This window comes from Paenibacillus tritici, assembly GCF_018207515.1.
Classification (GTDB): domain Bacteria; phylum Bacillota; class Bacilli; order Paenibacillales; family Paenibacillaceae; genus Paenibacillus_AQ; species Paenibacillus_AQ tritici.
Genome location: NZ_CP073365.1, coordinates 5,530,598 through 5,588,268 on the forward strand (window position 1 = coordinate 5,530,598; position 57,671 = coordinate 5,588,268).

Annotated in this window: 43 protein-coding genes and 1 pseudogene (2 of these 44 running past the window's edge); 14 read left to right on the plus strand and 30 right to left on the minus strand. The window is 46.8% G+C overall.

What is annotated here, in order from left to right; translation table 11 throughout:
* The 9 genes from KDC22_RS23735 to KDC22_RS33560 all read left to right on the plus strand — a co-directional run.
* Positions 1-730, plus strand: the 3' portion of a protein-coding gene (locus KDC22_RS23735) for a secretion protein F (RefSeq protein WP_246552920.1). 146 nt of this gene lie to the left of the window's left edge; the window shows 730 of its 876 coding nt (coding positions 147-876); its start codon lies beyond the left edge, outside the window; its stop codon occupies positions 728-730.
* A gap of 34 nt (positions 731-764) precedes the next feature.
* Complete coding sequence (locus KDC22_RS23740; RefSeq protein ID WP_246552921.1) at positions 765-1,157, plus strand: DUF4320 family protein; 393 nt, start codon at positions 765-767, stop codon at positions 1,155-1,157.
* Positions 1,154-1,693, plus strand: coding sequence for a hypothetical protein (locus KDC22_RS23745; protein WP_211720565.1), 540 nt, complete (start codon positions 1,154-1,156; stop codon positions 1,691-1,693). The genes KDC22_RS23740 and KDC22_RS23745 overlap by 4 nt, the downstream gene beginning before the upstream one ends.
* Positions 1,694-1,810: 117 nt before the next feature.
* A complete protein-coding gene (locus KDC22_RS23750) occupies positions 1,811-2,386 on the plus strand; it encodes a DUF6550 family protein (protein ID WP_211720566.1) in 576 nt (191 codons plus the stop codon).
* 66 nt (positions 2,387-2,452) lie between these two features.
* Entirely contained in the window at positions 2,453-4,195 is a 1,743-nt protein-coding gene (locus KDC22_RS23755) for a DUF8193 domain-containing protein (RefSeq protein ID WP_211720567.1), read from the plus strand.
* A gap of 18 nt (positions 4,196-4,213) precedes the next feature.
* On the plus strand, positions 4,214-4,894 hold the full coding sequence (locus KDC22_RS23760; RefSeq protein WP_211720568.1) for a TraC-like domain-containing protein: 681 nt from the start codon (positions 4,214-4,216) through the stop codon (positions 4,892-4,894).
* A gap of 3 nt (positions 4,895-4,897) precedes the next feature.
* Complete coding sequence (locus KDC22_RS23765) at positions 4,898-5,731, plus strand: C39 family peptidase (RefSeq protein ID WP_246552922.1); 834 nt, start codon at positions 4,898-4,900, stop codon at positions 5,729-5,731.
* 4 nt (positions 5,732-5,735) lie between these two features.
* On the plus strand, positions 5,736-7,550 hold the full coding sequence (locus KDC22_RS23770; protein WP_246552924.1) for a VirB4 family type IV secretion system protein: 1,815 nt from the start codon (positions 5,736-5,738) through the stop codon (positions 7,548-7,550).
* A 95-nt stretch (positions 7,551-7,645) separates the two neighbouring features.
* The gene (locus KDC22_RS33560; protein WP_246552926.1) at positions 7,646-8,668 is read left to right on the plus strand and encodes a hypothetical protein; all 1,023 of its coding nucleotides are present in this window, start codon (positions 7,646-7,648) and stop codon (positions 8,666-8,668) included.
* A gap of 440 nt (positions 8,669-9,108) precedes the next feature.
* Here KDC22_RS33560 and KDC22_RS23780 read toward each other — a convergent pair whose 3' ends face one another.
* The 3 genes from KDC22_RS23780 to KDC22_RS23790 are packed head-to-tail and all read right to left on the minus strand — an operon-like array spanning position 9,109 to position 12,936.
* Positions 9,109-10,827, minus strand: coding sequence for an ADP-ribosylglycohydrolase family protein (locus KDC22_RS23780; protein ID WP_211720569.1), 1,719 nt, complete (start codon positions 10,825-10,827; stop codon positions 9,109-9,111).
* Positions 10,820-11,518, minus strand: a complete 699-nt coding sequence (locus KDC22_RS23785; protein ID WP_211720570.1) for a DarT ssDNA thymidine ADP-ribosyltransferase family protein — start codon at positions 11,516-11,518, stop codon at positions 10,820-10,822. Before KDC22_RS23785 ends, KDC22_RS23780 begins: the two co-directional genes overlap by 8 nt.
* A complete protein-coding gene (locus KDC22_RS23790; RefSeq protein ID WP_211720571.1) occupies positions 11,515-12,936 on the minus strand; it encodes a 3'-5' exonuclease in 1,422 nt (473 codons plus the stop codon). The genes KDC22_RS23785 and KDC22_RS23790 overlap by 4 nt, the downstream gene beginning before the upstream one ends.
* A 306-nt stretch (positions 12,937-13,242) precedes the next feature.
* On the opposite strand from KDC22_RS23790, the gene KDC22_RS23795 reads away from it, so the two are divergent.
* The gene (locus KDC22_RS23795; protein ID WP_211720572.1) at positions 13,243-13,590 is read left to right on the plus strand and encodes a helix-turn-helix domain-containing protein; all 348 of its coding nucleotides are present in this window, start codon (positions 13,243-13,245) and stop codon (positions 13,588-13,590) included.
* Positions 13,580-14,116 carry an ImmA/IrrE family metallo-endopeptidase gene (locus tag KDC22_RS23800; RefSeq protein WP_211720573.1) on the plus strand — a complete coding sequence of 179 codons (537 nt, stop codon included), beginning with the start codon at positions 13,580-13,582 and terminating at the stop codon, positions 14,114-14,116. The genes KDC22_RS23795 and KDC22_RS23800 overlap by 11 nt, the downstream gene beginning before the upstream one ends.
* A 275-nt stretch (positions 14,117-14,391) precedes the next feature.
* Here KDC22_RS23800 and KDC22_RS23805 read toward each other — a convergent pair whose 3' ends face one another.
* The 10 genes from KDC22_RS23805 to KDC22_RS23850 all read right to left on the minus strand — a co-directional run bounded on the left by KDC22_RS23805 (position 14,392) and on the right by KDC22_RS23850 (position 21,186).
* Complete coding sequence (locus KDC22_RS23805; protein WP_211720574.1) at positions 14,392-15,240, minus strand: hypothetical protein; 849 nt, start codon at positions 15,238-15,240, stop codon at positions 14,392-14,394.
* Positions 15,241-15,315: 75 nt separating this feature from the next.
* A protein-coding gene (locus tag KDC22_RS23810; RefSeq protein WP_211720575.1) for an IS630 family transposase occupies positions 15,316-16,456 on the minus strand; the annotation gives its coding sequence in 2 pieces (ribosomal slippage) (positions 15,316-16,018 and positions 16,017-16,456; 1,143 coding nt in all).
* Between the two features lie 71 nt (positions 16,457-16,527).
* The gene (locus KDC22_RS23815; protein WP_211720576.1) at positions 16,528-16,692 is read right to left on the minus strand and encodes a hypothetical protein; all 165 of its coding nucleotides are present in this window, start codon (positions 16,690-16,692) and stop codon (positions 16,528-16,530) included.
* A 76-nt stretch (positions 16,693-16,768) separates the two neighbouring features.
* Entirely contained in the window at positions 16,769-16,915 is a 147-nt protein-coding gene (locus KDC22_RS23820; RefSeq protein ID WP_167330790.1) for a hypothetical protein, read from the minus strand.
* 275 nt (positions 16,916-17,190) lie between these two features.
* The gene (locus KDC22_RS23825) at positions 17,191-17,751 is read right to left on the minus strand and encodes a hypothetical protein (protein WP_211720577.1); all 561 of its coding nucleotides are present in this window, start codon (positions 17,749-17,751) and stop codon (positions 17,191-17,193) included.
* An 83-nt stretch (positions 17,752-17,834) separates the two neighbouring features.
* Entirely contained in the window at positions 17,835-18,713 is an 879-nt protein-coding gene (locus tag KDC22_RS23830) for an ATP-binding protein (protein ID WP_211720578.1), read from the minus strand.
* A gap of 277 nt (positions 18,714-18,990) precedes the next feature.
* Positions 18,991-19,929 (minus strand): IS3 family transposase, encoded by a 939-nt coding sequence (locus KDC22_RS23835; RefSeq protein ID WP_211724166.1) that lies wholly within the window; start codon positions 19,927-19,929, stop codon positions 18,991-18,993.
* On the minus strand, positions 19,911-20,249 hold the full coding sequence (locus KDC22_RS23840; protein ID WP_211720579.1) for a transposase: 339 nt from the start codon (positions 20,247-20,249) through the stop codon (positions 19,911-19,913). Before KDC22_RS23840 ends, KDC22_RS23835 begins: the two co-directional genes overlap by 19 nt.
* Positions 20,246-20,905 carry a hypothetical protein gene (locus KDC22_RS23845; RefSeq protein ID WP_211720580.1) on the minus strand — a complete coding sequence of 220 codons (660 nt, stop codon included), beginning with the start codon at positions 20,903-20,905 and terminating at the stop codon, positions 20,246-20,248. Before KDC22_RS23845 ends, KDC22_RS23840 begins: the two co-directional genes overlap by 4 nt.
* A gap of 80 nt (positions 20,906-20,985) precedes the next feature.
* Positions 20,986-21,186, minus strand: coding sequence for a hypothetical protein (locus tag KDC22_RS23850; protein WP_211720581.1), 201 nt, complete (start codon positions 21,184-21,186; stop codon positions 20,986-20,988).
* A 517-nt stretch (positions 21,187-21,703) separates the two neighbouring features.
* On the opposite strand from KDC22_RS23850, the gene KDC22_RS23855 reads away from it, so the two are divergent.
* Positions 21,704-24,790 (plus strand): NACHT domain-containing protein, encoded by a 3,087-nt coding sequence (locus tag KDC22_RS23855; RefSeq protein WP_211720582.1) that lies wholly within the window; start codon positions 21,704-21,706, stop codon positions 24,788-24,790.
* Between the two features lie 216 nt (positions 24,791-25,006).
* Here the strand turns inward: KDC22_RS23855 and KDC22_RS34070 are convergent, their stop codons facing one another.
* Positions 25,007-25,093 carry a putative holin-like toxin gene (locus tag KDC22_RS34070; RefSeq protein WP_425517072.1) on the minus strand — a complete coding sequence of 29 codons (87 nt, stop codon included), beginning with the start codon at positions 25,091-25,093 and terminating at the stop codon, positions 25,007-25,009.
* A gap of 1,182 nt (positions 25,094-26,275) precedes the next feature.
* Here KDC22_RS34070 and KDC22_RS23860 point away from each other — a divergent pair.
* Positions 26,276-27,336 (plus strand): annotated as a pseudogene (locus KDC22_RS23860) (IS630 family transposase).
* 194 nt (positions 27,337-27,530) lie between these two features.
* Here the strand turns inward: KDC22_RS23860 and KDC22_RS23865 are convergent.
* Positions 27,531-28,397 (minus strand): AraC family transcriptional regulator, encoded by an 867-nt coding sequence (locus KDC22_RS23865; protein ID WP_211720583.1) that lies wholly within the window; start codon positions 28,395-28,397, stop codon positions 27,531-27,533.
* Positions 28,398-28,527: 130 nt separating this feature from the next.
* On the opposite strand from KDC22_RS23865, the gene KDC22_RS23870 reads away from it, so the two are divergent.
* Complete coding sequence (locus KDC22_RS23870) at positions 28,528-30,603, plus strand: glycoside hydrolase family 31 protein (protein ID WP_211720584.1); 2,076 nt, start codon at positions 28,528-28,530, stop codon at positions 30,601-30,603.
* An 86-nt stretch (positions 30,604-30,689) separates the two neighbouring features.
* Here the strand turns inward: KDC22_RS23870 and KDC22_RS33565 are convergent, their stop codons facing one another.
* The 15 genes from KDC22_RS33565 to KDC22_RS23940 all read right to left on the minus strand — a co-directional run.
* Entirely contained in the window at positions 30,690-32,474 is a 1,785-nt protein-coding gene (locus KDC22_RS33565; RefSeq protein ID WP_246552928.1) for a heparinase II/III domain-containing protein, read from the minus strand.
* Between the two features lie 173 nt (positions 32,475-32,647).
* The gene (locus tag KDC22_RS33570; RefSeq protein ID WP_246552930.1) at positions 32,648-33,895 is read right to left on the minus strand and encodes a hypothetical protein; all 1,248 of its coding nucleotides are present in this window, start codon (positions 33,893-33,895) and stop codon (positions 32,648-32,650) included.
* A 48-nt stretch (positions 33,896-33,943) separates the two neighbouring features.
* The gene (locus KDC22_RS23880; RefSeq protein WP_211720585.1) at positions 33,944-34,978 is read right to left on the minus strand and encodes an alpha/beta hydrolase family protein; all 1,035 of its coding nucleotides are present in this window, start codon (positions 34,976-34,978) and stop codon (positions 33,944-33,946) included.
* On the minus strand, positions 34,966-36,564 hold the full coding sequence (locus tag KDC22_RS23885) for a glycoside hydrolase family 43 protein (RefSeq protein WP_211724167.1): 1,599 nt from the start codon (positions 36,562-36,564) through the stop codon (positions 34,966-34,968). The genes KDC22_RS23880 and KDC22_RS23885 overlap by 13 nt, the downstream gene beginning before the upstream one ends.
* Before the next feature lie 18 nt (positions 36,565-36,582).
* Positions 36,583-37,725, minus strand: a complete 1,143-nt coding sequence (locus tag KDC22_RS23890) for a glycoside hydrolase family 88 protein (RefSeq protein ID WP_211720586.1) — start codon at positions 37,723-37,725, stop codon at positions 36,583-36,585.
* A gap of 37 nt (positions 37,726-37,762) precedes the next feature.
* A complete protein-coding gene (locus KDC22_RS23895; protein WP_211720587.1) occupies positions 37,763-38,593 on the minus strand; it encodes an alpha/beta fold hydrolase in 831 nt (276 codons plus the stop codon).
* Positions 38,590-42,114 carry a COG1470 family protein gene (locus tag KDC22_RS23900; protein WP_211720588.1) on the minus strand — a complete coding sequence of 1,175 codons (3,525 nt, stop codon included), beginning with the start codon at positions 42,112-42,114 and terminating at the stop codon, positions 38,590-38,592. Before KDC22_RS23900 ends, KDC22_RS23895 begins: the two co-directional genes overlap by 4 nt.
* Before the next feature lies 1 nt (position 42,115).
* On the minus strand, positions 42,116-43,585 hold the full coding sequence (locus KDC22_RS23905) for a glycosyl hydrolase family 28 protein (protein ID WP_211720589.1): 1,470 nt from the start codon (positions 43,583-43,585) through the stop codon (positions 42,116-42,118).
* A 220-nt stretch (positions 43,586-43,805) separates the two neighbouring features.
* Positions 43,806-49,937, minus strand: a complete 6,132-nt coding sequence (locus KDC22_RS23910) for an S-layer homology domain-containing protein (RefSeq protein ID WP_211720590.1) — start codon at positions 49,935-49,937, stop codon at positions 43,806-43,808.
* A 37-nt stretch (positions 49,938-49,974) separates the two neighbouring features.
* Positions 49,975-50,226, minus strand: a complete 252-nt coding sequence (locus KDC22_RS23915; RefSeq protein WP_211720591.1) for a hypothetical protein — start codon at positions 50,224-50,226, stop codon at positions 49,975-49,977.
* 13 nt (positions 50,227-50,239) lie between these two features.
* Positions 50,240-51,460: an ABC transporter substrate-binding protein gene (locus KDC22_RS23920; RefSeq protein ID WP_211720592.1), complete on the minus strand. Its 1,221-nt coding sequence runs from the start codon at positions 51,458-51,460 to the stop codon at positions 50,240-50,242.
* 128 nt (positions 51,461-51,588) lie between these two features.
* Complete coding sequence (locus KDC22_RS23925; RefSeq protein ID WP_211720593.1) at positions 51,589-53,187, minus strand: response regulator; 1,599 nt, start codon at positions 53,185-53,187, stop codon at positions 51,589-51,591.
* Positions 53,159-54,937, minus strand: a complete 1,779-nt coding sequence (locus KDC22_RS23930; RefSeq protein WP_211720594.1) for a sensor histidine kinase — start codon at positions 54,935-54,937, stop codon at positions 53,159-53,161. Before KDC22_RS23930 ends, KDC22_RS23925 begins: the two co-directional genes overlap by 29 nt.
* 166 nt (positions 54,938-55,103) lie before the next feature.
* Positions 55,104-56,732 (minus strand): extracellular solute-binding protein, encoded by a 1,629-nt coding sequence (locus tag KDC22_RS23935; protein ID WP_211720595.1) that lies wholly within the window; start codon positions 56,730-56,732, stop codon positions 55,104-55,106.
* A 92-nt stretch (positions 56,733-56,824) separates the two neighbouring features.
* A protein-coding gene (locus tag KDC22_RS23940; RefSeq protein WP_246552932.1) for a carbohydrate ABC transporter permease crosses the window boundary here: on the minus strand, positions 56,825-57,671 show its 3' portion. 38 nt of this gene lie beyond the right edge of the window; 847 of the gene's 885 nt are visible here — the last part of the coding sequence; the start codon falls outside the window, past its right edge — the gene reads right to left on this strand; the stop codon is at positions 56,825-56,827.

Sequence of the window (57,671 nt, forward strand, 5' to 3'; positions counted from 1 at the left end):
CTTCGATGCTCTCATCTTTCACATGTCTTCCTGGCTAGCTCCTAAACTTCCACTGAGCGATTACTATGAACGTAAAACGGCTGCGACCCTTCAGTCTGCAGACATTCCACTAACCCCGCATGCCTATGTAGCCCATGCCATAGTAAGAGCAGGTCTTATTTTTGTTGGTGGATTAGTCAGCCTGCCAATTTTACCGCTGATATCACCACTCTTTATCTTTTTGGCAATCGCTGTATTCTTCAAAAACATAAGTGCGGCAAGTGAATCCGTTCGCAAAAAAAGAGAAGAAATTGAAGCTGGACTCCCCCGGTTTGTGGCCACTATCGCGCAAGAACTTAAAGCAACCAGAGACGTGCTGCGGATGCTTGAGGTATACGCCAAAAATGCCGGGATCAGCTTGCAGAGCGAATTATTTATTACTATTGCGGATATAAAGAGTGGCAATCAGGAGACAGCACTGCTGAGGCTCGAGACACGTATTGGCAGCACGATGTTATCAGATATTGTACGGGGGTTGCTAGCCGTATTGCGCGGGGATCAGGGAGTTGTCTATTTTGAAATGCTCGCACATGACTTCAAATTGATAGAAATTCAACGACTCAAGCTTGTTGCATTGAAACGTCCAGGCAAAGTACGCAAGTATTCATTCTATATGCTCGGATGCTTTATGTTGATGTACATTGTCATTTTGGGCATGGAGATCATGAGGGCGATGGGCAAGTTATTCTGATGCATACCATCCAGAAGGAAGGGAGGAATGCTAGGTGTCCATCCTCCGAAGTAAGCGCGGAGAAGGTTACGTCGATGTGGTGGTGCTAGTATTGGCTGCCATGTTATGCGTAGCTCTGGCGATCAAGGTGTTTCCGGTCTTTGTCTTAAAGAATCAACTGGACGCTTTCGCCGCAGAACTGGTACGAGAAGCTGAGAAATCCGGTAGAGTTGGCAGTGAGACTACAGAGCGGGCTAATGAATTACAAACACAAACTGGTCTATATCCTACAATTATGTGGAACAGAACCGGACAAATTCAAATTAACGAAGAAGTAACAGTAACTTTGAAAACCACTGTTAATATCGGATTATTTGGAGATTTCGGCTCCTTTCCCATTGAACTCTCCGCTAGAGCTCAAGGAAAGTCTGAGGTGTATTGGAAATGAAGTGGGTGACTAACAAATCCGGAAATGGCTTTCCGTTAGTTGTTGCCATTGTATTGGCAATACTGATGTTTTCTAGTGTGATTTTTGAATATATGAGACTAACGATTATCGCCAGTGGTGTACGTGATGCCGTGCAAAGCTCCATTATTGCCGTGATTGCTGAAAACTACAGTAATGTATACAGTAGCCTGCGGCAAAGTTACTCCGGCGGTTATTTACGGTCCGGAAACGAATGGCAGGAGCAGCTCTCCACAGGACATATCTATCCACGGCTACAAGAGAATTTGGGACTGGCCCAACAAGGGACAAGATATGCCAAACTGATTGGAGATCAGGTGGAATATAGTTTATCCGGTTTAGTAGTAACTCTTATCAATGCACCGTTCGCTCCTTCCTCTCCGAACACCATAGAGCAATTCACGGCTGAGGCAGTAATTCAGCTGGAGGTGCCACTTTCCTTTGGCTGGGGACATCTGCCTCCAATGAAAGCAGAGTTACATGTTAAAGCAGTATATATGCCTCGGTTCAGCTCATAAACTCATTAAAAAATATTATCTTAGCTGATTTCATTGGATTTTACAGAATTATACAGTAAAATAGAAGAACGAGATCCTCTTGTAAGAACAGAAATATGCTATAAGGAGTCGAGAACCATGAAGCGAAAGATATGGGCTTTTGCCGGAGGAATTGTGATTGTTGGCTTTATAGTCACTTGGGCGGCATGGCCACATCAAGACAGCAGTCAAATACCTAATCCAGCAAATACGATAACGGCAGCAATTCCTTCTAAAATCAATGTTCCTGAAATAGAGCCAAGCCCTACTACCTCCCCCCAGAATCCAAGTCCAAGTCCCTCCCCCATCTCTGTTGCCGAAATCATCCCTCAGCCTACTATATCTGAAACTCCTGTACTTCAGCTGGAAAAGGAAAAGAAGAATGTTGAAGTACCTATTGCTCAACCTGCAAAAACACAAAAACCTACCCAACCACCTAAGCCCAAAGTTAAGGCTTCTACAAAACCACAGTCTCCTGCTTCTACTCCAGCTTATGAAGAAAAGACAACTCAGCCTAATAAACAAAAAGATGAACCAAAGGCTGGAGAAAAAAATAATGATGGGAAGGTTTATGTTCCTGGCTTTGGATGGGTTGAAGATCAAGGGGGAGGAACCCAAGTTGTTGAAACTGGAAATGACGGTGATTTGAATAAGCAAGTTGGAGACATGGATTAAAATCACAAAACATGAGAAAAGACGCGGCGTGTTGCTGCGTCTTTTTCTTTTTTGGAGGCATTGGTTATGAGTAGATTTTTAAAATGTATGTTTATCCTATTACTTACGATGACCATTTTCATGCCGTATAGTATAAACGCTGATGGTACTGGTGATGGGAATATCGACATTGGTGGTGGTGGTTTAGGTAGCGGTAGTGGGGAAAACTTTTGGAATACAAACGATGAAGGAGTCAGGGTGACTGTAATAAGAGCAGCTGATCAGATGCCGGTATCTACCCCTATTGATTTTACAAATCGAACTCCTCCAAGCTCACTTATTCATTTCGGAAAAGTCAGTAAACTACAGTACAGCAAAGGGACAACTTTAAAACCATCCACTGCCCCTTACACATATGTACAGCCTGGAGAACGTCTACCTTTCATTATTAAGTCGAGTAAAGCTGAACCGAGTTTAGAGCTCATCAAAAGATATTTTTGTTCAGAGTACATGGCAATTCGGATTGCGAACGCAACAAATATTGACTACGAGACTTTAATAAACGGTAACTACAAACTCCTTATTGAACCCATCGCTTATATCACCTTTCAAGGTGTAAAGATGGCGATGACTGCCCATGAGACCGCTTTGTACGATCAAATTTTAAATGGTAACTTACGTTCAAAAATGGTTAGCCTCACTCATCAAAACCTACCGTTATCCATATTTTTAGAGACCTCCGACCTTGGCTTCCCCGCTTGGAATGGATCTACCAGCAGTCGTGTCAGTAATGATCAAATTATCACCTCCCTTGGTTTGGGCATCGTCCGCTTTAATAACGCCCCTACTACCCCTTCCCCCAGTCAGGCAAGCTACCAATACCGAACAGATACCGATGTGATTACCTCTGTACATCTTTCCACCTCTACTGAAATCACACCTGATAATCCGGCAAGAGTTACATTTGCGATTATGGGCAGCACTTACACAGTGAAGAATATCGTCATTCCGGAAGGCGACAGTCAGTTGGTTTGGATAAAATGGCACACACCTAGCAGTCCACAATCAGTTTCCATTCAGGTGAGTTCAACTAACGGCACACTTAGTGTCTCCTCTATAACAGCTTCTATTGTCGATCTGAATCAGAATCCCCCGCCCAATCCTACTGCCACAGATCGTAACGATTCATTTCACCTCCCTTCAGTTCCTAATTATCCATCTAAAACTACTGCCTCCTGGGGAATCTGGTCGGCTAGTTGGCATGAATACTGGGTCTGGATTTCTAACTGGCAATGGCACAGTACCGGAAAGGATACTGGCTATTGGATAGATTATGGATTTTGGAAAGATAGAGGCTGGTGGGATTATATCTGGACTAGTTATTTCGCTTCCCTCTCTGCCACTCAATCAGTCATCCCCGATACTAAATCACCATCTCTTTCCTCCAATAGGATGAAATCAGGATATGGCATTGAGATAACTAGCAACAGCACGACCTCTTCTAATGCTCCTAGTAGTCACATCACCGGTGCCCAGCACGCCGTAACCTATTTCCCAGAGTTTTCTTATCAAACCTACTGGCGGCTTCATGACCTTAAATCAGGTGGAGTGAACGCCAGTTTTTGGTTGAAGACCAATGAATACTCAACTTACCTAAGTCGAGTTCACTTTACGCCGGTTTGGTTCCCTGACGGTCCCTATATTCCAATCACACGCATTCTGGATGCCTGGACGCCTGCAGGCATGCTAACCCTTCAATTACAGGGAACGATTACGATCTCCGGGAACCTATTCTCTGATTGGCATATTGCACCGAAAAAAACAAAATAGAAAGTTGGTGCTGCATTTATGCTGCTGCCCATCATTGTGCTGCTCCTCTGCCTTCTTGGCGGAGGAGCTGTTTTATTTCACCTCATGAAAAGTAAATCAAAATCAAAAATCACCACTGATCTTGCCATGCAAACAGCACAAGAATTCGTCCAAGTACAAGACATTCATGGGAACTTCCTTCATACACAAGACGGTTGGCTGATGAGCTATGTACGGATCTTCCCAATTAGCCTGGATTTATTGAGCATCTCCGAAAAGCGGATACTCATTAACAAGCTAACAGCCGAATTATCCTCTTTCAACTATCCATTTAAGTTTCTAGCGGTAAGTCGACCTGTAGATATATCCCCACTAATTTCAGAACTCAGTGCCTTACTCTCTACCGCAGACCCTAAGCAGAAGGAACTGCTCCGGCAAGAAATGTTGGAGATGAACACGCTCACGCTCTCAGGTGAAGTAGTTGAGCGACAATTTTATTTAATTCTCTGGCAGCGACAAACTGACGGGACTGAACGGGACCTCTTGGACAAAGCTAAAAGGCTTGCCCAGCATTTTGAAGATGGCCAAGTGCAGACCCAACTTTTAAAACAGCAAGACATCGTTCAGTTATGCAACCTAGTTAACAATCCCTCCTACACCCACCTCGAAACGACAGAACCTGAAAATGTGATTCCTTTTCTTGCGAAGTTGGAGGTGTAAAATTTGGATCCCTTCACTGCGAAGTTACTTTCCAAAATAGCCCTGAAAATTGCTTCCGACGAACAAGCTCGCAAACGAATACTGATGCTGATTTTAATTCCTGCAGCCACCTTGTTGGTTCTCATCGCTATGGTTCTACAACTGCTTACCTCCCCCTTAGAGTCACTTAAAATATGGCTCTCGGCTGATGAAACTCCCATTGTAAATGAAATGCGTACCGATTATGGCTTTACCCAAATTCTACAAAATACCGACGAAGGATATTTGGAAAGTCAGGGGCAGCAATATGAGGGAGTTACGTTTAAGGATGGAAGTCGTGAAGTTGTCTACTACAACCAAATGGATTCCCGTTGGGCAGATAAGCCTTACGGTCCTAGAGATACCATTGGAGTGTCTGGATGCGGTCCAACTTCATTAGCAATTGTTGTATCGACGTTTACAGATAAAAGTATCGATCCTGTGACTATGGCTAAGTGGGCCTATGAAAATGGTTATTTGGCAGAAGGAACCGGTAGCTACCATAGCTTAATTCCTGATGGAGCTCAGCATTTTGGTTTGAATGTTCAAGGTGCTGCTCAAAAAGACCAGCAAACTATCATTAATGCCTTATCTAGTGGAAAACTGGTTGTTGCCATTATGGGTAAAGGTCACTTCACTTCCTCCGGCCATTTCATGGTACTTCGAGGTGTCACCACTGAAGGCAAGATTCTTGTCGCCGATCCAGCCAGTCGAAAGCGAAGTGAGCAGGAATGGGATTTCTCCATTATTTTGAACGAAGCCCGAAAAAATGCAGCAGCAGGTGGCCCCTTCTGGATCATAAGCGGAAAGGAGAACTGATATTTTGAAACCCACATCTCCATCTTTATCTGTGAATCCTTCACTTCTAAACGCAATCACTCCTATGGGCTTGGAGTTTTCTCGTAACGGCCTTGTGATTGGTGAACAAACAGCTAAAATGTATGGCGTCATTCAGTATCCTCCCAAAGCCGATGTCGGTTGGCTCTCCACTCTAACCAATATGCCATCTACCATGGTATCCATCGGTTTTCAACCTATAGACAATAGCGCCTTAATCTCAGCAATATCCAAATCCATTACACAAAATCGCAGCATGGCCGACAGTGCTAAAGATCCTCTCACCCGTCAACGAGCAGACAAGGCGGCTACCGATGGTGAGAACATTATGATGCAGATCGACCAAAACGGTGAAACGGTTGGCCTTATGAATGTAATGGTCATGCCATTTGCAGAAGATGATAAGCAGTTCACTCGCGCATGTAGACGTGTTGAAAATACCTTCAGTATGATGCGCTGCAAAATTCGAAACCTGGCCCATCTTCAAAAAGAGGGCTTTCGTCACCTATCTCCTATGTACCCGGCACAAGATCAAATTGGAGATATACTTAACAAAATCATGCCGATGAGTACCTTCGTTGGAGGCTTCCCCTTTGCAAGCTCTGGCTTTAATGACGGAACGGGTTATTATTTCGCTAAGGACGCTAGCGGCGGATTGGTCATCGTCGATACATGGAAGCGTGGCGGCGATCGAACCAATTCAAACATCGTCATTATGGGCGTGGCCGGCGTAGGTAAATCTACAGCGGTAAAGCATGTGGCACTTAGTGAATACATGAAGGGTACCAAAATTATTTTTATTGATCCAGAATCGGAATATAAGGAGCTTTGCCAGAGGCTAAATGGCGACTGGATTAACGCCGGCGGTGGATCTAATGGTAGAATCAATCCACTGCAAATTCGCCCCGCTCCACGCGATGAAGAGGATGAGCAATTTCCGCTTTATAAAGATGAAGGTCACGGTATGTCCGACATGGCGCTTCATCTGAAGAATCTGGAAATCTTCTTTAACCTGTACATCCCTGACCTGACCATGATGCAAAAAGCTGTCCTTAAGCAATGTTTGATTGAGTTGTATAATCAGTTTCTAATTACGTGGACCACAGATATTACGAAACTAGCCAGCACCGACTTCCCTACTTTTTCTGACCTCTACGCTCTGATTCATGGCAAGGAAAAGAAGCTTGGAGATGAAGTGTATAAAGAGTTGTCCCTACTATTGCATGATATTGCACATGGTGGGGACTCTTTTTTATGGAATGGTCACAGTACCATCCAAACCCATAGCCGCTGCATTTGCTTGGACACCCATACTCTTCAGAATACTTCTGAGAACATCAAGAGAACCCAATACTTTAACCTCTTATCCTGGTGCTGGGAGCAAATGTCTCAGGACCGGACAGAACGGGTTCTTCTAATCTGTGATGAGTGTTATTTGATGATCGACCCTAACGTCCCGCAGAGCCTAGTATTCTTACGAAATGTAGAGAAACGCGCTCGAAAATATGAAGCCGGCCTTGCGATTATCTCTCATAGTGTCGTGGACTTTCTAGCCCCTGAAGTCAAAATGTACGGGCAAGCGCTACTGGATATACCTTGTATCAAAATACTGATGGGGACAGACGGGAAGAACCTTCAAGAAACACGTGAGCTTTATAACCTAACGGATGCAGAGGAAGAACTTCTGGCCAGCAAGAAGCGGGAACATGCTTTATTGATGATTGGTTCTAAAAGGTTGCATGTCCACTTTGATATCCCGGAATATAAGTTTGCTTATATGGGAACAGCAGGAGGACGATGAGCATGGACAAAAAGAAACAGCTCATTGAGCTTTTTTTCTATATGGGTCTAGTGGTCATTGGGATTATATTGTTATTCATGAAGGAAGGGTAAAGGATGATTCTATATCTAACTAGTAGTAATAAAGTTAATCTGCTAGATTTTATTGAGACTGAGTTGGAATTGCCGATAAAAAAGCTGATTGGGTCATTTTCACTCAATTCCTTTGTGGTCAAAGATATGCGCTTTTATAGCCATGTTCGCTATTTAGCAATTGAGCGTGGAGCAATAAAAGAAACTGATGAAGAAATGGTACAAGCACTTTTATCCTTTCAGATGATGTATGAAATGCGGATCATTGTGATTTCGGAAGGGCTGCCGGAGAGCAGTCCTTTCCTACAAGACTTAATCCAAGAAGAAATCACTAATGTTGTTACAGAAACAGAAATAGATCAAATAAAGGATGAAATCCGTGAGTGTTTTTCTGAAGAAGGTTTGCAACGATACACCCCCACTCTTGAACAACGCACTATATTTGAAAGAAACTTTAATACCTTAGCTTCGGATGATGAAGTTCAATACCAATTTAATTGTAAAAATGTCACGATCGCCCTTGCTGGATGTGATCGACGTGTAGGTGTCACCACCACTGCATTTAATCTAGTCTGTTGGATTAATGCACATGGCGGAACAGCTTGTTATCTTGAATCGAATACCAGCAATCATCTGGCTCATATCATTCAGTTATTCAAGCCTCATCAAACCGGGAACTCTTATAGAATGGAAGGCTCTGATTTCTACTTTACAAAGGAGTTTAATCAAGATTATAACTTCATCGTGACTGACTGCGGAATATTAAGTGAAAAGGTAATTCAAGATCCCTTTATAAACTCAGACATTCGATTACTTTGCAGCTCCGCAATGCCTTATGAATTGGTGAGCTTCTACCGGGCTATGGAGATCTGTAAAAATTTTCCTGTACAAGCCTTAGGATTATTTGTACCGGATAATGTTAAACCCTATCTGTCACAGAGCATCAGTCAGGACATTATTTACTGCAAGAGTTCTCATGACCTATTCGATTCAAAACTTAATAGTGAAGTATTTAAAAAGTTACTAGAAAAATATATTAAGAACTGAATAAGATCAACAAGACTGAATGTAGAAGCAAGGTTGAAGGAAGGATGTTCCCTTCTTACCTTTCGGTTACAATCGATCCATGCAATGACGACTTATAGTTCTACTATCAATTTGGGTTATTGGCAATACTTTTTACAGATTCAATTGTTGCCGTAGTCATCCAGCCTCCGTTTTACTTTTATTAGTTCTATGGGGTTCACTCTGGTTGTCAACACAAAAACACCTTCAAGGAGATGTCCATATTTTACGTCAGGATCCATTTTCTCGAAGGTGCTGTATTTGGCTAATATTTTGGAATATAGCCCTACTCTCAGACTCTTTTTAAAGTTACTGAGAATTTCCCTTTAAATTAATTTAAATTTTGGAAAGCTTCTTTCTCTTGATATACGACGATATTGTATATTCTAAAAATGTTAATTAAAACTTATTTTCAAATATCATTAATTTTTAATTTCACAAAAATAATTGATTAATTTACTTAAAATCTCTTCATCAATAGATTTTGATTTAAATTTGTTAATTACTTCTTGTATGAAAACATTATCGACAGGTTCTTGCTTTTGCTTCTTAAATTGAATTTCCGTATATACATCGATTAGAATTGGTATAGCTTTATTAACAGTCATTCTAGATGGTAGTAGCTTTGAAGTATCCATAAGTTGTTTGGTTGATAGGAAATATTGATTTTTGGCAAAGTTACTATTTGTATTTTTATTATTTTCAGCATTGGTAAAGTTGAACTCAAACTGTCCTTGATTAACTTTTTCGATTTCTTTGCTCTTTTTATTAATTGTAACATTATTCTGTTTTGGTGACTTTGCCAAATTCTTTGTAATACTTCTAATATAAATACTCTGTCCCTCATGAGAGACTAATTTATATGTGAACACATTTATACTATCGGTAAAAGTTTTATTAGTATTTTTCTCTTTTAGTTCAACTTTTTGGAAAGGTCCAAATTGTATCGTATCTCCAATTGATATTTGTGATAATTCTTTCTTTACCCTTTCATTTTCCCTTGTACTCCAAAAGTTTATGGTATTGTCTTCGTTATTTACAGCACCTTGCTCGTTAATCAACTTTTGTATGTAAGCAAAGTCCTGCAAACTTCCCCATTCGTTGCTTATCCATTCAGATCCATAAATTGCGCCAAGTAATCCGCCAACCATTGAAGCATTTGTATCAGTGTCGGCATTTCTCATAAATGCTGTTTCTATTAGACCATTCACTGGGTTAGTCGCATATTTTGACGCCATATACAAAGATACTAACGTAGCAACTGTCCCTGCACCACGGATACGTTTATCAAAACAATTTAGCATTTGAAGTGTCTCTTGTGTGTTGTCCATCATACCCGATTTTAGAGCTTTTTGAATTATCTTTAAACCCTCCATAAGTTCATTAGAGGTCTGTCCCCAAATATCAAGATATTTGTATTTAGTCGCAAATTGTGCTGCTTCAAACCATTCATCCATTTTATTTAACTTAGGAAACTCACTCCACATCTTCACATTTTCAATAAGGTATGAAATTAATTCTCCATACTTCAATGAATCGCTTTTATGACTCAAATAGTGTACGGCATAGGCATAAAGTATTGCACTTAATAAAGCACGGGGATGACCATGTGTAGAAATCCCATTTTTAATAACATCCTGAGAAATACGGCTTAAATTATCGTGAGAATAAAAAGCATGAGGGAGTATTCTCATAGTAACACCATTACCGCCGGCATTAAAATAACTAATAACCTCCTCATCTTTCAGCTTATCTAACTTCCAAGGAACGATTGCATTGCTCAATTTTTCAGCAGCTCGTTTCGTTGCTCCACCGCCACCACGTTCATAAAGTAACCAAGCTGGTAATTCAACTTTAGTAAAATGTTTAGACCAATTATCTCCATAACGTAAGCTTCTCGCGGTTGCAATAAGCAACTGACCATCATCACTGTAAGAACCAGCTTGAATTATCTCTTCGTAGGGCTGGTATCTCCCTCCGCTTTTTCTTTTCCACTCTTTCAAAATATAGGAAGGCTGGGAATTGAATCCGCCTATTCTATTCCCACGATCCTCTTGCGCCCATCCTAAAGCATCCCCAACAACAGCTCCAACAAACGAACCATAATATTTATCATAGATCTCAGAATTTAATTTAGTCATGGTTTCCCTCACTTTCATAAGGCATCTCTTGTATCCTTACCCCTTGTCTAGCCATATTGCTCCATTGATTCGTAAATAAACCCGGCGCTACAATAATAGGGATATCCCAACTCTCACGTTCAATCTTAATACGTGCTTTTTCTTCCATTGCTTGTTTTTCATTGGGTACGGCAACCCCAATGATATCACTCCGACGTATATTCTTATAGATCAAAACTTCTGCCTGACCATCTGTAGGACAACAGGAAAGCATTCTGGAGTTCCTTGGAAACTTAAAATGCGAACTGTTTTGTGCGAAGAGTTTTGAAAAGCCAGCTAAGTCCTTTTCTATAAGTCCCCCATTATGTTTAGCGGCATTCACCTGACAAAAGTGTGTAGTTTCGTCTAAAATGAGATTGGGATTAATAAATAGTATAACCCATTCTCGAAAAAACTTATCTTGGTCCCGTTCTATAAGTTTTCTCAAAAACCAAGAATTAGGATATTCAATTGAACAACAAACAAAATCTTCTCTTCCATCAAAGCGAAACTCATCATTCTTATTAAGCAGTTCTTCCTCATTATCAAAGAATTTATTCGCTCTAATACCGATCTCATTTGACATTATATGAAGGAAAGACTTCGATTTGGTAAAATGACATAACCGTGTGATTCCTTTTTGTTGAATTAATTCTTCCAAAGAGGTTATCATATTGTAAACTCCTGATATAAGTCATTTTCGTTGGTTGGTAACAATTCCGTAAGTTCTCCTGTATATGAAATAATAAGACCTCTTCGCGCCCTTGTTACTGCTACATAAATCAATTTAACTTCTTCAGACATTGCTTCTTCTTCATCTTCTAAAGCAATAATTCGTTCAGGATCTGGAAGCCTATATTTTGTAAAATACGGCAACATAACAGTGTCAAATTCTAAACCTTTTGCTGAGTGATATGTCCCAACAGAGATGCCGGCAGATAGATTAAAACCATTCATATCTCCACGAAGAACTTGGAAATTCGCTTTAGCGATCCCTAAAAAGGCAACAACATTCTCAACATCTTTCCGATTGCGAACTAATATACCAACAGTCTGCGCAGCAAACTCCTTTTTCGCTCTTTCAATGTGATACAAAATCTCTTTCTTCTCATCCGAAAACTTGATAACGGCCGGAAGAACACCTTCAGCTTTGGGTGAAGATGGCTCCACCATATCAGCAACGCCTTGGAAATACTTCGACTTCGAGATCGCTAGCCCAAGAGCTGCAATTTCTTTGGTATTGCGGTAATTTTGCTCAAAATACCAAATATCTTTTATTTTAAAGCCAGCATTCCGCCAGGAAATTCGTCCACCATAAATCTGTTGTGCTACATCTCCAAAAAAGATAATACTCCCGTCTGCGGGGATAGCCTTCGTTAAAGAACGCAGCATTGTTGGAGAGAAATCTTGACCTTCATCTATAACTATATGTTTATAGTAACGATTCGAGCTATCGTGCTCTAATTCACCCTCAACATACGAGGCTAAATCCTCCAGGTCATATTTATATCCATGCTTTGCTCTTAATTCCATGTAACAATCTAGAACCGCCCAAAAGTGTTTCCTATTATTCCGTATTATTCTAGTACCACTTCTGCCTACTCTTTCAACTTCTTCATACTCACCCAGCGTTCTAATACCCATTTTCTGTATCCAATTAATTTCCTCAATAAAAACATTAACATCACGTTGAAATGTTGTTACTGAAGGCGCATTACTCTTAAATTCAGCAAGTGCTTTTTGAATTAGGTCCGTTTTAGTAAACCTATGCCTATCATAAGCAGGGGCAATTACGTTAAATCCCATAAGATTCTTACTATTTAAGTATCCAATGGCAAACTTATGGTAATTTCTAACGTCAACGTTCTTTAATTCATTATCAGAAATAGATTTAAAATAAGCCACAAGAGCCCTATTGAAAGTAACTAACAGAACCTTTTCATTTCTACCACAGAGCTCTGCCAAATAAGCAGCTCTCTTTATCGCCATTAATGTTTTACCACCACCTGCAGTTCCAAGAACTACAGTATGACCGCCCACTGGAAGAGCAAGAACTTCTCTTTGTTTACCATCTGCTGGAGGAAGAGCCATGATTTACACTCCTTACGTTTTATTATTCTAGTGTATCCGAATTGAAAACCACAATTCTGTGTATCAATCAAAGGTGTCTATCAGCATGGCTCCAATTTGGTAAATCTTTCTTCATAAAGATAACATTTTAAAAATCGAGTGTCAACACAAGCAACAAATTTAATTCATGTTGCCTTTAGCAACATATTTTCCGCCAGCAACTATCTTAATCAATATGTTTGCTACGTTGACATTCTGCAAAAGGTGGTTAATATTAATTTAAGGATATTTCTTTCAATATCCTCAGTTTTTTAGGGGGGAATATCTTTGGAGAATACAGTTTATATAGAAACTGGAAAGCGTATACGAGAAGCTAGAGAAAGAAAAAGTTTAACTCAGCAAGAATTAGGTGATCTAGTTGGACTCAAAAGAACATCAATAACTAACATAGAAAGTGGTCGTCAAAAGTTTATGTTTCATATGATATATGAATTTTCAACAGCACTGGGAGTATCTCTTCAAGAGTTGATCCCAAAGAAATCCGACCTTATCCAAAATGAATCTGCTGCGCCTAAATTTAAAAATTTAGATAAAGATGCCGCTAACTTTCTAGATTCTATTTTGACTAAAACGAAACAAAAATTAGAACTTGGTGATGATAGTTATGAAAAATGAAGAAATTGAAGCTTTGGCTAATGATTTAATAGAAAGACTCAACATAAATAAATTGCCTATTCCAGTTGAGGAAATACCGCAACACTTAAATATTGAATTGCAATATGAATCATTTGATGGACAAATTGATGGTTTACTCTACCGTGATGAAGATAGTGAACAATACGTTATTGGAGTTAATTCTAAGCATTTACCGAATCGCAGACGTTTTACTATAGCTCATGAAATTGGACATTTCTTACTGCATCATGGTGAATCGATTTATGTTGATGGAGGTAGTTTTCAAGTAAATTTCCGTGATTCCGAATCATCAGAAGGAGTTAATATTGAGGAAATTGAAGCTAATTTATTTGCTGCTGCCTTGCTTATGCCAAAAGAATTAGTTATGGAAACCGTTATGAAACGTTTGAAAAATGGAATTGACTTCCTTCATGAATCAGAAGAACTTGAAAAAATAGCTAACGACTTCAAAGTAAGTGTTCAAGCTTTATGTATTCGTTTAGGAAGGTTAGGATATACATTTTAACAAATTAAGGGCCGAACTCTTTATTTTGAGTTTAGCCCTCTTTTTAAATTTATGTAATATAAGACTTTGTAAGTAGTACCCATTTGCCATCTTCTTTAAAGTCTCTATATTTGAAAACTTGTTTATATGTAATAATTTATATTGTTATAATTCAAAAAAAATGTGAGTTCCCTTGGCACTAAACGTCAACTATAAGACTAGATCCGTATATCTTCATGGTTATAGAATTATACTTACAATACATAAAAAGACGACCCTCACGAGTCGTTTTATTTTTATTTGTTATTTCCTTTAACTGACTGCTCAAACAAAAGCATCGTACTTTCCTGTTGTTTCTGAATCATGTCGTATACATACCCAGTTGAATAGAACAATGAGAAGCAACATACTAAAATCACAGCTACTAACATATGATATGGCTTACTCGTAAATTTGACGGTGCGACGTATAAAAAATGTTGTCACTCTGTCATTAAAAGCACGGTTCAAATTCACAGATAACATGTGAATTAGCAATATGAAAAGCAGTACATTAGGCAGAAGACTCAGAATATAGCCTACACCAATTACTCCAAATCTAGCAACCCTATCAATGCCAGCTGTGCTAATGAAGTTTGAAAGGCTGAGTGTAGAAATTAAAGAAATATCCTGTTTTGACATCACAATCAATTGAATACAATCAAACATCAAAATTCCAAACAGTTGTAATGTCCATAAACGATTCAATTTGTCATAACTATTATTCCGGTATAATTTAACGGCAACTGTCATGGTTCCAACAACACCAATGACAATCAAACTTGTCATAAAATTCATTAGTTCAGAGTGATACTTAACATATAAATAAGACAATACAATCGTAACAACAGTTATAATTCCAAAAATCGAATTATCATCATCTGTTGTTTTGCGTTTATTACCTGTTCTTCTTTCATAGTTATTCGGGTAATTAACAACGACTGTTTGAGTTATGTATTGTACGCTCTCTCGTATAGTTGTTTGATTGTTAATCACATCATTCAGACTTTTTTGTGTTAAAATCAAACCTGATATTAAACCAATAAGCACATCCTTAATCATATCAATCCAATTAAGTTCAAGATAGTTTGTTAACCACCCAACCATTATTTCCCTCCTCATCTTGAGTAGAAGAGTGGATCATAAAACAAACCCACTCTTACTCTATAAACTAGTAGCTCATCAGTCTTTAAACTGTGGATATAACCTTTTGAGTTTGACTCGTGCATCTTCCGTAGTGAATTGCCAATCCACTCCTTTTTGAACAGCGTTTCGAGTCGATTCCCATTCGGTTAGTTCGCTGGAGAGCTCTTCCATAGAGGGAATCCGTCTGTCTAAACATTGGCTTGTCATGACGCTCAGCTCAATTTCAGCAATGTTTAGCCAGCTGCCATGTTTAGGCGTGTAGTGGATCTCGAGCCGTTTGGCTAGACGCAGCGCCGTCTCGGGTTCAAAAGCTTCATATAACGAGGCAATGGAATGTGTGTTTAAATTGTCCATCACCAAACGAAGGGTCGGTGCGCTCGGGTAATGAACGTCCAAAAGTTCCCGAACTTGCTCCGCCCATTCGATTTTGGTACGTCGTGGACGAACGCTGACATGCCGCCAGCCTGCAAGTGGTTCTGTGAAAATAAAGATACTACAGGTTCCATGGCGTACGTATTCGGAATCTTCTCGCAATGGCTTGGCTGGTTTCATCGGAATGGGGTTGCGCCTATCATCCAGCAGTTGGAAGGGTTTCTCATCCATGCAAATGACAGGACATTCTCTATTGTAGGGCAAATGGTAGACCTCTAGCACATCTTCCATGGCTGCCACAAACGCCGCATTCTGCTTTGGCGGGATACACCAACATTTACGAAGATGGGGTTTGAGTTCGTTTTTTTAAAATCCGATCGACCGTGTCGTACGAAATGCTGTCAATGTACCCCAGTTCTACGGTCTTATCTGCCAACAGCCGAAGGGTCCACCGACTTCTTCCCACCGGTGGTGTACTGCAACTGAGCGCGATGATTCTCGCCTCCAATTCGCCAGTCACTTTTGGAGGATTGGGCGGAGTCAGTCTCTTTTTTCGTTCAAGCGCCGCCTGCATTCCGTTCACTGCAAAGGACTTGCGCACCAGATATACGGTGTTCGTATGGATGTGTAGCTGCTTGGCAATTTCTACATCTGTAAGTTTTCCGTCCAGTCGATTCTCATCTGCCCACAACAGAATTTGGGCTCGCCGAAGAGATCGTGCGGCCACCTTTCCTTTTGAGCAAATCTCCACTAATTCATTCTGCTGATTTGCGGTTAAGCAAACGGTATATTCACGGTTTCTCATAGTCGACACCTCTTTTTATCTCGACTATATCACATTCACCATATTTTAACTATTTTAAATCTGATGCTCTACTAGCTCTCTTTTCTAACGCCTTTGAATGTACCTCCCGTCGTTTTTTGATCCATAAAACGTCCATTCGAAGTATCTCTTTTTACAAAGTTTCCGTTTGGTGCTTGAAACTGTGAACGCTTTGTTACAGCACCTTTCCGGAAACCGTTGCCCGTGTTTTTAGCCATATCCTCCACCTACCTCGTCTTATAAGTTATAAAGGATGAATCTTCTTAATGCAGAAGCAAACTTCTGTTCTAGCTTTTATTTTTCTTTATCTTTCTTCTGTTTATCCAGATAAGCCTGATGCTTTTCTTCAGAAACTTCGAAACAAATCGCTTCAAGACCTAACTGACTTGCATATACACGAGTACCATCTTTACGTGTAATAAACTTACGGCATATCAACATATTTATCCTTCCTTTCATAACATAATGGATTGTCGAGAACTTTCCATCGTGGTATTATGAAATCACCTCTAATTCCATAAGCAGCACGATGGATTCATTGTTGTAAAATCGTAGGTTCTCGACAAATGAACTTGCGATTTTTTATTTTGTTCATCATCAGCACTCCTTCGTTTTCAATTTCGTTTTTGAACTCTAATTTAATTATAACTCTCTTTTCGGGAGAGTTCAATTATAATTTTGAAATCGTTTATTTTATTAATGGAGGTCCCCCTCCATTAATAAAATAAACTGCGGTATACGTATTGCCTACCACCTTCTTCAAGCTGCATTTCATATCGTTTCAATAAACGTATTTCGTTCAATTTATTAAGCTGTGTACTTGCTAAATTAAGCTTCTTATCCATACGATCTGAAATATCACGCGCTGTTACTTCTCCAAGTTCATGAGCGATTACTAGAATTTCTCTTAGTGAGTCACCGATGCTCCCGATAATAGCAATATCCCCGTCTTGTTTGCCAACCACAGTTACGTTCTCTTCTTTAAGAGTTAAATCAATATTGTAAATATGGTCATGTTCTTTGCTTAAATTTATTAATACCAAATACTTGTCCTCCGTTTTGTAATGCTTAATAAACTCTCGGATCGGTTTCACTATAATCTCGTCAGCCCCAGAACCGTTAATACCCTCGACTTGATTCATGTCATAATAAAAAACGGTTCCTGGAGAAGCGATGTTCATTTGTTCCATTAATCTTTCCCTAATTGGAATAAGCCTTGGTCTAAACAGTAAGTTAACTGTCTCCTGCCCTTCACCTAGTAAATTCAAATATATCATAATTATCCACCATTCTATTGGAGATTTCAAAAATTAAATTGAAACCCATTCATTAATAATATATCAATCGATCAGAAGTAAAGTCAAGCACTTACTATGATATAGTAGTAAGTACCATTAAAATATTGTCCATTATGGAGGGACACCACTTTATCATTAAATACTTGATATGCATTATTATGCGTCCTTAAATAAAACTGAGCATTATTCAGTAATAATGCAACATTTCTAACATCAGGTAAACCTTTCCCTCTTTCCTTGCCCCGCGAAGATGCAGTTGTAAAGATAGCTTGTCTCACTACATCATCATCGTCCTCATAAAAATCTATATGAGATTCTAGGCTTTCTACAATCCCCACGCCACTATCACAGATAGCAATTCCTAGTTTCCCCGCACTATACGATTGAATACAGTAATAGCAAGAAATCTCATCATTATGTTTACCATGCTCTACTGAATTTAATCCTAGTTCCGTTACAATACGACTAATATTAGATACTTGATTGGCTGCTATTCCCTTATTCCTTAAGATTCGCTTCAAAGCACTATCGAATTTTTCAACATCCATATCCGAGCTGCATAGAGTAATTTCATTTAAAGAATTTTCTTTATTGTAGCGCTTGCGACTATATAAAACCTCCATGTCTAATTCATTTTCAAATGAAAATCGCACATCACTTGGACAGAGTTTGAAAAAATTCATTCTTTCCATATAACTAACAACATTTGTATCCTCAATTTTACGGACTTGAGGTACCACAGTATCCAAATAGAAATGTTTTTCCAGAAAACATAAAGTAGATAATAATGTCGTGCACCCCAGTGGTGTTATGTAATTTAACCGTGACAAATCAATAGTAATTCTATCTCTCATTTTTAATTGATGGTAAATTTGCGCACATTGATTCAACCAATTGTGAATTTGATGGATATCACCTAATTCTTTAGAAGTTTTCAACAAGTTATCATACCTCTCTAAGTGATCTAAGTGTGGACCTAAATCCTATATGCTTAAATTCTGCAGTTCCAGAACATGCAAAAAACACCTCAGGAAATTTCATATTTCATCAGTTCCTTGCACAGTGTCAGTGTAAAGGTATAAACAAAGATTTCACTCCCACACAATAACACTTTAATTACACTCTTGGATCAAGCCGTTAACGAAATGCATTTTTCCGGTTCGGGCCCCTAATTATGGAGACATTCTGCTAAAAACTCGTGTTTTCGCAGGATCTTGTTTACAGCTTTATTTCTATCGGTTTTAGCTTGCCTGCTTTCCATGCGGCGTGGTATTGCTTGGGGCTCATGCGCTGCAAACTGCCATGAAAACGGCGCTCGTTGTAAAAATTAATATAGACTGCGACCGCTTCATAGGCTTCTTCAAACGTTTCAAAGTACCTTTTCGTATACAAATCTCTCTCCAAAATGCTGTGAAACGACTCAATGTAGGCGTTCATATTCGGCGTTTTTGGAGGAATCCGCTCATGCTCCAGTGGACGCTGCGTTTCCGCACACAACTCGCCAAAGACGTCGCTTAGGAATTGCGGGCCGTTATCGGAACGGATCACCGGTGAGGGATCTCCAGGCTGTAAACGTCGGCCTAGGGCCTCCCTCAACGTGGCACAGACTTGCTTCGCTGTACAGTTCGCTCCTACGTGGTAGCCGACGATACAGCGGTCAAACACATCAATCATGTCAAAGATAAAAAAGAAGCGGTCGTAGCCATGAATGTATCCATATTTAATGTCAATCTGCCAGAGTTGGTTGGGGCCGGTGACCACTCGATTTCGCGCTAAACGTCGAGGGTATTTTAGGTTCCTCACCGGCTTTTTCTGAAGCAATCCGAGCTTCTTGCACAGCCGGTACGCCTTCTTGTGGTTGAGGATTAAGCCCTGCTGGACCGATAGGGCATACGCCAGGTTCCGGTAGCCATAGCCGTTCTCCTCGCCCTCTACCAGCTCACTCAGCCACTCCTCGATCTGTAGGTCACTGACCCGCAGACCGCCGGTAGTGAGGGAATAGGCGGGGATCGGACGACCCGAAGTCACTACCGCATCCGGGGCACTCCAAAGCCCCAGGAAACGTTTTTTATGCGCATAATAGGTGGAAGGTTGAACCTCCACGATACGTAGAACCCGTGTAGCCGAATACCCCCGCTTTATCGCTTCGTCGGCCAGTTCGAGTTTGTCTTGTAAGCGGGGTTGGCTTTTTTTAAGAGTTCACGCAGCAGTTCGATCTCCAGATCCTTTTCACCCAATAACTTAATGGCCGTCTCCATCTTCGTCTCCAGATCTTGGACACGCTCCGCATCTTCAATCCGTTCTTGGACGGACGGAGTGGCCTCTTCTCCAAATCGGTCCTTGTAGAACTTCACCCAATTGGCAATCGTGCTGGGAGAGACGGAATACTTTCGGGCCAGGAAGGAAACCTTGGTTCCATTGATCGCTTCCTGGGCTACTTTGATCCGCTGTTCGTCATACAACTTGTTGCTTCTCATCGGCTCCACTCCCTCTTCTTAGTGTACCTCTTACAAGTCAAGGTCTCCACTTTGATTAGGGGGCTTAAGAGTTTCATCATCACTCTTCGAGCTTCTTCATATTGTTGACGTGCTTTTTGTGTAGAAATAGAAATCGTTTCAATATTTTTGTCATTAATCGATAAGATCTTTGTTAATTGATGTACAAAACTATATGTAACAAAGCTTTCAATATGTTCGTTTAAATCCTTCACTTTAATTTTGTTACCAAAAGTAGAATGACTATAACTTGTTAGTCCCAGCATCCGTAGCTTACTCCATACGGCTTTTTTATTCTGTGCACCATCATTAAATAGATTCATCCACGGCTTTAAATAATGTAATCGAAGATAATCTGTTAGATCCTTGTTCACATTAACCTCAAGTGCTTCGAACTCTGACTTCAGTTGACAAAAAACTTCGTATTCTTCTTTTTTCACCCAGCAAGTTGAAGTTTCAATCATCCCCGAACTATGATAATCATATGAATATCTCACGTAATTTTTAGCGCACTCTGAACACTGTAGGCTTATGGTTTCCTCAGTCCGATTCCAATCATCCGATTTTACCACAGTAATTACAAAACCAATGCCGCAACCACAAGGTTCCTTCACCTCACTAACAATCTCCCAACTCATCTAACCCCCCTTCACTCTAGTCGCTTCTGATTAAATCATTATTAGAGACAATAGAATCTGTACACTTGTGTTACCAGTTGTCAGTTAACAGCTACCCGAAACTCATGTTTATCTCGAAAAAAATATTCACCATTAATTTTGACAGCCTTAGGAGGGATTTTTACAACAATTCCATTAATTGGTATGACTATCTCATCATCAGATTGTAAACGAACAGAAACACTAGATTGCAGTAATGCCGCTATGAAAAAATCAATATCACTCTTTAAAAGTCTGTACATAAGATTGAAGTAAATCCCCCTTTATTTATCGTCAAAACGTAAATAGATAGTTTTTGAGAAAGGAAAACGTACAAGTAACTTTCGACAATTCTTCTATTTCATCCTTCCAAATATAAGAAAAACCATCATTTCGTTTACACTTTTGTCGAAAGATTGAACTCAGTGATATAGAATTCTCTTCCTTTTATTGTTAAGATACTTTTAGTTACTAGAATATTTGAGTGCTGATTATGCTTCATTTCAATTGAACTCTTGTTGCAACCCCTATTTGATTTATTGAAATGATACCTCCCAGAAAGTCATCTCGTGTGGAAATCAGAGTAATCGAAAGAGTGTCTCATATTACCCAGGAATCCACTTATCCACTAATAATTGATTGTATCTATTTGTTATCAGTATAATGACTTCCTAAGTAATAACCTTGTTAGCGGTAACATAGCATCCCTTGCATGCACGTGTGGATTTTTTCAGCGAATGCTTTAAAGGATATACAAGTTCTTAAAGGAGTTGAACCAACGTGAAGTATATAGATGAAAATCAAATCAAAGAAGAGTTAGTAGAAGTTGAAATGAAAAAACCAATTAAGTTTGCCAACAAAGAATATCCCTTGAATCAATTAACCGACAAAGAATTTGAACTCCTACTTTTTGAATCTTTCCGAAAAAATGGCACTACCCTGCTTAAATTTGACGGTTGTCACTTGATAGCCGGCACTGGTGATCAGGGCAGAGATATTATAATGGTACAAAAAGGAAAAACTGTCGGGGTCATTCAATGTAAGAAATATGAAGCTTTGATTACTAAACCGCAAGCAGTGAAGGAAATCATCAAATTCGTATTGCTCGCACTACAACAGCCAAGAATATATGATTTCAACAACTTGTCTTATTACTTTGCCGTTTCCAAAGGATTTAATCAAACGACATCTGCTCTATTAGATCATTTCTCTACAGAGATCGAGCATGAATCGAAATTAAATGATTGGATTTTAGATGTTCAAAACGAATTTAAAAAGACCAGCCTAGATCCATCAATAGACTTTAACAGAATCCTTGCAGCATTAAAGAGTATGAATGTCCAAAAATTATTACCCCATGATATTGCCGAATTGATGGATGAGGAAATAATCAACTCTTTCTTTGTTGTTGACAAAATTATAGACGTTAAGACATTCCAGAACATGCTCCAAAGACCACAGATGGAGTTAAACGTTTTCATGAAACAATACCGAGAAAGCCAAAAAAATAATTTTTCAAGAATTAATTTTTTCGGCCTGTCACTTACAACCAAACCGCGCGAGATTCCCTTTGAGAAACTATTTGTTAAGCCAACCCTTCAAAGACATGGACAAAAAAACTCGAATTATTTCTTTTTTGATATAGACCACGTTGATAAAACCAAGAAAACGGCACTCTCTATCAATGCAGGATCAGGAAAAAGCACTTTCATGTTGGAAGGATTATCTGAAAAGATATATCAAGAATTGCTCGTCAAGAACCACATTCATTTCTTCGAGGATTTGAACATGAATCAAGAAAATCTAGAATTGTTCACTAAGCACACAAATCATCTCTTCGAGGGTTCGCAAATGCAACAAGACAAGTTACACTTAGAAGCAATTTTTAAATCTAAAAAAAACGTAGTAATTCTTGGGAAACCCGGCGCGGGAAAATCATCACTTGTGAAACACCTAATGATCCATCTACTTTCAAAACAAAATCAAGACATTCCAATCCGTGTAGAACTTCATAAATACAATCATGAGAAAAAACGAGATTCGATCGGATTTATCGATTATATCTTTAACCAGCTTCGATCTGAACATCAAATACATAAATTGATGAAGGAAGACATTGTGAATTTCCTAACACAATACAAGGTAATAATTTTCTTCGATGGCATGGATGAAGTACTTGACGTTCAGGACCGCATCTCTATACGAAACGACATCGAAAATATCGCCGCTCAATATAAGGATTTGAAGTGCGTTGTAACAAGCCGTTTTGAATCCTATGATGAAGTGTATTTTGACCCACAACAATTTGAATTGTTTGAAGTAAATGACTTTGACGATGAACAAGTGAAAGAGTTTGTACATAAATGGTATGGAATAGAGGAAACCAATACAGATATCCGTAGGAGAGAAGTTGATTCTTGCATTAAGGAATTGCAACACATTGAGGATGAATTGAAGCGCAATCCACTATTGCTTACCCTGATTGTAATCTTATACCGAAATGAATTAGAACTACCGACATCCAAATTAGATGTTTATGAAAATTGCACACTTACATTAGTTGATACTCGTGACAACAAAGAGAAGAAATTGGCACTGGAATTACCTATTTCCAATAAAATCGCTACATTTTCCTCCCTGGCTTATTGGCAATTCGAAAAACTTTTGGATAAAAACCAGGCTCCTTTTACTTATGCAGCGGTACAAATGCAAGTACGGAATTACCTCCTTGAGAAAGGAGAGTTTGAGTATGAGCATGATGCGGATAAGGTAGCCCAAAGTTTTTTAGAATTCGCATATATTCGGTCCATTTATGTGGAGAATAACTTTACCCACAAGACTTTTTTAGAGTATTTCACTGCTTACTATGTTTACAGCAATCTATTCTCAAAAGGTAAAATGAAAGAATTACATCAATTTATCGGTAAGAACCTCGCATCTTCATCCTGGCATGTCGTTATTGAATTATTGATATGTAAAATTGATAAGGCACAAGGGGATTTTTCTGTTATAGACGATATCGTTGAAGAACAACTCTTAGCAAATGGAGAAGAAGCAATTTTGTTTTTCCTCCCTATCCTAAAACATTTGCAAAATATCAGCCCTCGGATGATTACCCGTTTGTTTGAAGAAAGTATTGCTATAACAATTCAAAACGAGATAAGCACTAAGAGTGGAATCATACGTTCAATGAACAGTCATCTCATGGAATTAACGAAGAATGAGAGATTTGCTGCAAAGTTGACAAAGAAGTTTGATGAGTACGAGAGCAACATTTTATCGACAAGGCATAACAATAGTTATAATATTTTTCTTCTCGAAAACGGTATAATTACATCTTCCCGTTACATTCAAATCGTTACAGATGAAGAAATGCGCGAAAGTACTATGAAAAACAATCCATATATTTTCACACTCATAGCCGTCCCACAAATGACAAACGCTAATGCTTATTTTTCTTTATTTAAAGAATACGTTGTAGCTTATAACAACAAAGCCCTTACAATGACGCATCGGACCAAATATGGAAACAATATGTTTTTTGGTTCGAATAGTTTTCATTGGATCGCAACTTATCTTTTCTCTAAGGACTATGAGCGTTTTATTGATACAGTACAGTTACTTATGAATTACGGAATCAATAGGAGGGAAATTATCGAAGGGATAAAGCAGGACGACGGTTCTATTCAAATGTCAAACGATGTACTTCTCTCCTTGTTGGACACCGAAACAAACGGGGCAAGAAAAGAAATTATATTGGCGGCATTAAAGAAGTATTATGGATACGATTTAGGTAACAAAAAGAGCAACGGGCCGTTTTACAAAAACTTAGGCAAGCAGAATCGGAAATTCCCTATACCGAGATAACTAATACTTGCAGCTTCAAATCCCGAAATTATTATTGAAAAAATAACGCTATAGTGGAAGTGGATTCTGCAAAAATACAGAGCAGGGAATACCAGTTCCACGGAATCACTATCCGTTTTGGCGCTCCCTGTTGTGTCAAAAGTGAAATAAGCGTACAATGGCGTTGAATAAGAACAGCGGAGGAATAACCATATCTTGGCGGATGGCTGGTTATTGTTACCTCCGTTCTTTTTTGTCTATAATCGCGATTACTAGAGATCCAAACGCAAGCATTAGCGTTAGAGATTGATATAAAGTCATCATTAAAACTCACCTCCTCTCAATTAAGAAAAACTATTAAATCTATACAAGCTTCCCATATTTGCTTTTCTATATTTTAAAATTCCCCATTAGTTTCTCTTAACTGTCCACTGCTTTAGTTACAACTTGATTATAAAAATCCCCCGCCCTCAACGCAAAGCTCATTTCGAGTCTTTTATAAAATCACCTTACCAAATACACTAAAATGGTATGTATCCAAAACACCCCTTTTTGTACATAAATAGCTCTTCTGGATACAAAAAGGGGTGTTTTGGGTACAAATACCACTATTATTATATAAATGAATCTATCTTTTATTTCCTCTCACAATCTTAATAATACGTAGTTTTTCATTACATAAACTCACTCTGATAACTTCTAAAGAATGCAGGTATTTACTCCAATAGGAAATTTCTTATGGGAGCGCTCTTGTAGGTGTTTTAGCAGGTGTTTTAGCAGGTGTTTTAGTAGGTGTTCTAGTAGATGTTTTAGCAGGTGTTCTAGTAGGCGTTCTACACAAACAAAAATCTAAAGGTATCCTATATACTCTCATATACTCGTTATTTCTTAACTTCTTATTTTTTTTGAAATATTCGCGATAGTACTCAGGCAGATCTGCTAAAATCCTATTATGACTCTCCTGTAATTGATAAAAACACAAGAAACAGCGCATAACCTTTCTTTTACGCTGTTTTTAATAAATTCGCAGGTTATTTAATTTACCACAAAATGATTATCTCTTGCTTCGGGAGTATGAGGTCGCAGGTTCAAATCCTGTCGTCTCGACCATATTTATAATCCAAAACCTATCTTAAAGGGGTTTTTGTTTGACTTTCTTTCGAAATTCATTCTACTGATTAGATATATATAAAATATGGTGTCACTGGGGGGTTCTTTAGTATAGTAAAGTATTTTGAGCAATGTATATTTGTTTTACATCGGTTTTCCGGCATCCTCAAGCGAGGTCCTGCTATTAGTTTGCAATTTAATAATACTATTCACGAGATTATTCCTAGTTCCTATATCCATAAGGGTTTCCATCTTTCAAATGAGTTTTCTAGAACTAAATTTTTTGAAGCTAAAAGTAGTAATAATTATTCTCTATATAAGTTGAACTAAAGGAATTCATTTCCACACTGTCGAATAAAGGAAATACAACTTAAAAGCGACGGTGAAATCATGGAAATGACACAAGCCTTTATAGAAATTGAAAACTTGATGAAAAAAGAAAAAGAACGACGCATGTTTGAGCGTTACCAAGCCATTGTTCTGCATTTGAAAGGGAAGAATGTGCAGGAGATCGCAGAGATTATCGGCAGAACGGAACGAACGGTCTATAAATATATGCGTGCCTATCGCGAAGCAGGCGTAGCTGGACTGCAAATCAACTATTCAACGGGAGCGCCAGAGCGGTTGACCAAAGAACAACAGGAACAATTGAAAGCGACAATCGTATCCTCGGTTCCACACGAAGTAGGCTTTGAAAGTAAATACAGCTGGACCCTCTATCTCATTAGCGAATACATCAAGCGGGAGTTCGGACAATCCTATTCGCTTCGTGGTATATCCAAGATGGCGCATCGTCTTGGACTCAGCTACACGAAACCCACGTATACCTTAGCTGCTGCGGATGAAGCCAAGCAGCAAATCTTTACTGAAGTGACGTTTCCTGCTTTGAAAAAAGATTAATGGACGAAGATATTGCTCACTTGCTTTTCGAAGATGAGTCCATGATCCGGGATTACCAAGCACTTCAGCATACATGGTTTCTCAAAGGCAAACAACGCATCATCCAGACCACAGGCAAACATCGTGGCGTCAAGTTGTTAGCTGTACTGGATTATATAACGGGTCAAATTCTTTGGAAAGAAGATGAGCAATATAACGCAGAGACATTTCTGTCTTTCCTACAAAGGGTGGTCGAAGCGTACCCACAAGGAAAGATAGTCATGATACTGGATAATGCTCGTATTCATCATGCGAAATTACTTCGGCCCTTTTTGGAAGATCACAAAGAGCGTCTTGAATAGGTTTTCTTACCCCCGTATAGTCCACAATTGAACCTGGTGGAAGGACTTTGGAAATGGTTAAAATCGGATGTCATTAACAACGTATTTTTCCATACCGTTTCAGAGATCCGCGAGAAAGTTGCTGCATTTACGCAAAACATAGCTCTCGATGCTCAAACGATTATTGATCGTCTTTGTCTTCGATTAGAAGACGACCAACTCGCTGAATATATCTAGTTCAACTTATATAGACAACATTTTATAATATTTGTTCATTTATTTTCTAGCAAGCAAATCACTTATTAACGAACTTATATAAACCTTGACCAAACAGGATTCCTGACAACTAAACGTAAAGCCAATCATATTTCCGATGCTTGCCCCGCTTCCCAGATCACCCCATTATGATCACCTCTTTCGGAAGTTTTCTATTAATGAAGAGAGCTGCGATATTTCAAAGGCGTCATTCCTGTTTCTTTTTTGAATAAATGGATGAAATAAGACGTATTTGCATAACCAATCTCCTGCCCGATCTGCTCCACTGCCAAAACTGTCATCTCCAGCATCCAGCATGCCTTACGGATACGCTTTGCGATCAAATAGTCAGTGATGCTGCTACCTGTCTCTTGACGGAAAATGCGAGATAAATAGTTGGGCGTCAAATGCGTGATCTCCGCCAATTGTTCCATTATGTTCTCTTCTGCGAAATGCGTCTCAATCCAGCGCATCACAGTTTCGGCATAACGAATAGGACGTTTTGCTTTCCTCTCTGCAGAGTCCTCACGCAATGATTCTTGTGGCAGCCAGCAGAACAATTGGATCAACAACAGTGCAATGGCCTCTGTTTTCCCCGCCTGTCCGCTCCGGGAAGAAGCGTCATATCGTGCATATAGCTCTTCTAACGTTACCACAGTTGGAGCATCCAGTTCATACACATGGTTTTCGCTCGAAGCGATGAGGACCTGTTCAAACCGTCCGCTCAGGCTGGGAAATGAGCGCAGGCATTCTTCCACCAGCAAGAGATCAATGTAAAAAATCGAACGAATATATGGCTTCTCCGGCGAAACTTCTGCATACACCTGATGAAGCTGATAAGGCATGAACAGAAAGAACATTCCTCGTTTTATTCCGAAGGTTTTTTGACCAACGACTACAGTCCCCTCGCCTTCATGGACTAGTATGAATTCGCAACATTGATGCCAATGATAATATCCTTTGTAGTTTTGTTCGACTCGAATTCCATAATCCCACCAGAAGCCTGATTGAAGACGGTGTACAGGTTCGAATAGTCTTTTCATAGAACCTCCCGTATGAAAATTTAGATAGTAGAGTGATATTTTACAGCATTCCAGCACAACTTCACTCGTCAATTTGACCATAAAATGAAATAAGTACTTTTATACTCATATCATTAAAGGAGCTAGAAACATGCAAAAGATTTCAAATGGTATCTGGAAGCTAAGTTTTGGAGAGCCCGAATTTCATACTCCTGTAAGTCTGAGCGGCTTGACCATCAAAAAAAAGGAGCTTGATGCACTTGAGTGTGCGGGAACTCCACCGATAAACAGTGATAGAATTGTTGCTGCCCTGACCAGCAGAGGCGTACGGATTGAGCTTCCGCTCAAACAGGAGGAGCATGTATACGGCTTCGGACTGCAGCTGCACAGAGTCGATCATACCGGCCGAAAAAAGGTGATTCGCGTCAACAGTGACCCCATCGCCGATACGGGAGACAGTCATGCTCCCGTGCCGTTCTATGTATCTACGGCCGGCTACGGTATCTATGTCGACACCTCGCGTTATGCCACCTTCTACTGCGGGACGAATCTGAAAAAAGGAGAATCCGAGCACAAAAGGGATGTCGCCAAAGAGGTCGGCACCTCCGAAATTGAGCTGTACGGCTATCAGGTGACTGAAGGAGACCGCACTGTTGTCATCGATATCCCTGCCGTTTCGGGCATTGAGCTATATCTGTTGGAAGGACCGGATATGGGCACCGCCGTGCAGCGGTATAACCTGTTCTCCGGCGGCGGCTGCCTGCCTCCGGCCTGGGGGCTCGGCATCTGGTACCGCGCCTACAGCGCTGCCACCCGGGACGATGTTATGCGGCTGGCCCATACTTTTCGGGAACAGAAAATGCCGGTCGATGTGTTCGGCTTTGAACCGGGCTGGCAGACAAGAGCTTATTCCTGCTCGTTCGTGTGGGACGACAAGCGGTTCCCTCAGCATCAGGAGATGCTGGAGCAGCTCTATGGCATGAATTACCATGTCAACCTGTGGGAACATCTCTTTGTTCACCCCTCATCGCCAATATATGAGAACTTGAAGTCGCTCTCCGGCAACTATGAGGTCTGGGAAGGCTTGGTTCCAGATCTGGCTTTACCTGAGGCGCGGCAAGTATTCGCAGAGCATCATACCCGGGAGTTCATTGACCAGGGAATAGCCGGCTTTAAGCTGGATGAATGCGACAGCTCAGACTTTGTGCATTCCAACTGGTCTTTCCCCGATGTAACCGAATTTCCTTCAGGTCTGGACGGCGAGCAAATGCACAACAGTATCGGTACACTGTATCAGACTACGCTTAAGGAAGCCTTCGAGGGTGCTGGGCGGCGCACCTTGTCCCAGGTTCGTGCTTCCGGTGCGCTGACTTCGTCTTATCCGTTTGTACTATACAGCGATTTGTACGATCATAAGGTATTTATCCGCGGCGTTGTCAACAGCGGCTTCTCGGGACTGCTCTGGTCGCCAGAGGTGCGGCAGGCTGAATCAGGCGAGGACTTGATCCGGCGCATCCAGACCACTGTATTCTCGCCGATGGCGCTGCTTAATTGCTGGCGGATACCGAATCCTCCCTGGATGCAGACCGACCGCGAGAAGAATATCCGTGGCGAGTTCTCAGACGATCATGAGGCGGTCCTAAGCATCTGCCGTTCACTGTTTGAGACCCGGATGACGCTTATACCGTATCTGTATACCGCCTATGCCCGCTATGCTATGGAAGGACGTCCACCGTTCCGGGCGTTGGTAATGGATTATCCGACAGATCCTAACACCTATGACATCGAGGATGCCTACATGATGGGTGAATCGCTGCTGGTGGCACCGATTATAACCGGCTCCTCAGAGCGGGATGTCTATCTGCCGCAGGGCATGTGGCGCTGCTTCTGGACTGGTGAGCAGTATGAGGGCGGTCGCAGCTATCACTTTGTACCGGGACTTGAACGTATTCCCGTCTTCGTCAAGGATGGAACGCTCTTGCCGCTTGCTGAACCGCTTCCATATGTTGCGGATGATGTTGTATTCCAAGTCTCACTTCGTCCTTATGGAGAAGATGCCCGTGTTTGTCGTCTCTATGAGGATGATGGACACTCGTTCAGTTACCAAGAAGGCAACTGGAATTGGGTGGATCTCTCGCTGCAAGAGGGTGGTGTCTTAACGGCTCAGCGGACCGGCGGGTACGAGGGAATCCGCTATGAATTCACCGGAATATCGAAGATCGATTAACACACCCCCCCAGAGCAAAGCCCCTACAACCGACCAGACAACGGTTGCGGGGGCTTATTTTTCAGCTTGTGAGTAGTGCAGTTTCTTTATCCGGCTTCATGTGTGGTTGCTTCCGATAGAGATGGCTTCATACAGGTCAAAAGTCCCCGCGCTGCGTCCGTTCTCCAATAGTAAGCGGGTTCTAGCCGCACTGCTCCATGCACCGTTCGTAAGCACACCGATCCGTCCGGTTCCCAAATCACCTTAATCTCTGGTTCCTCCCCGTGACGCGGGCTGAGCACAGTCAGAAATCCGTTTGCGGCATCAGCGACCGCCCGGATATAGTGCATATATGAAACCTGTGAATCCTCCCCCGGAAAAAAGGGCGTACTGCGTCCACGATCAATAACGATCGAATCGACGCCGCTCAGGAATACTGCATCCAGAACCATTCCGTACGAACATTCTGCCTGAATGTAGCTTCCATCCACATGGGAGTGCAGGGCTGCAACAGGGAGTGAGAACAACATTTTGCCATCATACTCCTTGATCTCGTCCCGGATCAGATAGATATCGAGCTCCTCAATATGCACAACGGAGCGGATATGTCGTCCTGTCCCTTTGGGGTTAGCAATCTCAATTTTGATACTCTCCCATTTCTCCTCAAACCGTACTTCCAGTACCTGGCTTGTTCGGGGGACATCCACCCAGCCACGCTCCAGACTAAAGGTTCCCGCGGACAGATTGATCGGCTCTATCCGTGAAGCTGGAACATAATTCTTCTTGGCCGCGAACTGGACACAAGCATGAGAGTAGGAGCAGATATGCCAGCTTGTACTGCTGTCAAAGTAGCCTTCAATACCTGAATCCATTACAAGCGGAACCGATCCGGCATATAGGATAAACGAGCCCTGATCCAGATGACCATGGGCAATTGGCCGCGGACTGGACATAATGGCGAAATAGCTCGTCTGCTTGCCAGAATGACGGCGAAAAATGTAGATTCCGGCATCTGGAAAATCAGCTGTCGAGTTAAGCAAGCACGGGGAGGAACTAGCAGACGAGGTGGCCGACACCATGAGGTTCTCCAATACGATGCTCTCCCCCCAAAGTCTCTTCGCAGGTGTGCCGGCGGCAGTCCAGACAGCACGTATCCTGTCCGCCAGCTTCGGGTTTCGTTCAGCAATTTCGGGAATAAAGACGGGGAAATATCCAAATTCTTCTCCGTCTCCCAAGGCATGATCGCCAAAAGGTGGTGTGCCGATTCGCCCTCCGAAGTATCCATAACCCGGGGTCTGCATTTCTATTGCATAACGGAACATATCCCCCAGCGGCGTTGTCTCGAACCAGTTCTCGCCAGTCGCCTTTTTCAGCACCTTTGCATAACCAGCAAACCTCTCCAGCGCAGCGTGGTGATAGCGGATCGATTCTGGCCAGGAGCCATCGTGATTCACCTTCAGTTTGAGTTGTGCCAGAAGCACGGTGTTTGCATTGTTCAGCCAGATATGCCGGTTTGGAAAATCGGGCAGCGCCATCATCAGATAGCCTACGCCAGCACACATGTCAGTCTGCCAGTTGCTGCATCCGCTTTGGGCCTCCTCTGGCGTCCATTCTGTCCGGTCCCGCAGGTCGAGCATATATCGCAACAGAAATTCCGCCATGGCATAGAAACGCTTACGCTCCTCTTCGCTGAAAATATCTGCCGTACGGATCAGCGAGTAACTGACAGCCACCGCACACAACAGACGTCCCCCTTGAACGGCTCCGTAGCTGTCACTGCCCTCGGGCCGCAGATTCGTCATCATCCAATGCTCTGCACCCTGGCAAAAATCATTAAGAATATAGAGTATCGCCAGCTTGGTCTTCTTCGCGTATTCCCATTCTCCAGTCATTGCATAACAAATAGCATCATATTGCATGCCCAGTTGGAACTTTCCTCCTGGTAGCCAAGATTTGCGATTGAAACAGTAGTCGAATTCCCCAGCCGAATTCCCCTGACCATCCTTAAACAAGATCAGAACTCGAAGTCCGCACTTCAGCTTTCCGTCAAGCTTGGCGGAGAATGTTAGAGTGTAATCGTTCCCCCCTCTATCGCGAATTCCCCTTCGTAGTTCCAGGCTCCTTCGTCACCCGGGCCTGGATTACACATATAGAGTGAGCGGGGCGCTCCTTCCGAAGGGCGCCGTGCTGCTTGCGAAGAAGGGTTCACCGGTTCGGGAGTCCGGTCTCCGCCACCGCAGAAGGGATAGGTCTCTTCCATGCTAAGAATTGGGCGGCCCCGCCGCATCTCCGGTTTCCAGCTCAGCGGCAAAAGCTCTCCCTCTTCAAATCCTCCGTTTAAGATCTGGAGGCTACCTCCGCTGGCCGACAAAATATCCAGATCGTCGATCCAGACATGACCCAGACCCTCTGCTTCATTCTCCTCCGCAGGCAGAATAAAGGATAAGGTAGCGGTCTCTGCTCCATGAGGTGCTCTAAAATTAACGATTTTGTCCGTTGAGCTCCATAGATAGAAATGGCGGTTAAGCTCCTCATAAGCTTCTTCGTCCTGCAGCATCAGCTTGGATACCAGCTCCAGATTCTCAAGGCTGTGGACGCCGCTCAGCCGTTCAATCTGCTCATATCGCTGACAAAGCAGCGGTTCAGTTCGAACTGCCTGCCGTAGCTCTACCAGTTCGGTTTCGCTAAAATACAGCGAAGCACCCGGGTCTATGTCCATAAGCAGACGCCGCGAATGGAGGAGCTCCCGCTTCCGGTTAAAGACAGCAGCAACGCTTCGCGCCAGTTTCGTCCTGTCCAGGCTCTGTCGGAAAGATGCCAGATCTGCTTCAAGCTCTTGTTGAGCCTGACAGAGTGCCGTCCTGGCCAAAGTATCATATTTGCCAATCCCCTCGCCCGCTTGGGTATGACTCAGCAGGCTCTGTGCTTTTTCCAGAGCCAATGCAGCCTTTTTTGTCACTCCCTCGTTAGTTTCCTCCAGCCCGTACCGATTCTCAAACCATTCTAGAGCCGGCTCTAGTCCATACATGGTATACACTGCGCCCTGCTTGGTAAACGGAGGGACCATGGTGTACCGCCGGGTTGCGAAATGAACCGCTTCCTCTGTTCTTGGTATCAGAAATTCCCGGTTGCGTACGAACGGGATCTCTCCATTGTCCTTGAGCGCCCGCTTTGCCTGCTCCAGCACATCCTGAAGTGCATGGGCACTTCCATCTGTGATCCGGTCCCGCCGCTGGTCCAGCATCGTCTCCGCCCGTCGCACTAGGCTGGTCAGATGCTCTCGGCCTCCCTTTTTCTTGCTCATATTGCCCATTGCTTGGTCCCCTCTTTCCGTTTCTAATCCTTCTCTGAAAGCTGCTTCTCAGCGCGTCAGCTGCTGCTGCAGCCAGGCAAGCGAGGCTTCGCCCGATATTTCGTGTCCGCCGGCATGAAACACACTTTGGAAATGATTGGAGGCGTTCCAGGCAGCATAAGTCGCCTCGAGCTCCACCGCCGCTTGTCTCGTATGCTCCAGCGGAAAGATAGGATCGCTTACACCTGCTTCCACAAGCAGCGGACGGGGCGCTATCAGCCCTGTCAAGTCCGGCTGTTCAGCTTCCAGCAGCAGTCCCGGCAAATAATTGTCGATGCAATGGTGCATGTCAAGAATGCTTCCCCGGAACGTATTCGTCCAGCCGCTCAATACGGCCGCCTTCAGCCGTTCATCCAGTGCGGCAGTATACGCAGCGATTAGCCCGCCGCCGGAAAAGCCCAGCACGCCGATCCTTCCGGCATCCACGTCCTCCCGGGCGCTCAGAAAATCAATCGCCCGTATCGCTTCATACACACGCATTCCGGCCAGCGTCCGGCCATAGAGCAGCAGTTGCGAGGACAGCGTGCCGCAGGAGCTGTAATTCGGGTTCGCAGCCAACTCTCCGGCCATGCGCCGGACGCCGAAGCCCATAATCTCGGGAATTGCGACCACCATTCCCGCCTGCGCCAGCCGTGCGGCGAAGCGGTTGTGAATGCCGGGGTCGGCCAGCTCCCGGCCCTCGCTGTCCAGTCCGGCGGCGTCCCACTGGCCGTTGCCGTGGCCGTGGCAGGCCAATACGGCCGGATACGGTCCCTGTCCTCCCTTCGGCACAAGGACCAACACCGGCACGTTGACCTGCTCCATCGTGGTATAGGCGATCCGTTCCAGCATATACTCTCCATAGTCCCGCCGTTCCAGCAGCACCGGCGCGAGCGGCACATCCCGCTCAGGAAACCTGCCCAGCGCCCGCTTCAGCACATGCTGCAGCCTGGCGCGCCGCTGCTGCGGCGCTTCGGTGTGCGCAGCCCGGCTCCGGCCGGGTTGCGTATCCGCATAGAGCTTTTGGAGAAAGCTGTCTGTCGTCCAGTCCATCATTTCACCCATCGCTCATCCTCAAGCTCCCGGTAATCGAAATAATCGAAATCGGCGTGCAACTGCATTCCCGACAAATCCTGCACACACAAGCCTGCAAAGGCGCCTGTGAAGGACAGCTTCTTTCCGTATTCATCGGCCAGCACACCCGAATAGAGCACCGGACCGATAGACTGCCACTGCTTGCCGTCAGCCGAATAGTAGAACTGTACACGCTCGTCGTGGATCGCCGCCCGCAATAAGCAGCGCTCCCAGCCGTTCACAGGCACATATTCACTTACCTCATCATACACGCCCCGGTCGCTGACGATTACAGCCAGATGCTTGCCAAGTTGTTCATCATGTGAGATTCGCAGATACAAATGGTCCGATTCATCGTAGTACAGTACCAGTCCGGCCATCTGGTTGAACGTCACCGGCTCGAATTCCATGCAGGTCTCCACTTCACATCGGAAGCTGCGCAGCGGACGGGCGACCAGGCTCTGCTCATTCCAGGAGTTCAGCGACTCCCGCCCATACAGCCGCAAGTGTCCCGGCCGCTCGCTCAGCGTCAACCATGATTCGTCGGCCGATACCCGCAGCGTGCTCCAGTTCACGCCGAGCGGCAGTGCATTGAAGTCATCCCGCTCAGGCTCCGCCGGAAAGGGATGCGGAGGCAGCTGCGGTGCCGTCGCCTCCAGCAGCGGCAAACATCCGCCGCCCTCCAGCCGCAGCCAGCCGTCCGCCGTCCAGGCCAGCTTCTGGATGGAGGTCTCGCGGCCGAGCGGGCTAAGGCCGCTGCCGTCCGGCAATGGCCGGCTGCAAATATGCGCCATGAACCATTCCCCTTCCTGCGTCTCGACCAGACTGCCGTGCCCTGCCTTCTGCAGACGATGATCCGGAGCGCCGACACAGGTCAGAATCGGCCCGGACGGATCAGGCTCATAGTCCCCGTCCACCGTGCGCGAGCGCAGCAGCGTTGCCGCATGTCGGCTACCGGTGCCTCCTTCGGCTACCAGCAAATAGTAGTAACCGTCCTTGCGGTAAACCATCGGCCCTTCAGTTACGCCAAGCTCTGTTCCCTGTGTTACCCGCTTGACCGGTCCGACAAGGCGCCCCTCCTGGGGGGAGAACTCCTGAATGATAATCCCGGCGAATCGGCTGTGATTCTTGCGGAAATCCCACTGCATATTGAACAGCCATTTGCGGTCGTCCGCATCATGGAACAGGAAATGGTCGAACCCACTGGAATTCAGGTAGACCGGGTCTGACCAGGGACCTTCCACCGCAGGAGCAGTCACCACGTAATTGTAGAGATCCTTGTACACGCCCCGGCGGGCAGCCACATTGGTGAAGCATAGATAGAACAGGCCATTGTCGTAGCTTAGCGCCGGTGCCCAGATGCCTCCGGAGCTGGGTACACCGCGTAGATTAAGCTGGCAGGGACGGCTAAGTGGCCGCGCCAGCGGCCGCCAATTCACCAAATCCCGCGAATGGTGAATCACTACGCCCGGAAACCACTCGAACGTTGAGGTGGCTATATAATAATCATCGCCTACCCGAATCATCGAAGCGTCGGGGTTAAAGCCGCGCAGCACCGGATTGTGAATTGTTGTCATCGTCATCTCCATCCCTCTTTACCAATATAGCCGGTGCTTCGTTAACACCCGCACCAGGCCTTCAAAATAATAGTAGTCGCCCCAGATGGTGCATTCGTCGATGCCCATGCCGCGCGGCTTGTTGTATACGCCATGCTTCAGCACGCCGTTGGATTCCGGCTGATCGCCAGTCGTATACGCAGCGGCCAGTGCCTGCAGAATGGCCAATGCCTCACTCCGGAACAGCGCCTTGTCTGGGTCGCTCACTGGCAATTGGTCCGCCAGCTCCAGCAAGCCGCAGGCAGCCACCGCCGACGCAGACGAGTCCTTCTCCTGCTCTGTTCCCCCGGTGAAGATCAAATCCCAGTACACTACCCCGTCTGCCGGTGTGCGGGCCAGAAAGTAACGGGCCAGCTCCTTCGACAGTTCAACCAGTGATGCATCGCCGGTATACTTATAGCTTAGCAGGAAGCCGTAAATGCCCCAGGCCTGCCCCCGGGCCCAGCAGGAATCATCGGCATAGCCCTGATGGGTGTTCCCATACCTTGGCGCTCCGGTTTCCACGTCCATATAATACGTATGATAGGTGCTATAATCCGGGCGCACTAGATAACGAGCTGCCTGCGCAACATGCGTTCGGGCATACTCCGCGTAGCGCGGATCGCCGCCCGTCTCTGTCGCCCAATAGAGCAGCGGCAGATTAAGCAGGCAATCGATGATCATCCGCCCGCATTGCTCGGGATCGCTCAAATCACCCCAAGCCTGGATAATGCCCGCCTGCGAAAAATATCTTCCGGCCAGCAGCTCAGCCGCCTGAAGCGCAGTCGCTCTAGCCAGCGGATTGCCCGTTATTCTAAATTCGGCTACCGCAGACAGCGAGTACAGGAAGCCCAGATCATGCGTATCGGTCTGGATCTGCTCCTCAATCCGCTGCTTGTAGCTGGCAAGCTGATGCTCGGCGGCTTGCCGGTATTTAGGATCGCCCGTCAGTTCGTAGGCCAGCCAGAGCATTCCGGTCCAGAAGCTGGAGGTCCATTCGATGTTGCCAATCGCTGGGTAAACCCCGTTCTCACTGGAAGGGCCAGGATAGTTGTCTGTAAATAGATCCAGACTTTTGTCGATCTGCTGAAGTACATACTCAGCGGCTTGCTGATACATGGCAAGCGGATTTGTCGTATTCATAGTGTTCGTCTCCTTTTGTTTCGAATGGAAATGCGTCTTAAGGAGCAGACGGGAAATTCAGAACAGACTCCGCTTTCCGCAAGAAGTTCCGCAGCTCCCGATTGAACACTTCCGGCACTTCCATACTGCAAAAATGTCCAGCATCCGCAAGCTCGGCGGTTGCCGCCTGTGGCACATGGTCCAGCAGCAGCCGGAGTGAGGCCTTCGCTCCGGCTGAATCCTGCTCACCCCAAACCGCACATACCGGGACTGGCAAGCTCTCCTGCAGGGTAGGCAGTAGCCGCTCCCGCAACAGGCATTCCGGCTCGCGGTGCGTCAGCTGCCATGCCTTCCAATCGGAGATCATGCTCCACAGTCGCCGGCGGTAGCCGTTATGATCCGGTCCGCAGTGGGCAAGCAGCCCCTCGTACCATTCTCTCTTGAAGGTATTGACATCACCGGTGAACGGAGCTTCTTCCTCCAGTCTGGGATCAGGAATGCCGGCGCTGGCCACGGTAACGGAACAGACTTTCTCCGGATACAAGGCCCAATAATCAAGCGCGACGAAGGCGCCAAGCGACAGTCCCACCAGATGCACCGCTTCAATATTCAATTGCTCCAGCAGCCGCCGCAGATCCCCGGCATGCAGGTAGTCCTCCCCCTCCTGCGGCAGCGAGGACTGCCCGTAGCCTCTAAGATCGTAACGCAGCAGCGGATAGTCGCGGCCGAAGGCCGCAGCCTGCGGCTCCCACATCCGAAGATCTACTGAGTGGGCATGCAGAAAGACCAGCGCCGTGTCCCCGGCTTCCTGAGGTACCGTATACTCGTAATACAGCTCTGCTTCGCCGCCGTGCAGGATCATCATGCCTGAGAGGCTTCGCCACTTCATTGAGAGGCCTCCCTGCGCAGCAGGCTTCCGTCAGCCTCATATTCTTCCAGCATCACATGTACCTGATCGCCGGACGCCTCTGCACCTTCGATAGTCAGAATCTGCACCCGGCCGTCGGCCAGTTTCACAGTCATCCGGTCGGCAGACTCGGCGCTGGCCGAGATGATTACCGGCTGATCCTCATACGGCTCAATCACAGTGATGAACCGCGCTTCTGTGCCGGTGCTGCGCGTACTCAACACCTTTCGCCGGTCTTCCTCACTGCCAAGCGGATAATCGCCTCCGATGGAGGCGGCAAAGCGGAATGCGCCTAGTCCGGAGAGATTCACGCGTATCACGCCTTCCTGCTCAGTATCCATCGGATTGGCAGGAATCGCCTTGTCGAACTGCTTGAGATCCAGGCGCACAGGGCCGCCATAATAGTCGACACCCGGACCATTACCGGGATCAGTATTCTCTGCCGCGAGCGGAAGCTTGGACAGATAGATCCGACCTGTTGCGGTCTCCAGATAAGGGTCGCCCCAGAAGACCGTTTTTGCCGCTGCCTTCGGGATACCGTTGTCTCCGATCCCGGCTTCTGTGCGTACCCGCAGCTCCAGGCACTGCATCCCTTCAATTGCCAGCTCCAGATCCTCCCGGCCGAATATCCAGGCACCGAACTGTCCATTGGCTAGTGTATTCCCGTCCCCCTTCACCTCGTAGAACAGACGCTTGTCAACCGGCTGCATCTCAGGAGCATTTCCTACAATCAGCTTTACCTCATGGGGCCACAGCGTATAATGATCCATATACAGCGGACCTTCCTCATTATAATAGCTCCGGTTGCCCGGCTCACCGGAGTTCTCCTTAAATTCGGTAAGGAAGCTGGCCTTGACCGGCCCCTTCATCTCGTACCAGTCGCAGAGTGTAATGAACTGACCGCTGCCGAGCGGATCCGGATCAAGCTGCCCGGTCTGCTTAACCAGCTGCTGTTCAGCCGCCGCAAGCTGCTTCAATCCTTTACAGTGGAACAGGCAATCGTAATCATGCTCCTCCGTGCCGGACACATAATCGAACAGGGCGATATAGTCGTCTGTGACGACCGTTAGCCGCCGCTGCAGCACCGGCTCCGTGAAGCCGGTCCGGGTCGAATAGTCCGGCGCATCGTCAGGAACCGGCAGCGACCTGCCTTCATTCCAGAGGCGCTCAGACAGCGTCCGGTCGCCGGCCACTCTCCAGCCTCCATAGGGCGGATAGGACCAGCGGGCTGTATTCTCCACCATGCAGGCCTGAAATACGCTGCCGCTGTGGAAGAGCAGACTTCGCCCCTCTGCCGGGTCCTGCTGCTTCCGGTCCACCACCACCATATTATGGGTAATGGAGGTCTGGACGTAAAACTTATACATGAAGGTATGATAGCTGTACCAGACACTCTCCGGATTGTAGAAGCTGCGCCCATAGCGCATGATGGACAGGAGGCTTACCCGATCATAATGTCCGTGGGCACCACCGTGGGTGCCGTATTTCACAGCCGCCTGAATCTGGATCCGGGGCTCCCGCCCTGGCGTCTGCGAACGCAGCACCGCTACGCCCGCATTATCCGAACTGGCCGAGGTCAGATAAGGCTTCGTCTCACTCGGAATCAGCTCTTCCGCGGCGTAAAGTAGGTCACGATCCTCCAGCCCACAGTTCAACAGGACATCGGCATATTCCGGCTTGCCGTACAAATAGTAGGCCAGGTCAAACCGGGCATCCATATACCCCCTCGGCGCAATTCCCGGCAGCTTCGATTCCGCCGAATCATTGATGCCGAACAAAACGCTCCTATAATCGGCATAAGGAAGAAGACTGTCCCAGAGCTGGGTGATCGAACGGTAATTGGACCGGTTCGGCCCCCAGATATCCAGGCACAGCCCGTCGATTTCCGGCTTGCCTCCGGGTGTAATCTGATGATGGTATTGGGCCGGGACCCAGATCCCATCCAGATTGATTCCCCAAGGCCGGCAGCTCTGGGCTACTTCTGAGAACAGTCCGGCAGCCATCAAGTTATAGCCGACAGAGCATTCATACCACCAGCCGTCATCCAGCGTACCTTTGGACAGATGATCCGTCATGCCTCCGGTTCCATACAGGAAGCGGTTCATCCACTCAAAATCCTGGAGCGCCTGGCTGCAATACAGGGCACCGATCATCTCGGCCAGCGTCCAGTTGGAGATGCCTCCGACACGCAGCGACCAGTCTATCAATTCTATAAAGAGACGGAAGGACCGGTCAATCCGTAGATGATCCTCCTCCGTCAGCAGGTCCGAATCCGCAAGCAGGTCGTATACAACGGCAGCATGCTTGAAGTACTCGCCCTCATGTACCAATTCCTGGTGGCAGGCCCTTAAGGTGGCTGGATATCCATGCTCCGGGTCAATCGTCGCCCGCAGGAAGCGGAGGACCTTGTCGGCAAGGTCCGCCCGTCCGGTCAGCTTCCAGGCAATGGCTGCATTCTCCGCCTCATGGGAGTGATGCGTCTCGAACAGATACGGTCCGGGCAGCGGCTCCGGCAGTTCCCAGCGTTCCGCCCGCTCCTCATACCTTTCAAGCAGCGCGCGCGCCCATTCGTAGTCTTCCGTCTTCCGGTGTACAGCCTCCCAGCCTGCGTTGCTATGCTTGATATAGGGATGCGGAAGCTCCCGCAGCGTAATCAGCATCAGCTCCTCCGCCCATTCTCCCCGGCCACCCGGCAGCAGCGTCAGCTTCTGCACTTCATGTCCGCCGGGAGCTACTCTGTCCGGCACCTCTACCTCCACCGTAATTTCCTGGACTTTCCCCGGCTGCAGCACAAATGCCTCCGGCCGGATGGACACAGTCATCGTCTCCCAGCCGTAACGTTCAACGGTTATGACAACCGGCTGCGCAACTCCGGTGCAGTTATGCACTCTCACAGAATAACAAGCGGTTCCGCCGGGAGTCGCGGGCTTAGAGCGGACCGGCAGCTCGGCATAGACGGCCGCCCGGCGGACAAAGCGCAGCTGGCGCAGCGTCATTGGCTCCGCCGTTTCCACTCCCTTCAAGGAGGCTGTCAGCGTCACACTGCGGACATATTTCCATTTCCCCGCAAGCGCCTTCGGATCGTTGAATTTGCTTAGCGGCAGCAGCGCGCGAATACGGCGGCGGCTGCCTCTTTCCTGCACTCCGCTGCCGTCAACGAGCGCATGAAGCGCCACATATTCCAGCTCCTCCGGTAGCGGACTATGGTTCCGCAGCAGTCCGATTTCCGCTGTCAGCGCAAGCAGGCCAGCACCTGCCGGCAGCGCCTCCGGCAATTCCGCCTCCACTTCAAGCCCGTACCAGTCCCGCAAATCCACGCTATACGGATTGACGCTGACGAATCCTTGCAGAGACCAATGATTATCCAGATGAACGCCGGGAAAATGCCACTCCAGCCGTTCTCCATCCTTCAGCTGTACCCTTTCGTCACCGCTTTCCTCTGCAGCTTCAGGCGGCTGCACTCTCCATTGCAGCAAATCAATGACCGCAGTCTCTTTGTTCACTTTACTTCCCCTCTCCGGCTATTGGTTGGTCCGCTTCCAAGAAGCTTACTCTTTTGGTAAATGTATTCACATCAAAATTTCCCACGGAGGCATCCAGCACTGGCTTGCCATTGATAACCAGACCCACGAAGGTGACGCCTTCCACCCTTCGCTCCACATCGTAGCCATGAATACGGCTGGGTTGGGCATTATCGCCTGTATAATTAATATTTCGAAAGACCACATTCTCGATCAACCGTCCCGGAGCAGGATTGTAGTCCTTATTCCAGACCACACGGAGATCGACAAGCCTTCCCTGCTCGAAGCCTTCAACCCGGATATTATCGTAAGTCACATTGCGAATCGTATTGTGATCCCCGGCATTGATCGCCATCGCACCCTGGTAATTCTCTTGCGGCTCATGGTGCTCCAGGATATCTATATTACGGAATTCAATATCTTCGATGATGTCTCCGTCACGCTCATGGTCGCCGTGCGTTCCGATCATCAACGGATGCGCGACATCGGCCCACAGAATGCTGTGCGTAACACTGACCCGCCGCGTATCCCCCTGGTAATCCCATCTTGACCCGTACACCGCGATGCAGTCGTCAGAGGTGCGGAGGAAAACATCGCGGATTTCGATGTCCGAGCTGGCCATCATATCAATGCCGTCCGACCAGCCCCTGGTGCTGAACGACTTGAAGTTGTCGATGCGCACTCGCTCCGACTTGCCGATATAGATGCTGTAGTGCGGCGGATCAAGCAAGGTAATGCCCTCCACGGCAATATCGCGCGAGAACACAATCCGCACACCGCGAAAGGCGCTGAAGCGTGAGAATTGAGACAGGTATATAATCCCTCTGCCGCAGATGCGCACCTTCTCCACCTGTTCGCAGACGAATGAGCCGACTACCGCCGCTCCGCCCGCAAGGTATACCGTCGTATCGGATGGTATCCGCAGCACGGTCTCCTCCAGATAATGCATGCCCGGGGCAAAATAAATGACGCGCGGCGCTCCGGGGCTGAGCACAGCCAGCTCTTCCGCCAGCCGGTAAATATCCTCAGTCCGGTGGATGGCCGGCTTCAGCAGCAGCACTCCGGCTGCATCCGGCTGAGGAGCAGCACTCTCCGGCTTGTTAGCAAACAGATGCAGATTGTTGAAACGGTTTCCATTGATTTCAATAGACAGCTTGCATGGGCGGTCCAGCGTCAGCCGAATCACATTGCCCTGTCTTTCGTACGCTGTTCCTGCGGACAGAGGGCGGATAACAACCTCCTCGATTGCCGCTTCGTCATATTCAATTTCTACATTGACTGTTCCCCGCATATCGAAATAGGCCATGGAAGCCAACCGCACTTCATGCATATCCACCTTGGCCTCATACACCGCAATGTCTTGCCAGACTCCGCCGGGAACACAGGCCCGCACTTTGAAATCATGACGCAATGGCACACCCTCAGGTGCCTCATAGACTGTCAGCTTATTCATCTGTTTCAATTCCGCCCCATTTCCTCTCGGTAATCTATCTTGCGAAAAGACTTCATTCGGGGAAGCTCGCCGCTCGCGGCAAACCTCTCTATTCATTGTATCTCCGGGGAAGAAGACGACATATGCCAGTTTTTTTGGCGCATTATGCGGCTTTTTTTTGGTCGCAGCGCCAGAAGGGGTGCCCTGCAGGGCACCCCTTCTCCAACAACATGAACTGCGGTCAGACCAGCTTCATCATTCGCGCAAGCATCGCAACTGCCTCAGCACGGGTGGCGGACGCCTCAGGAGCAAAGGCCCCGCCGCTACGGCCCTTCATCCAGCCTGCGCCTCCCAGCGTATGAACCGCAGCTTTTGCATAATCCGCTATCTGCTCAGCATCCGTGAATACAGCAGTCTGTACATCCGGTGCCTGGATACCGGCAGCCTTTAAGACACGCACGGCAATGACTGCCAGCTCCTGACGGGTAATCGGCTGTGCCAGCCCGAAGCTGCCATCGGAGTAGCCGTGAACAATGCCCAGAGAGGATGCCGTTGCTACAGCATCCGAATACCATTGTCCCGGCTTGGCATCAGTGAAAGCCAGCGGATGTCCGGTTTCCGCAAGGCCATAGGCATCCATCATCAGCTTCAGATATTCCCCCCGGGTAATTTCACGCCCTGGCGCAAAGCGCCCGGCACCGTCACCGGCCAGTAGCTGACGGGAGGCCAGCGCGGTAATGCTCTCCCCAGCCCAGAAGTCGTCGCCTACATCGCTGAAGGCTACCTGATTCAGCATCACGGCATATTTGCTGAAATGCTCCGTGCGCAGTGTCAGCAGCCCAAGTTCTGCCTCGTAGTTCGAATTGCGCAGCACCTCCGCATTCCCTTGTTCATTAATATACACTCCCACAAGCGCCGTCAGCGGCTGGCCGGGCTTAGCCTCATAAGGAATACGCAACTCGACAGATTGATTCTTGAAGAAGGTCGTAACCGCCTTGCCGTTCACCGAGAGACCAAACTCCAGCACTGGCATGTCTTTCAATCTGTCAGCAAGTCCGGCAGACAGACTGGCAGTATTAACCTTTGAGATCGTCAACGCCAGCGTTCCCCCGCTGGACATCTCATCAATTACACCCACGGGCAGAGTGATGCCTGCCAGCCCAGACTCAATCACTATTTCGCTGATGCCCTTCTGTTTCGCCTGCTGCCAAGCCTCCATCGGAAGCTTCAGCGACAAGTTGCTCGCGGTTTCAGCTCCGCTGATTCGAAGGGTGACTCTCCGGTCTGCCGCAGCACCGGAGAATGCCTTCACCAGGATCTCCATACCGAGCACGACTTCCGCGCTTCCTCCGTTCTCCAATGCCTCCGCTTCAATGCGGCTGCCGGTCACAGTCTGCGTAACAGCGGCAGCGTCGAACGCTCCGCCAGCCGTTGCCGTACCGGTTCCTATGTCCGGATTGCCCGGTGTATCTCCGTCCGGATTACCTGGTGTCCCTCCGTCCGGATCGGATGCCAGAGTTTTGAACGTATGCTCGTCGCTAGAAGCATGATTACCGGCCGCATCGTAGGCAACAATCTGGAAGCTGTACATCGTATCCGCTGCAAGCCCGGCGATGCCGTAGCTGTAGGTAGTGCTGCTCAAGGTAGCAGCCAGCCTGTTGTCCTGAAGCAACTCATAGCGGGCCACCCCCACATTGTCAGAAGCAGGCTTCCAGCTCAGCAGCAGCGAACCGTCGGTGACAGCCGACGCTGTCAAACCTTCCGGAGCTGATGGCGGCTCTGTGTCAACCGGCTCATCCACCTGACTTACCTGAACAAATGCCGAGGCACGCAACTCTGTTCCGTAGACCGCACCGGAGACTGTGAAGCTTCCCGGCAATTCATATAGGACCGGAGCGATCTCATCCCACTTGACCTGCATATCCTGAGAGGTCTGATCACTGTACACAGCATGGACTACACTCGGCAATATCGGAGCGGTTCTGGCCACAGTCGTGACAGTTACCGGGTTCAGCTCCACAATGATACGTGGCTTTTTAAGACCTTCCAGTGCAGCGCGCAGCGTGTTCGCGGATTCATCGATCTGTGCCTGGGTGCTGGCGGTATTCTGCGCGACAGGCAGCGCAGCAAGAGCTGCCGCCTCAACTGCCCCATAACTGTCCTCTGTGTAATCTGCGGTCTTCAGTGCTGCGGCTTCGTCCAGAAGAATATCCAGGAGCGTGCCGTCGATCAGCGGCCCGTATATTTCCAGCTCGGCCACATTGGCAAAGCCGCTGGTCGTGTAATAGCGAAGATAGCGGTAATCCTCGGTTGTCCCTAAATCTGCTGTATACCATTTCGCACTGTCGACACCGCTGATCGTATACAGATTCGTATAATTCACACCATCACTTGAACCTTGCAGAATCGCTCCGTTGGCACGCTTGATCATATTATCTCTATCTGTTCCCGTCTTATCATTTCGGGGATAGAACTTAATTAAGCTGAACGCCTGTGCCCTGTCTTGGCCAAAATCAATCTGAATCCATGAAGGATTTAGACTGGAATCCGTGAAGGTTGCGAGATTGCCATCGAAGGCGCTCCAACCATTCTCCGCAGGGGTTTTCTTATCCAGCTTCGTGGAGGCAACGACCATGGTTGATATGATGTCGAGCTTCTCCCCGCTCAGCTGACTGCGCGGCACCAGCAGACTGCTTGCTGCAAAAAACTCCTGGAGCAGCGCCATCCTGTCGGAGTCCGGCTTGGCCATGACCGATTCAATCCGCTTTACTTCTTTACTGTAGAGATAATAGCTGCCTTGTGTATAACCGGCAGGGAGAGACATTTTGGATTTCAAATCCTCTGTCGTGAATTCCCCGTAGAACTTGACCTCCGCTATATTGCCGAACCAGGAGGAGGCGTTGAACAGCCGGATATAGCGGTAAGCTTCTCTGATCAAGATTTGACTTCCACCAATATAAGTCCAGGTCTGGGCGACCGAGCCCGAAGTCTTGGCAGTCAGATCGGTCCATGTCACATTATCATTGGAGCCCTGAACCACCATGCCATTCATCCGGCCAGGTTGGCTTGCACGCGGCATCAACATGATCTGGTTCAACCGTACAGACGAACCTGCGCCGAAATCAACCGTATAGTACGATCCTGTGCTTGTCTGCAAATCTCCGAAGGTCGAGGTATCGCCATCAAAAATCGACTGGCCGGCCTCCTCCTTGGTTACGTTGCCGAACGGCGCATCGGAGGCTGTCGCTTTGGCCAGCTTACCGACATCAATGAACTGCTGCCGGTCAAGCAAATATAGCAGGGAATTGTCTGTCGTGAAATAGACCGGGTCTCCGGCAGTCCCGTCCGCCGCCGTATATTCAATGCGAAACTGTACAGCTCCGCCTGGCATTCCGCGATTCGCCGCGGCAGTTGCTGTCCAGTTCAGCTGGTCATCCGACTGAACTGCGGCCTCCTGACCTTGAATGACCGCTTTGACCGATTGAATCGGCTCTGTTGACTTAAAGGTCAGCTTGATGGTATCACCGTTCGTTATCTGCTTCTCCACAGCCTGGTCAGAGCCGATGGACACCGTCTGCAGCTTGTTGACAGTTTCAAGCCGCTCACCGAATATCCGGAACTCGCCCAGCTCCAGTATGTTGCCGACCAGGTTTCTCAGCACATCGGGCTGCGGATGGAGCATCTGAATCTTAATGAACCGGTAACGCTCATTGCGGTGGGAGGAGTCCACCTCCAGCCTTGCCAGATCATCCGTGAACGGCGTCTCCTCCGGCGTCAGCCGGGTCCAGCTGAGCTTGTCGTTAGAGCCGAATACGGCTGAGCCGGCCATCCGGTCCACGAAATTCATCCGGCTCTGCAGGCTGAACGCAGTGGCCGAGATTTTGTAGCCCGGACCGAAATCCAGAATATGATACAAATCCGGGTAAGGAGCGAGCGTATAGACCGGAAATGTGTTGTTATTACCGTCCGTCAGCATAGAGATGGAGCTGCCAAAGGTTGAGGAAGACACCAGTTGCGGATAATCCATGCTTCCGTCTGACAGCCGCAGCGTCAGCGGCGCCAGTCCGTCGGCCGCCTGCTTCAGCTTGATGAGCTGGGCGGCGAATGCGGTAGAGTCTGCCGTCTGAAGCAATCCTTCTGTCTCCGTGGCTGCTGACATATAATCCTGAAGCGAAGCCGATGTATAGACCGTTCCGGCGACATAGCCTAGGGATGCCGCTTGTACGGCAGCCTCGCGGGAACCGGCAATTGTAAGTGTTGCACGCTTGGTGGCCAGCGTCGTTCCATCCGAAGCGGATACCACGAAGGAATAATTGCCCACAGTCGGATGGGTCCACGTGAAGGCACCCGTCATTGCGTCAAGCATAGCGCCTTGCGGCAGATTAGCGCTCTCGTAACGTAGTGTATCGCCGGAGCCGGAATCAGTCGCTGAGAAATCCAGTGTAACGGCGCTGCCGCCAAGCCCGACTGTGTCAATATTCCTTGTCCCAGAGGTGAACACCGGAGGTGTAAGCTGTGTTCCGGCCTGTACATTAAAGTGGTCCAAATCGACCGTTGTTCCGTTGCCGATAGCCTTCAGGTAGAGCAGATTGTAGTCACTATCAAGCTGACCGTAGGACACATTGTTAAGGCTCATATCATAAGTGATATAACGCCACTCTCCGCCCGTATCCGGCAGCGTCAGCGTATGGTAAGGAATTGAAGACTTCTCCTTGCTGAGCTGCAGGACAGCAGAGCCGTTGGTACGGAATTTCAGACCGATTAGCCGGGGCTTGGAGCGGTCTGCATAGGAGAGGTTCTGGACAACGAACTGGCTGCCCTGCGGATCGGCCTTGACCTCGACGTAAGCAACATTCCCTTCCTGCATCGTGATTGTACGGTTATCGAAGGCTGTATACCGGTCCTCGATCTCGACTAATGCAGCGCTGGGCTGCTCCTTCGGCAGATTCGCTGAGCCTTCATTTGCTGCCGCCGCCGGGAGATACAACCAGAAATCGCCGCCCCCGTCAACATTGTCCCAGTTATTTTGCAGAGCGCCCTGATGATAGAATTGGGTAGGAATCCGTTTGGTGAACGCTTCATAATAATAAGGCGCCTTCTCCTTAACATCGATTCCCTTGTTATAAGTATAGTAATAGTACAAATCCCAAAAATTCGCTGTCGTCATTCTTCCCCGGTAAGAATCGGAGAGACTGTGGTAGATACCTTTGGCTTCCCCATTCTGACCTGTGCTGAACACCACAGGAACCCAGGGCGTGTCGTAGCCAAGCATATATTGCCAAAAATAATCGGCCGCGGCAAGAATACGGTCATTCAAAAATTCATAAGGGCCGACGGCATTGCCCGCCGTAGATACAGTACCTGCTGTAGGGTCCACCTTGGTTCCCTGGGCCAGCAGCATCCGTGAGATAATGGTCGAATTCGTCAAGTCGCCCCCGCCGTGGGCCTGATCACGGCCCATCTCCACATGCTGCACCACGGGCTTCTCCAGCTTCTCACCGGTTGCCGCATTTGTATCTACCAGCCGGAACAATTGCTGGACGGAGCCGTTAAAGCCCTGATTCTTCACAGTCTTGTTGACGGTGAACCATTCAACCGCCTCGTTATAGCGCTCACGGTTGTTTGTGAAGATATAACCGGCCATTGCGCCAAGCAGCGGATAATTATGCTGATTCATGAAATAGTTGTTGTCATGCTGGAAGGTCTCGATCACCGGCGTTATGAGATGATTCGTGAAATCAGCCGTATCCTTTTCCGTCCAGGCCAGCTCAGCCGTCTGATAGCTGGAATAGCGCAGAATCTCGGCTGCCGCAACCATCCGGTTCAGCGGAATTCCGGTATGAATATGCGAGTCGGTAAAATAAACATATTGGGCCGGGTCCATCTGCGACCAGATGCGGATAATATGCATCGCGTTGGCCCTGTAGGTTTCATCGCCTGTGATATAATACATCAGGGATTGTGTATACGCTTTCAATCCATCGGCGATAAATCGGGAATTAAAGCCTTGGCTGTTAAAGGCAACACTTGCCGGCTTGGAGGCGTCGGACGAGCTTTGATTGCTTGAGGTCACTGTCTTCGACGCAGCAGCGGATGCCGTCATCGCCCGGTAGTATGAATACCAAGGCTCTTGCTGTGCCTGCACCGCAGAGCGCATTGTTTCCAGTGTGGAACGGGTCAGGCCAACACCGGGATGAATGTATCCATCGGTAACCGCTTCTGTAATCTCAACCTGATAAGCGGTCCCGCCCCCACTGCCGGCGCTGTCTGCGAAAGCATGCTCCTGACCAAGCGGTGCAACCAGGCTTTGCACCATGCCCAGCGATATAGCAATCGTTAACAACCGTTGAACAAAATTTCTTCTCTGATTCATTTTTTCCTCCTTAAAATATTTTGTGAGTACAGTCTCCCTAATCTGTTTCTATGTTTGATCTAGCCCAAAACGTCCATCCTTTCAAAGACAGCGCTTTAGCAAGATATTCATCCTCATTGTATTCGAGCCTCTGCACTGTGCAAATGCATCTTTCTTTTGACTCATATGTATGTTTTTTATGAATCGTATAATTCAAAAGCAAAAAGGCGCCTCCCAGAGAGACGCCTCTTACCGCTATTCCGTTCGCACTCCTATCCCCTGGATACTCCTCTCCCTGTCCGTTCTTCATCCAGTATAGCTGCCTAATTCCCTCCTTGCCGCGCCTCCCAGGCGTGGTCGGCCCGCTCCAGCGTCTGCCGGAGCGACAGGCTACCCGACAGGAAATCCTGAACGAGTGTATACAATTCGTTCCTGAATCCTGCAGGAATTGCGTCGTCTCCCCAAAAATTCTCCATGGAGCGCAGCTTCACAACGTCAGGATTGCTCAGTAACGCCTGAACCTGGTTCATTATTTCACTCTGTTCAACCTGAACAGGCTCCTTGGTTGCTGGCAATGAGCTAGTAGCCTCCAGATACTTTGGATATTCCTCCGCGCTATAGAAGAATTGAAGGAATTGATCAATAGTTCTTAGCTTATCGGGATCTGCAGCCGCCTGGGCCGAGATAGCCCAGCCAGCCGGCAGAGGCAGCCCTACAATCCGCACTACTCCCTTTCGGTCTGGGACAGGGAAGAAGCCGAAATCGAATCCCGGATCTGCTTGCTTCAGCTGTGTAAACATCCAGGGACCTGACATCAGCATAGCTGCCTTCCCCGCAGTCAGATATCCGATGGTCTGACTGTCTGAGACATTCATGAAGCCCGGAACTACATACTCTTTGTCCCATAGTTCCTTCAGATCAAGCAGCGCTTGGGTCGGGCCGGAATCGGTCCAGCTAACCGTCCCTGAATTCCGCTTGCGGTTCCAGGTGCTGTCGAATGCATACACATCATCCAGGAGGAAATGGGTGATCCAGAACCCCATATGCCATAAATCCTTCCCGCCAACGACAAGCGGAGAAACACCAGCCTGCTTGATCGTCTCGCAGAGGCTCAGAAATTCTGCATAGGTGGACGGCTCCCGGAGCTGCAGTCGCCGGAAGAGCTGTTTATCATAGATTATCCCTTGGGGCATCTCCACCTGCAACGGCGCGGTATACACTTTCCCGTTCACTTGCGGAATGTCCCCAAACAGCTCCTGCACCCCGACCGGCAGCTCCGCCAACAGACCCGCATCCGCGAACATCTGGGTATCGCGCATTTCCATAAGATCGGGAAAGCTATCCATTGCATCCAGCAGCGCCAGATCGTCAGCATAGCCCTTAGCCTGCTGCGTGTTATTGATCACCTGAATTTGCACATTCAGATGCGATTTTTTGTAATCATTGATCACCGTCTGAATCCCTTTCTGATGAGCGCTGTCGCCCATGGCAAAGGTAATCGAAACCACAATCGCCTCGGAATCAGCCGGCAGTTCGTCAGACAAATTGCCCATTCCTTCCCATGCACTGCAGGATGCCGTAGTGAGGATCAAAGTGAGTGCAAGCAGAAGACTAATCACGTTTCTCAAGCTGTGTTTCAGGCTCCATCCTTTCGTTCTGCTGTTCGGACCCATCATACAAGCTTTCCCTTCGTTTGCCGGTATTCATGCGGAATCATTCCGAAGTGCTTGCGGAATATTTCACTGAACAGCCGGGCATTGCTGTAGCCTACCTGCTCAGCCACCTCATAAATCATCAATTCACTTTGAAGCAGCAGACGCCGTGCATGCTTCATCCGCACATCTGTTAGATATTGCTTGTAGTTCTCTCCGGTATGCTTTTTAAAGAAGGTGCTAAAATACGATGAATTCATATAGAGCAGTCCAGATATTTTATCCAGCGTAATATTCTCAGCATAGTGGCTCTCAATATAATCCTTCACCTGCTTGATCTGTATGATTTCCCTGCTTCCAAGCTTGGTCTTCAACTGCCGCTGAATTTCTTCCAGCGATTCGTGGAAACAGCTCTCCATCTCCGGTAAAGTCGCAATTCCGCTCATCCTTTGCAGGAAAGAATGGGCATATTCCTCCAGCAGCTCCAGTGTAACGCCCATGCCGTTCAATTCCTGACGCAGCAGCATGAGTGTAGAGTAGAAACCAGTCAGGGCCGCATGCTTGCTGCCCGCCGATGTCAGCCGGAGCGTATCCAACAGCTCGGAGACAGTGCTGGACAGCTCTGCATCGGGCGAAGCTGTAAGCATCGCCTGCAGAAGTTTGGCTTGATGCGCTGTGGCCTGATACTCACCGGACTGCTCCTGAAGGGAGTTGTGGGACAGAACTTGCCCCTGACCTATAAAGTAGGCCCGTTCCAGTGCTGCCTGCGCCTGCCTGTAGGAGGCTACCGCATCCCGGCCATTTGGCATAAGTCTGCCTATACCGATAGCCAGATCGATTTTCAGATAGCTTTTCACACTGTCCCGAATGTTGTTTGCCAATTGAACAGCCTGATCAAGCTCGTCGACAGCCAGCAGACAACAGAAGGCATCCTTTTTCCTAAAGAAAGCGCTGCCCGGAATGCCTCGAACAATCTCGCCCATAATATTCGCCACCGCAAAATCAATCAGCTTCCGCTCCCGCTCCTGCCAGCGCCCTTCTTCAGGCGACACCCGGCCCCATTCGGCAACACAGACAGCATGCTGCCTATCCGCCCAGAACTGGCCTATACGCTCAAGCTCAGGGATTGCTCCTTCATCTCCATCGGTTAACCGGTCCAATAGTTCCTCTGTCGTCCTTACGCGGACATTGCGCTCCAGATACTCCAGCTTGCCCCGGTTCCTCTCCTCCATGGAATCATTGCGGATGACCGCAACGGCATCCTGCACCACCTGCTCCAAGGCTGCAGTATCGACAGGCTTAACCAGATAATTCAGCGCACCGTACTTCAGAGCATCTTGCGCATAAGCAAATTCCTTATATGCACTGATGAAGATCACCTTACTCGGACTGTCCGACTTCCTGATCTCACGCAACACATCAATGCCCGACAGCCCAGGCATACAGATATCGCTGACGATCAGATCCGGCTCTTTCTCCCGAAGCAGCCGCAGCAGCTCCTGTCCGTCCATCGCCTCACCGATAATTTCGACACCCAGGCTGTCCCAATCAATAATCAGCTTCAGTCCATTGACAATGACCGGTTCATCGTCAGCCACTATCATTGTTATCTTTCTCATGCTCTGCCTCCAGTCTTAAAGGAAGTAAAAGTCGAACCGAGGTGCCGACATTCGGAGTGCTCTCGATATCCAGTCCGTACGGCTCGCCAAATGCCGCTTTGATGCGCTCATGAACATTCGTGATCCCGATGTTCTTGCCGTTATTGCCAAACGGTCCAGTCAAGCCGCTGCGTAGGACAGCAAGCTTTTCCGGCTCTATTCCAACCCCGTTGTCATAGACGGTTATGCCAAGCTTCCCAGTTTCGCCGGACTCAATAGTAATCAGCACCATCCCTTTCCCCCCCTTCGGCCGGATACCATGATCGACCGCATTCTCCACCAGCGGCTGAAGAATTAGCTTCAGCACCTTGGTTTGAAGCAGCTCCGGCTGCTGAGCCTCAACCTCCAGCACAATCTGGTTATAGAACCGCACCTCAATCAGATGAAAATAATGTCGCAAATGTTCCAGCTCCTGCCCCAGCGTGACCGATTCATCGCCATAATCAATCACATACTGCAACTGGTCTGACAGCGAATGGATCATATCGGCTACCTTGCGGTCACCGCCCACGAGCGCGCTCATGCGGATCACCTCAAGCGTGTTGTACAGGTAATGCGGACGAATCTGACTTTTGAGTGCGTTCAGCTCCGCCTGCTTGCGCTTGATCTCATTGACATACGCTTCATTGATAAATTCCCTTAGACGCTCTACCATCCGGTTGAAGCCGTTAGCCAGCCTGCCCATTTCATCCTTCTGGCGCAGCACAACAACGGTCTCCAGATTTCCCGACTCCACCTTAATCATATGACGCATCAGCAGAAGAATGGGCTTGGTGAAGGTTCTTGAGAAGAGCAGTCCCAGCAAGAGCATAGCCCACAAGCTGAACAGCGCAGCCAGCCAGACCATATTGCGGGTCCGGATAATTGGCGAGTAAATATCTTCCTTGGCAATCAGACCCACAATTCTCCCCTGGATGTGGGAAATGGGCTCTGTGAACACCATCATATTACCGCGGGATTTAACCGAAAATTCATCAAACCTTCCGCCGATCCGGTCACGTCTGTTCGAGTAGAGGATGATATCATTCTGATCCACTATATAGATCTCGTCACGCGCACCTAGCCTCGATTGACTCAACAGATTGTCGAATACACCAATATCCAGATCGATATACAGTGTCCCATACCGCTTTACCGGATTCTGCACCCCCTTAGCCGTATCGATCCAGTTGCGCGCAAATGTGATTACCAGGTCCTGTGAGTCATAATAAGCTTCCATATGATAAGCAAAAATCCCCAGCTTCTTCGGATTGTCTCGCAGCCAATATTCCCAGCCTACAGGCGGGAACAGCTCGAACTCGCTCAGCCGCTTGTTGCCGCGAGATTGCTGGTAGATCGTTTTGTCCGGGCGGACGAACAATACATTCTGGACATGAGAATCGTTGAACAGAATGCTTTTGATGAAATCGTCCATGGTGGATGGATTGACTGCTTCGTCCTCCCCGGATACTAAGGCAGCATTTCGTACAAAAATGTTTGAGGCATCCGTTCGTGTATACATGGCCTTAGAAATTTCATCATAATCATAAAAGATATCATCTGCATTATTGCTCATATAGAGCATCATTTGTCTAATATTATTCACAGTGTGACGCTCAATTTGGCCGATGAACGGATACAGGGACAGCAGGCTAAAAATAAATATGGGGATCAGGCCGACCAGAATAAAAGCCAGGGAGAATTTAAAGAACAGACGGTTTCGATATTTCAAGCCACACCTCCTCCCTATAACCGGTTGATGTTTGATTGCTACAAGTTTACCTTTTAACCTGGAGAAAAAAAAGTGTTGGCTTATCCTTTGCCGCTGTCAGCACAGCAACCCGAGCCTTGTTCAAGGCTCGGGTTGCTGTGCTATATGGAATAAATGACTGAAGTAATTATTGCTGATTCTGGTCTAGGAAAGCCTGAGCCTGCTTAATCAGTTCGGCACGTACCTTCTCCAATCCAAGATTGCGCAGATCCTTGTTGAGCTTCTCGGCACTCTGGCGCCAGTCCTTGTCAAGACCGTTCTTCACAATCGGATCAAGCACTGCTGCCTTCGGCTGTATCTTTGCAATCTCAGTCTTAACCGGCTCCGTATCGAACACAAATCCGGCTAGTGGAAGCTTGTAATACGTACTGGCTTCCGTTTGGTAGGTAATCAGCTTCAGAGCATCCTCGCTGTTCTCGGCATTGACGCGGGACAGTGTTGGATTCCAGGTCAACTCATAGCCAGGGAAGGCATAATTCTGCGTATTGGTTGTTGTCTTGTAATTGGTATCGCCCGATTTTTCCCAATGTGTTCCTTCAATCCCAAGCTCGAATAGATCATGATTTTCCTGACTGCTGAACAGCCAATCCAGGAATTGCATCGTGCGATCGGCGTTCTTTGATGTAGCTGGGACTACAAGATAGTTCCATGCTTTGTATTCAGTTCCAATCGCTTCTTTTTCCAGATTGCGGATTTTAGAGTTGTAAACGAAGAACTCCAGCTCGGCACCTGGAACAGCACTTTTCAAACGGTCTCTCATACTTGCATAACCATTGATTGTCCCTTCATTTGCCGCCGACTTGCCACTGACGAATAATGCGCCGGGATCCTTCTCATTAAGTACATCCTTCTGTACATACTGATTCCATTCAACCTTCTTGTCGTTCGTACCATAGAAATAATCTGAGGTATTGAACGGAGCTGGATATTTGGCAAATTCATCTGTTGGATCGCCAAGTGTTGTTGCGCCCAGAACCTTCTTGCCATCCTCCGAGAGCATCAGGTTAAAGGTAGTGCCTGTACCGGCAATTGCATACGGCTCGGTGCGAACTTGCGTCTGCTTCTCTTCGGTACCGAACATCTTGAAGAATCCTCGGTCGCCCATCAGCGCAAACGGAATCATGTTTGGCTCATTTTTCTTCACATTATCCAGGTACGTCTTCAGATCGTCATAGGACTGGATCGGCTGCATACCGTATTTCTCGCGGAGGTCCTTGCGGATGAATACAACCTCGGAATCATAATACATATTGGTAATTGGAACAGCATAGATATGACCGTTTGTCTTGTTCGCATTCAGGAATTCTTCAGAGAACGCTTTTTTGAGTCCCGGATAGGCATCGTTGTTGAAATATTTATCCAGCTCCTGATAGAAGCCCTGGGAAATATTCTGGCTCAGGTTCATCCACGGAGCATCGAACATCAGATCAATCGCTTCACCCGCAGCCAGCTTCAGCTTGGTTTTCTGCTTGTGGTCAGCGGCTGGGTTGAATTCGATGTCAAGCTTCGTATTCAAGGTATCCTTGGTACGGTTCTCGTATTCAGCCAGTACCTTGTCCATATCGACCGGCTTGTCGCCAAAGAGCATGACCTTAAGCGTTGCCGCATCAGGCGCTGCAGTTGTATTGGCGGCTCCGGGCGTGGCTGCAACTTCGTTTGATCCGGAGTTGTTTCCGTTGCCGGAGCATGCAGTCAATGATCCTAGAAGTGAAGCGGTTACAACCAGTGAAGCGGTTATTTGAAGTTTTCCTTTCATTTCATTGCCTCCCTTTTCTATTGTGCTTTTATATGCTAAATCGCTTGTTAGGCGAATTTAGTCAAACATTTTGTGGGCATTTGCTCCCCGGCTCAGCCCTTAACAGCTCCTACCATCAATCCCTTGACAAAGTATTTCTGCAAGAACGGATAGAGCAGTACGATTGGTCCAATGGTAACCACAGTTGTAGCCAGGCGCGTGGTCAGTGTAGGCACCACATAGTTAGGCAGACTGACTTTAGATGCCAGCTCGGCTGCAAATTGAGTATTGTTCATAATCCGCATAATCAAATATTGCAGCGGCCAGAGATGATCGTCGGAAATATAAAGCATCGCCTCGAACCATTTGTTCCAAAAAGCAAGAGCATAGAACAAACCCACCGTTGCAATAGCCGGCATTGAGATCGGCAGGATGATCCGGAACAGGATGTAAATATCATTGGCTCCATCAATCTTGGCGGATTCTGCAAGGGAATCATCGATGGATTTGAAAAAGTTGCGCATCAGGAACATGTTCCACGGACTGACCAGCGCGGGGATAATCAATACCCAAATGGAGTCTGACATTCCAAGATACTTGCTGATCAGGAGGTAACTGGCAACCAAACCGCCGTGGAACAACATCGTAAAGTATACATAGAAGTTAATGGCGTTACGGTATTTCAGATGCTTCAATGAGAGCGGATAAGCCAGTGCGCAGGTAAACAGCATCGCCAGTGCTGTACCAACCACTGTTACGAATATAGTGACGCCATAAGCTCTGTAGATTGTATCATCTTTGAATATGAGCTTGTAGGCATCGAGCGAGAATTCCCTCGGCCAGATAGAGTAGCCATATTTCAAGATGCTGTTCTCCGTGGAGAACGAGCTGCTGATTACGGATACGAACGGGAAGAGGCAGTATACAGCAAACATTATAAGGAAGACATACATGGCCAGC

Excerpts from the sequence above, each read along its gene's own strand:
- KDC22_RS23745 (WP_211720565.1), top strand. The coding sequence starts at position 1,154 with ATGAAGTGGGTGACTAACAAATCCGGAAATGGCTTTCCGTTAGTTGTT.
- KDC22_RS23750 (WP_211720566.1), top strand. The coding sequence starts at position 1,811 with ATGAAGCGAAAGATATGGGCTTTTGCCGGAGGAATTGTGATTGTTGGC.
- KDC22_RS23755 (WP_211720567.1), top strand. The coding sequence starts at position 2,453 with ATGAGTAGATTTTTAAAATGTATGTTTATCCTATTACTTACGATGACC.
- KDC22_RS23760 (WP_211720568.1), top strand. The coding sequence starts at position 4,214 with ATGCTGCTGCCCATCATTGTGCTGCTCCTCTGCCTTCTTGGCGGAGGA.
- KDC22_RS33560 (WP_246552926.1), top strand. The coding sequence starts at position 7,646 with ATGATTCTATATCTAACTAGTAGTAATAAAGTTAATCTGCTAGATTTT.
- KDC22_RS23780 (WP_211720569.1), bottom strand. The coding sequence starts at position 10,827 with ATGACTAAATTAAATTCTGAGATCTATGATAAATATTATGGTTCGTTT.
- KDC22_RS23785 (WP_211720570.1), bottom strand. The coding sequence starts at position 11,518 with ATGATAACCTCTTTGGAAGAATTAATTCAACAAAAAGGAATCACACGG.
- KDC22_RS23790 (WP_211720571.1), bottom strand. The coding sequence starts at position 12,936 with ATGGCTCTTCCTCCAGCAGATGGTAAACAAAGAGAAGTTCTTGCTCTT.
- KDC22_RS23800 (WP_211720573.1), top strand. The coding sequence starts at position 13,580 with ATGAAAAATGAAGAAATTGAAGCTTTGGCTAATGATTTAATAGAAAGA.
- KDC22_RS23805 (WP_211720574.1), bottom strand. The coding sequence starts at position 15,240 with ATGGTTGGGTGGTTAACAAACTATCTTGAACTTAATTGGATTGATATG.
- KDC22_RS23815 (WP_211720576.1), bottom strand. The coding sequence starts at position 16,692 with ATGGCTAAAAACACGGGCAACGGTTTCCGGAAAGGTGCTGTAACAAAG.
- KDC22_RS23820 (WP_167330790.1), bottom strand. The coding sequence starts at position 16,915 with ATGTTGATATGCCGTAAGTTTATTACACGTAAAGATGGTACTCGTGTA.
- KDC22_RS23825 (WP_211720577.1), bottom strand. The coding sequence starts at position 17,751 with ATGATATATTTGAATTTACTAGGTGAAGGGCAGGAGACAGTTAACTTA.
- KDC22_RS23840 (WP_211720579.1), bottom strand. The coding sequence starts at position 20,249 with ATGAGAAGCAACAAGTTGTATGACGAACAGCGGATCAAAGTAGCCCAG.
- KDC22_RS23845 (WP_211720580.1), bottom strand. The coding sequence starts at position 20,905 with ATGAGTTGGGAGATTGTTAGTGAGGTGAAGGAACCTTGTGGTTGCGGC.
- KDC22_RS23850 (WP_211720581.1), bottom strand. The coding sequence starts at position 21,186 with ATGTACAGACTTTTAAAGAGTGATATTGATTTTTTCATAGCGGCATTA.
- KDC22_RS34070 (WP_425517072.1), bottom strand. The coding sequence starts at position 25,093 with ATGATGACTTTATATCAATCTCTAACGCTAATGCTTGCGTTTGGATCT.
- KDC22_RS23865 (WP_211720583.1), bottom strand. The coding sequence starts at position 28,397 with ATGAAAAGACTATTCGAACCTGTACACCGTCTTCAATCAGGCTTCTGG.
- KDC22_RS23870 (WP_211720584.1), top strand. The coding sequence starts at position 28,528 with ATGCAAAAGATTTCAAATGGTATCTGGAAGCTAAGTTTTGGAGAGCCC.
- KDC22_RS33565 (WP_246552928.1), bottom strand. The coding sequence starts at position 32,474 with ATGACTGGAGAATGGGAATACGCGAAGAAGACCAAGCTGGCGATACTC.
- KDC22_RS33570 (WP_246552930.1), bottom strand. The coding sequence starts at position 33,895 with ATGGGCAATATGAGCAAGAAAAAGGGAGGCCGAGAGCATCTGACCAGC.
- KDC22_RS23880 (WP_211720585.1), bottom strand. The coding sequence starts at position 34,978 with ATGGGTGAAATGATGGACTGGACGACAGACAGCTTTCTCCAAAAGCTC.
- KDC22_RS23885 (WP_211724167.1), bottom strand. The coding sequence starts at position 36,564 with ATGACAACAATTCACAATCCGGTGCTGCGCGGCTTTAACCCCGACGCT.
- KDC22_RS23890 (WP_211720586.1), bottom strand. The coding sequence starts at position 37,725 with ATGAATACGACAAATCCGCTTGCCATGTATCAGCAAGCCGCTGAGTAT.
- KDC22_RS23895 (WP_211720587.1), bottom strand. The coding sequence starts at position 38,593 with ATGAAGTGGCGAAGCCTCTCAGGCATGATGATCCTGCACGGCGGCGAA.
- KDC22_RS23905 (WP_211720589.1), bottom strand. The coding sequence starts at position 43,585 with ATGAATAAGCTGACAGTCTATGAGGCACCTGAGGGTGTGCCATTGCGT.
- KDC22_RS23910 (WP_211720590.1), bottom strand. The coding sequence starts at position 49,937 with ATGAATCAGAGAAGAAATTTTGTTCAACGGTTGTTAACGATTGCTATA.
- KDC22_RS23915 (WP_211720591.1), bottom strand. The coding sequence starts at position 50,226 with ATGAAGAACGGACAGGGAGAGGAGTATCCAGGGGATAGGAGTGCGAAC.
- KDC22_RS23925 (WP_211720593.1), bottom strand. The coding sequence starts at position 53,187 with ATGAGAAAGATAACAATGATAGTGGCTGACGATGAACCGGTCATTGTC.
- KDC22_RS23935 (WP_211720595.1), bottom strand. The coding sequence starts at position 56,732 with ATGAAAGGAAAACTTCAAATAACCGCTTCACTGGTTGTAACCGCTTCA.